General features: G+C 40.4%; 56 protein-coding genes (1 of these 56 running past the window's edge). 16 read left to right on the top strand and 40 right to left on the bottom strand.

Annotation, left to right across the window (positions count from 1 at the left end):
* The 7 genes from VK159_RS14310 to VK159_RS14280 form a co-directional block, all read right to left on the bottom strand.
* Window positions 1-74: the 5' end (the start) of a monovalent cation:proton antiporter-2 (CPA2) family protein gene (locus tag VK159_RS14310; RefSeq protein WP_324230835.1), read on the bottom strand. It extends 1,828 nt beyond the left edge of the window; the window shows 74 of its 1,902 coding nt (coding positions 1-74); it begins with the start codon at window positions 72-74; its stop codon lies off the left edge, out of view.
* 3 nt (window positions 75-77) lie between these two features.
* On the bottom strand, window positions 78-686 hold the full coding sequence (locus VK159_RS14305; protein ID WP_324230834.1) for an NAD(P)H-dependent oxidoreductase: 609 nt from the start codon (window positions 684-686) through the stop codon (window positions 78-80).
* 30 nt (window positions 687-716) lie between these two features.
* Window positions 717-1,187 carry a hemerythrin domain-containing protein gene (locus VK159_RS14300; protein WP_324230833.1) on the bottom strand — a complete coding sequence of 157 codons (471 nt, stop codon included), beginning with the start codon at window positions 1,185-1,187 and terminating at the stop codon, window positions 717-719.
* A 7-nt stretch (window positions 1,188-1,194) separates the two neighbouring features.
* Window positions 1,195-1,959, bottom strand: coding sequence for a triose-phosphate isomerase (gene tpiA, locus VK159_RS14295; RefSeq protein WP_349254777.1), 765 nt, complete (start codon window positions 1,957-1,959; stop codon window positions 1,195-1,197).
* A 22-nt stretch (window positions 1,960-1,981) separates the two neighbouring features.
* The gene (locus VK159_RS14290; protein ID WP_324230831.1) at window positions 1,982-3,151 is read right to left on the bottom strand and encodes a putative sugar nucleotidyl transferase; all 1,170 of its coding nucleotides are present in this window, start codon (window positions 3,149-3,151) and stop codon (window positions 1,982-1,984) included.
* 115 nt (window positions 3,152-3,266) lie between these two features.
* Window positions 3,267-4,424, bottom strand: coding sequence for a fasciclin domain-containing protein (locus VK159_RS14285; RefSeq protein WP_324230830.1), 1,158 nt, complete (start codon window positions 4,422-4,424; stop codon window positions 3,267-3,269).
* Window positions 4,425-4,471: 47 nt separating this feature from the next.
* A complete protein-coding gene (locus tag VK159_RS14280) occupies window positions 4,472-7,201 on the bottom strand; it encodes a TonB-dependent receptor (RefSeq protein WP_324230829.1) in 2,730 nt (909 codons plus the stop codon).
* 145 nt (window positions 7,202-7,346) lie between these two features.
* Between VK159_RS14280 and VK159_RS14275 the strand changes: the two genes are divergently transcribed.
* The 6 genes from VK159_RS14275 to VK159_RS14250 all read left to right on the top strand — a co-directional run bounded on the left by VK159_RS14275 (window position 7,347) and on the right by VK159_RS14250 (window position 12,091).
* Entirely contained in the window at window positions 7,347-8,273 is a 927-nt protein-coding gene (locus VK159_RS14275; protein ID WP_324230828.1) for a phosphoribosylaminoimidazolesuccinocarboxamide synthase, read from the top strand.
* Between the two features lie 105 nt (window positions 8,274-8,378).
* Entirely contained in the window at window positions 8,379-8,816 is a 438-nt protein-coding gene (locus VK159_RS14270; protein ID WP_324230827.1) for an ABA4-like family protein, read from the top strand.
* A 4-nt stretch (window positions 8,817-8,820) separates the two neighbouring features.
* On the top strand, window positions 8,821-9,594 hold the full coding sequence (locus VK159_RS14265) for a hypothetical protein (RefSeq protein WP_324230826.1): 774 nt from the start codon (window positions 8,821-8,823) through the stop codon (window positions 9,592-9,594).
* A gap of 48 nt (window positions 9,595-9,642) precedes the next feature.
* Window positions 9,643-10,749, top strand: coding sequence for a lactonase family protein (locus VK159_RS14260; protein ID WP_324230825.1), 1,107 nt, complete (start codon window positions 9,643-9,645; stop codon window positions 10,747-10,749).
* A gap of 8 nt (window positions 10,750-10,757) precedes the next feature.
* Window positions 10,758-11,135 (top strand): RidA family protein, encoded by a 378-nt coding sequence (locus VK159_RS14255; protein WP_324230824.1) that lies wholly within the window; start codon window positions 10,758-10,760, stop codon window positions 11,133-11,135.
* A 5-nt stretch (window positions 11,136-11,140) separates the two neighbouring features.
* Window positions 11,141-12,091 (top strand): pyridoxal-phosphate dependent enzyme, encoded by a 951-nt coding sequence (locus VK159_RS14250; RefSeq protein WP_324230823.1) that lies wholly within the window; start codon window positions 11,141-11,143, stop codon window positions 12,089-12,091.
* A gap of 28 nt (window positions 12,092-12,119) precedes the next feature.
* On the opposite strand, the gene VK159_RS14245 is transcribed toward VK159_RS14250, so the two are convergent.
* The 3 genes from VK159_RS14245 to VK159_RS14235 all read right to left on the bottom strand — a co-directional run bounded on the left by VK159_RS14245 (window position 12,120) and on the right by VK159_RS14235 (window position 13,604).
* A complete protein-coding gene (locus VK159_RS14245; RefSeq protein WP_324230822.1) occupies window positions 12,120-12,518 on the bottom strand; it encodes a hypothetical protein in 399 nt (132 codons plus the stop codon).
* 79 nt (window positions 12,519-12,597) lie between these two features.
* A complete protein-coding gene (locus VK159_RS14240) occupies window positions 12,598-13,068 on the bottom strand; it encodes an SRPBCC domain-containing protein (RefSeq protein WP_324230821.1) in 471 nt (156 codons plus the stop codon).
* Between the two features lie 44 nt (window positions 13,069-13,112).
* Window positions 13,113-13,604 (bottom strand): SRPBCC domain-containing protein, encoded by a 492-nt coding sequence (locus VK159_RS14235; RefSeq protein ID WP_324230820.1) that lies wholly within the window; start codon window positions 13,602-13,604, stop codon window positions 13,113-13,115.
* A 227-nt stretch (window positions 13,605-13,831) separates the two neighbouring features.
* Here VK159_RS14235 and VK159_RS14230 point away from each other — a divergent pair, with 227 nt between their 5' ends.
* The gene (locus tag VK159_RS14230) at window positions 13,832-14,839 is read left to right on the top strand and encodes a GlxA family transcriptional regulator (protein WP_324230819.1); all 1,008 of its coding nucleotides are present in this window, start codon (window positions 13,832-13,834) and stop codon (window positions 14,837-14,839) included.
* A gap of 17 nt (window positions 14,840-14,856) precedes the next feature.
* On the opposite strand, the gene VK159_RS14225 is transcribed toward VK159_RS14230, so the two are convergent.
* The 9 genes from VK159_RS14225 to VK159_RS14185 form a co-directional block, all read right to left on the bottom strand.
* Complete coding sequence (locus tag VK159_RS14225; RefSeq protein WP_324230818.1) at window positions 14,857-15,369, bottom strand: RDD family protein; 513 nt, start codon at window positions 15,367-15,369, stop codon at window positions 14,857-14,859.
* A 61-nt stretch (window positions 15,370-15,430) separates the two neighbouring features.
* Window positions 15,431-15,838, bottom strand: coding sequence for a VOC family protein (locus VK159_RS14220; RefSeq protein ID WP_324230817.1), 408 nt, complete (start codon window positions 15,836-15,838; stop codon window positions 15,431-15,433).
* 107 nt (window positions 15,839-15,945) lie between these two features.
* Window positions 15,946-16,344, bottom strand: a complete 399-nt coding sequence (locus VK159_RS14215) for a hypothetical protein (protein ID WP_324230816.1) — start codon at window positions 16,342-16,344, stop codon at window positions 15,946-15,948.
* 11 nt (window positions 16,345-16,355) lie between these two features.
* The gene (locus VK159_RS14210) at window positions 16,356-16,940 is read right to left on the bottom strand and encodes a hypothetical protein (protein WP_324230815.1); all 585 of its coding nucleotides are present in this window, start codon (window positions 16,938-16,940) and stop codon (window positions 16,356-16,358) included.
* Window positions 16,941-17,202: 262 nt separating this feature from the next.
* Window positions 17,203-17,439 (bottom strand): hypothetical protein, encoded by a 237-nt coding sequence (locus VK159_RS14205; protein ID WP_324230814.1) that lies wholly within the window; start codon window positions 17,437-17,439, stop codon window positions 17,203-17,205.
* Window positions 17,440-17,461: 22 nt separating this feature from the next.
* Entirely contained in the window at window positions 17,462-18,430 is a 969-nt protein-coding gene (locus VK159_RS14200; protein ID WP_324230813.1) for an MBL fold metallo-hydrolase, read from the bottom strand.
* A gap of 110 nt (window positions 18,431-18,540) precedes the next feature.
* Complete coding sequence (gene arr / locus VK159_RS14195) at window positions 18,541-18,981, bottom strand: NAD(+)--rifampin ADP-ribosyltransferase (RefSeq protein WP_324230812.1); 441 nt, start codon at window positions 18,979-18,981, stop codon at window positions 18,541-18,543.
* 251 nt (window positions 18,982-19,232) lie between these two features.
* Complete coding sequence (locus tag VK159_RS14190; RefSeq protein ID WP_324230811.1) at window positions 19,233-20,660, bottom strand: family 43 glycosylhydrolase; 1,428 nt, start codon at window positions 20,658-20,660, stop codon at window positions 19,233-19,235.
* Window positions 20,661-20,714: 54 nt separating this feature from the next.
* A complete protein-coding gene (locus tag VK159_RS14185) occupies window positions 20,715-21,473 on the bottom strand; it encodes a hypothetical protein (protein WP_324230810.1) in 759 nt (252 codons plus the stop codon).
* 430 nt (window positions 21,474-21,903) lie between these two features.
* Between VK159_RS14185 and VK159_RS14180 the strand changes: the two genes are divergently transcribed.
* From VK159_RS14180 to VK159_RS14170, 3 genes are all read left to right on the top strand, one after another.
* Complete coding sequence (locus tag VK159_RS14180) at window positions 21,904-22,152, top strand: hypothetical protein (protein WP_324230809.1); 249 nt, start codon at window positions 21,904-21,906, stop codon at window positions 22,150-22,152.
* Window positions 22,153-22,424: 272 nt separating this feature from the next.
* Window positions 22,425-22,733: an RNA recognition motif domain-containing protein gene (locus VK159_RS14175; protein WP_182806505.1), complete on the top strand. Its 309-nt coding sequence runs from the start codon at window positions 22,425-22,427 to the stop codon at window positions 22,731-22,733.
* A gap of 147 nt (window positions 22,734-22,880) precedes the next feature.
* Window positions 22,881-24,536, top strand: coding sequence for a serine hydrolase (locus VK159_RS14170; protein WP_324230808.1), 1,656 nt, complete (start codon window positions 22,881-22,883; stop codon window positions 24,534-24,536).
* A 182-nt stretch (window positions 24,537-24,718) separates the two neighbouring features.
* On the opposite strand, the gene VK159_RS14165 is transcribed toward VK159_RS14170, so the two are convergent.
* The 8 genes from VK159_RS14165 to VK159_RS14130 all read right to left on the bottom strand — a co-directional run bounded on the left by VK159_RS14165 (window position 24,719) and on the right by VK159_RS14130 (window position 36,277).
* Complete coding sequence (locus VK159_RS14165) at window positions 24,719-25,903, bottom strand: cytochrome-c peroxidase (RefSeq protein WP_324230807.1); 1,185 nt, start codon at window positions 25,901-25,903, stop codon at window positions 24,719-24,721.
* 189 nt (window positions 25,904-26,092) lie between these two features.
* Window positions 26,093-27,274 carry a threonine aldolase family protein gene (locus tag VK159_RS14160; protein WP_324230806.1) on the bottom strand — a complete coding sequence of 394 codons (1,182 nt, stop codon included), beginning with the start codon at window positions 27,272-27,274 and terminating at the stop codon, window positions 26,093-26,095.
* Window positions 27,275-27,297: 23 nt separating this feature from the next.
* Window positions 27,298-28,407, bottom strand: a complete 1,110-nt coding sequence (locus tag VK159_RS14155) for a serine hydrolase domain-containing protein (protein ID WP_324230805.1) — start codon at window positions 28,405-28,407, stop codon at window positions 27,298-27,300.
* Between the two features lie 261 nt (window positions 28,408-28,668).
* A complete protein-coding gene (locus VK159_RS14150) occupies window positions 28,669-29,448 on the bottom strand; it encodes a M90 family metallopeptidase (protein WP_324230804.1) in 780 nt (259 codons plus the stop codon).
* A 51-nt stretch (window positions 29,449-29,499) separates the two neighbouring features.
* Window positions 29,500-30,534, bottom strand: coding sequence for a rhodanese-related sulfurtransferase (locus VK159_RS14145; RefSeq protein ID WP_324230803.1), 1,035 nt, complete (start codon window positions 30,532-30,534; stop codon window positions 29,500-29,502).
* Between the two features lie 273 nt (window positions 30,535-30,807).
* Complete coding sequence (locus VK159_RS14140; protein WP_324230802.1) at window positions 30,808-33,273, bottom strand: DUF5686 and carboxypeptidase regulatory-like domain-containing protein; 2,466 nt, start codon at window positions 33,271-33,273, stop codon at window positions 30,808-30,810.
* A gap of 145 nt (window positions 33,274-33,418) precedes the next feature.
* Entirely contained in the window at window positions 33,419-33,778 is a 360-nt protein-coding gene (locus tag VK159_RS14135; protein WP_324230801.1) for a hypothetical protein, read from the bottom strand.
* A gap of 54 nt (window positions 33,779-33,832) precedes the next feature.
* Window positions 33,833-36,277: a penicillin acylase family protein gene (locus VK159_RS14130; protein WP_324230800.1), complete on the bottom strand. Its 2,445-nt coding sequence runs from the start codon at window positions 36,275-36,277 to the stop codon at window positions 33,833-33,835.
* Between the two features lie 375 nt (window positions 36,278-36,652).
* Between VK159_RS14130 and VK159_RS14125 the strand changes: the two genes are divergently transcribed.
* Window positions 36,653-37,264 (top strand): tRNA-(ms[2]io[6]A)-hydroxylase, encoded by a 612-nt coding sequence (locus tag VK159_RS14125; RefSeq protein ID WP_324230799.1) that lies wholly within the window; start codon window positions 36,653-36,655, stop codon window positions 37,262-37,264.
* A 142-nt stretch (window positions 37,265-37,406) separates the two neighbouring features.
* Here VK159_RS14125 and VK159_RS14120 read toward each other — a convergent pair whose 3' ends face one another.
* The gene (locus VK159_RS14120) at window positions 37,407-37,799 is read right to left on the bottom strand and encodes a hypothetical protein (RefSeq protein WP_324230798.1); all 393 of its coding nucleotides are present in this window, start codon (window positions 37,797-37,799) and stop codon (window positions 37,407-37,409) included.
* A 133-nt stretch (window positions 37,800-37,932) separates the two neighbouring features.
* Between VK159_RS14120 and VK159_RS14115 the strand changes: the two genes are divergently transcribed.
* The 3 genes from VK159_RS14115 to VK159_RS14105 all read left to right on the top strand — a co-directional run bounded on the left by VK159_RS14115 (window position 37,933) and on the right by VK159_RS14105 (window position 40,428).
* Entirely contained in the window at window positions 37,933-38,967 is a 1,035-nt protein-coding gene (locus VK159_RS14115) for a N(4)-(beta-N-acetylglucosaminyl)-L-asparaginase (RefSeq protein ID WP_324230797.1), read from the top strand.
* Window positions 38,968-39,081: 114 nt separating this feature from the next.
* Window positions 39,082-39,816 carry a copper homeostasis protein CutC gene (locus VK159_RS14110; RefSeq protein ID WP_324230796.1) on the top strand — a complete coding sequence of 245 codons (735 nt, stop codon included), beginning with the start codon at window positions 39,082-39,084 and terminating at the stop codon, window positions 39,814-39,816.
* Between the two features lie 72 nt (window positions 39,817-39,888).
* Window positions 39,889-40,428 carry a hypothetical protein gene (locus tag VK159_RS14105; RefSeq protein WP_324230795.1) on the top strand — a complete coding sequence of 180 codons (540 nt, stop codon included), beginning with the start codon at window positions 39,889-39,891 and terminating at the stop codon, window positions 40,426-40,428.
* Between the two features lie 23 nt (window positions 40,429-40,451).
* On the opposite strand, the gene VK159_RS14100 is transcribed toward VK159_RS14105, so the two are convergent.
* The 5 genes from VK159_RS14100 to VK159_RS14080 all read right to left on the bottom strand — a co-directional run bounded on the left by VK159_RS14100 (window position 40,452) and on the right by VK159_RS14080 (window position 45,138).
* On the bottom strand, window positions 40,452-41,429 hold the full coding sequence (locus tag VK159_RS14100) for a DUF6624 domain-containing protein (protein WP_324230794.1): 978 nt from the start codon (window positions 41,427-41,429) through the stop codon (window positions 40,452-40,454).
* Between the two features lie 154 nt (window positions 41,430-41,583).
* A complete protein-coding gene (locus tag VK159_RS14095) occupies window positions 41,584-42,465 on the bottom strand; it encodes a PhzF family phenazine biosynthesis protein (RefSeq protein WP_324230793.1) in 882 nt (293 codons plus the stop codon).
* A gap of 72 nt (window positions 42,466-42,537) precedes the next feature.
* Window positions 42,538-43,071, bottom strand: coding sequence for a sigma-70 family RNA polymerase sigma factor (locus VK159_RS14090; protein WP_324230792.1), 534 nt, complete (start codon window positions 43,069-43,071; stop codon window positions 42,538-42,540).
* A 299-nt stretch (window positions 43,072-43,370) separates the two neighbouring features.
* Window positions 43,371-43,904, bottom strand: a complete 534-nt coding sequence (locus VK159_RS14085; RefSeq protein ID WP_324230791.1) for a hypothetical protein — start codon at window positions 43,902-43,904, stop codon at window positions 43,371-43,373.
* Between the two features lie 277 nt (window positions 43,905-44,181).
* A complete protein-coding gene (locus tag VK159_RS14080) occupies window positions 44,182-45,138 on the bottom strand; it encodes an alpha/beta hydrolase family protein (protein WP_324230790.1) in 957 nt (318 codons plus the stop codon).
* A 322-nt stretch (window positions 45,139-45,460) separates the two neighbouring features.
* On the opposite strand from VK159_RS14080, the gene VK159_RS14075 reads away from it, so the two are divergent.
* Entirely contained in the window at window positions 45,461-48,901 is a 3,441-nt protein-coding gene (locus tag VK159_RS14075; protein ID WP_324230789.1) for a PAS domain S-box protein, read from the top strand.
* Window positions 48,902-49,032: 131 nt separating this feature from the next.
* Here VK159_RS14075 and VK159_RS14070 read toward each other — a convergent pair whose 3' ends face one another.
* Both VK159_RS14070 and VK159_RS14065 read right to left on the bottom strand, forming a co-directional pair.
* On the bottom strand, window positions 49,033-49,911 hold the full coding sequence (locus VK159_RS14070; protein WP_324230788.1) for a ChaN family lipoprotein: 879 nt from the start codon (window positions 49,909-49,911) through the stop codon (window positions 49,033-49,035).
* A gap of 204 nt (window positions 49,912-50,115) precedes the next feature.
* Window positions 50,116-50,586: a nuclear transport factor 2 family protein gene (locus tag VK159_RS14065; protein WP_324230787.1), complete on the bottom strand. Its 471-nt coding sequence runs from the start codon at window positions 50,584-50,586 to the stop codon at window positions 50,116-50,118.
* Between the two features lie 207 nt (window positions 50,587-50,793).
* Between VK159_RS14065 and VK159_RS14060 the strand changes: the two genes are divergently transcribed.
* Window positions 50,794-51,498 (top strand): hypothetical protein, encoded by a 705-nt coding sequence (locus tag VK159_RS14060; protein ID WP_324230786.1) that lies wholly within the window; start codon window positions 50,794-50,796, stop codon window positions 51,496-51,498.
* Window positions 51,499-51,638: 140 nt separating this feature from the next.
* Here VK159_RS14060 and VK159_RS14055 read toward each other — a convergent pair whose 3' ends face one another.
* The 5 genes from VK159_RS14055 to VK159_RS14035 all read right to left on the bottom strand — a co-directional run bounded on the left by VK159_RS14055 (window position 51,639) and on the right by VK159_RS14035 (window position 56,937).
* Window positions 51,639-53,009 carry a hypothetical protein gene (locus VK159_RS14055; protein ID WP_324230785.1) on the bottom strand — a complete coding sequence of 457 codons (1,371 nt, stop codon included), beginning with the start codon at window positions 53,007-53,009 and terminating at the stop codon, window positions 51,639-51,641.
* A gap of 102 nt (window positions 53,010-53,111) precedes the next feature.
* Window positions 53,112-53,597, bottom strand: coding sequence for a hypothetical protein (locus VK159_RS14050; RefSeq protein ID WP_324230784.1), 486 nt, complete (start codon window positions 53,595-53,597; stop codon window positions 53,112-53,114).
* A gap of 270 nt (window positions 53,598-53,867) precedes the next feature.
* On the bottom strand, window positions 53,868-55,523 hold the full coding sequence (locus tag VK159_RS14045) for a hypothetical protein (RefSeq protein WP_324230783.1): 1,656 nt from the start codon (window positions 55,521-55,523) through the stop codon (window positions 53,868-53,870).
* 214 nt (window positions 55,524-55,737) lie between these two features.
* A complete protein-coding gene (locus VK159_RS14040) occupies window positions 55,738-56,274 on the bottom strand; it encodes a DUF6512 family protein (RefSeq protein WP_324230782.1) in 537 nt (178 codons plus the stop codon).
* 225 nt (window positions 56,275-56,499) lie between these two features.
* A complete protein-coding gene (locus VK159_RS14035) occupies window positions 56,500-56,937 on the bottom strand; it encodes a hypothetical protein (RefSeq protein ID WP_324230781.1) in 438 nt (145 codons plus the stop codon).
* Between the last annotated feature and the right edge of the window lie 734 nt (window positions 56,938-57,671).

The following is a 57,671-nucleotide window of genomic DNA, read 5'->3' as shown; positions in this document are numbered from 1 at the left end:
TTGGCAAGCGGCACCATTACCACAGCAGCAGCCAAATACACCATCGCCTGGAAAAGAATTGAATTATTGTCCATCGGTTATGATTGTATTGCGTTAGGAATAGGAACAAGATCGTTCATGTAAATACAACTCTCTATCTCCGGTTTACTGATGCGATCCTGCACAAGTGCCAGTAACATCTGTTCATACTGCAAGGCGTGAAGATCCATATCGGTCTCGGGTAAACGATGTGTACCATGTATCACAAACGGTGGCAGGTATTCAACATCACACAAATAAGCTGTTTGTTGAAAAGGCAGCATGTAATCTGCCAATGAATATTTATTTCTTCCTTCTTCAGTATAAGAATTTTTAGAACCGCCGGTTGATATAGCATGCATGAACTTTTTGCCGGCAAGTGCACGACCTCCTGTACCATATGCCCAGCCATGTTCCAACACAAGATCCTGCCATTGTTTGATAATAGCGGGAGAACTATACCAATAAAATGGGTGTTGAAAGATCACCACATCATGCTGCAGCAGCAAGCGTTGCTCATAAGGCACATCAATATCAAAATCGGGATAGCGTTCATACAGATCATGAAAACGTATATCAGCCGATCTTGGAATGTGCTCAACAAGTCGTTTATGCACTCTTGACTTTTCCATTGCAGGATGTGCAAAGAGGATGAGAACTTTTGCCATAAGCAACGGTGTTTTATAATGATCAATCCATTACTCCCAGAATTTTACAGGATAATCAGAACAGGCTTTACTTTCAAGTGGCTGCAAATTCCTGCCCAATTCATCTAACTGCTCAGGTTGTATCTGTTCTTCAATAAACGGAAACAGATCACGCTCTTCAAAACGGATATGTTTTTCAAGTAGGGTATAAAAATCGGTGATGAGCGTTACGCTTGAGTCGCCATTTCTTATCGCATCAACTACACGGCGTATCTGGTGATGCTCTGTTTTCATCTGCTCATATTTTTCCATGAGCGAGGGAATCTGCAACACATGCGGATGCAGATATACTTCCTCTTTAATGAAATGATTTCGCAATTCCCCATTCCATACGGATATAATAAAATCATCCATCACAGTTGGATCAGCCTGCTTCCCCACCCCCTTTTTCAAGAGCAATGCAGCCATTAATCCATTATGATGTTGATGCGAAAGCGGCTGCAGCTGTTCTTCACGCTTCATGCCTCATTTATTTTAGTGATTGAATGATCTGTACAAATTCATCTGCTTTTAATGATGCACCACCTACAAGTCCGCCATCTACATCGGGCTGTCCAAAAATTTCTTTTGCGTTAGAGCCTTTCACACTACCACCATATAAAATCGAAATTTCGTTTGCAACATCTGTACCGTACTGAGCAGCTAATACACTACGCAAATGCGCATGCATTTCCTGGGCTTGTTCGGCCGTTGCTGTTTTGCCTGTGCCAATTGCCCAAATGGGTTCATATGCGATGATGACCTTTTTCAGTTCATCGGCACTTAAATGAAATAAACTTTCTTTTAATTGATTACCTACATATTCATTTTGTGTACCTGCTTCACGAATATCCAAAGCTTCACCACAACAGAAGATTGGCGTAATACCTGCGGCTAAAGCAGTATTTACTTTTTCTGCAAGCATTTCATTGCTTTCATTAAAGTATTCACGACGTTCGCTATGACCTAATACCACATAACCAACATTGATCGACTTCAACATTTCAACTGAAGTTTCACCTGTATATGCACCTGAAGTTTTTGTGTAAGCGTTCTGAGCTGCCACGCCTGTGTTGATCTTTCCTTTCAATTTATCTACCACCATTGTCAGATATGGAAACGGAACAGCAAAGACTGCACGTTGATCTTTTCCTAATGTAAATGGAGTGTGAATGATGCCATTAATTAATTCCTCAGCCTGTTGATACGTTAAATTCATTTTCCAGTTTGCTGCGGCTACTTGCTGTCTCATAATCTTGTTGTTTTTTATTCGTAGTTTATGTTTGTCGGGTGTAAATATATTCCAGTATCTGCTTATCGTTGTTAGTTAATGATTGTTGTTTCATCTGCATCCAGTTTTCAATATCATGCAGTGCTTTTTCTAAGATGTATTTTTCACCTGTATGAATATTCCAGGTAAAGTCGGCAATAAATTTAGGCGATAATCCTGCAGTAAGAATATTACTGCAAATGCCACTCACCATTCCAGTGGTGAGCGATGCGTTGATAGATACTTTTGAATAATCGCCCAACATCACGCCGCATTTTGTTCCTGCACTGATCCATTGATGTAATAACGGATTCCAGAATTTCACTTCGCCAGCTGTGTTTTTTACATTTGAACAGGAAGCACCGGCGCCAATATTACACCATGAACCAATCACAGCATCACCTATATAACCATCATGCGCTTTATTTGAATAATCGAAGAAGATCGAATTTTTAATTTCACCTCCAACAGTACATTTTTTCCCAACTGTTGTGGCTCCATAAATTTTACTGCCCATTTTCACAACAGCATTCTCCAGCGCAACAAAAGGGCCTCGGATCATACTACCTTCCATCAGCAAAGCATTTTTACCAATGTAGATCGGCCCTGTCGATGCATTGAGCGTGCAATATTCAACCTCAGCTCCTTCTTCAATGAAAATCTGTTCAGGATTGATCAATTGATTGGTGGATGAGATTGGCGCAGAAAGTTTTTTTGAACGGACCAATTCACTATCTGTGCGTATCAGTTGATCGTTTGAAGTAACGAGGTCATACGGATAATGAAAGAAGCGAACAGCAACACTCAGCTCCACTTCTTTGCAATGCTTTATTTGTTCTGTTGTTACCGGGAAGGCCAACCTGCTTCTTGTACGAATTGCTATTTGGTTATTATTCCTCAGTAAAACACTTTCGGCTGCTAATGCCTTTATTTCATGCAAAAGTTCAGTTGAAAAAACAACTGATGCATTGATGTATAGAAAATCGTCGCCCTCAATTGGAGAAAATGGGTAGGCATCTGTTAGATAATCTTCTGTAAGTGTAAATACGTCCTGCTGTAATACAAATGCCCAACGTTCTTTTGCTGTGAAGATGCCACAACGAAATGCAGACAAAGGCCTTGTAACCGAAAAAGGATAAAAAGTAGCTCTGGCTGTATCAAACAAAATGATCTGCATCTGCTGGTTTTAATTGGCCCGTTGTAAAAATACAGGAATCATTTTAATGATGGTTCTAAACGAAAACTGCCCCTTTGAAGGGGCAGTTGAAGACAATATTTATCAGTAGTAATTATTATTGTGGCAGCAGTACCTGGTTTATTTTAAAGAAGTTACCATTAACTGCAGGGCGATCAATACCTGCAGCAGTTGGAATAGCAGCCGCTGCACTGGGGTTACCAACGCCTTTAACACTTAATGCCGACCCAAAACCACTTGTAATGGTAGATGAAATTGCAATACCAGGATGAGCTGCTATTGACCCATTAACAAAAGTTTGATAATTAGTTGCTGTACTTGAGAAATTAACTGAAAAGGCTCGCTGTGCCATTATATGATATGCCACCACACCCCTAATTAATGCGGTAGTCACATTATTTGTTGACAAAAATGCCGGCCCTGCAGCTACGGCTCCATTGGCTTGCGCATCAGCAGTAGCAGCACTCCCTGTTAATGCAAATACCTGTTGATAAACGAGGAAGTAAATCAGCGCTTGAAATGCCGCATTATTAGGTGCAAAAACAGTAAAGTTTGCGCCAGGTGCAATTGTTGGATTACCTAAGTAATATTGAAAACTTGGAGCAGCTGTTGTGGCCAATCCTGAATCGGCTCTAACAAGTGCTGCTTCAAAATAATCAAGATCGGGATCGTTCTTAATTGTATCAAGTAACAATTTAGAAGGAGGTGCAATAATAGCTGCTACCTGATGAATAACTCCGTTTGCAACAGGAATATCGGCAGCTGTTACCGGAATATTATTTGCCCACGCAGCAGACCCTCTACGGGATGGGAAAATACTGAAACGAGCTAAAGGACTCGTATTTGGTGGAGGGAAAATTAAGCCGGTAGGCATTTGTACATTAGGAAACGTTGTAGGAATAGCTGCTGAAGTAATTTTCTGCCCCGGAATAAGATGATAATTTAAAATAGCTGTAAGCTGTGCCACCGGTATTTGATCTATTGCAGCAGTTGTGCCAAAACCTGAAAGAGCAAAGGCGGCATCGTTTGGAGCAAAAACAGTAAAAACAGAATTCTTATTTGTTAAGGCAGTTAATAAACCAGCTTTGTTCAGCGAATATTTCAACAACGAAAAACTGGCATTAGTATTTACGATCTCTCCAATGCTTTGTCCCGTTGGTGTTGGGAATGTATTTGGTACTGGTGCTGAAATATCTTTGTTACACGAAGACAGTAACAGCAAGGCAACCAGTGAGTAGCTTACAATCTTTTTCATATGTGAAGTCAGTTTCATGAATAATTAAATAATGTTCGATAAGTGAATTAGAATATGTTGTAAGAATAACTCACATAGTATAATCCACCTATTGAAGGGTTACCCGGTGCGTGATAGTAATATTGATTCAACAGGTTATTTGCGCCTAACTTAAATAGTGATTTTGTCTTTGGTATCTTATAACTAACCTGTGCATCCAATGTCTGAATAGCAGGTACTTCACCTGTTGCAAAATCACCTTCAAAGAAATAAGCATCCTGCCAGCGGTAAGCAATATTAAAACCAATATTCTTGCGCTTTCCTAACATGCTGTTTCCTAAGATCACATTTGCACGGTATTTAGGTGAGTTAAAAAAGGCAACATAACCTGCAGGAACATCCTGTAACACATCGGATGAACCGTTTACTGTGATCACAAAATTACCCGGAAGCTTATACTCGAGCCCTAAACCATAACCGTAAGTTTTTACGATTGCTTCTGTATTAACAGGTACAGAATACACCTGTCTTGTTGAAGCGGAGGCCAAACCTCCAATGTTCCCGGTTTTTGATTGCACAACTAAAGCACGTGCAAGAAAATTTTCATATTGTCCATAATAACCATAAACATCAATCAGCAGTTTATTATCTGCAACTACGCCTTTATAACCAAGTTCATAAGAGGTAACATTTTCCGGCTTCAAATCCTTGTAATCATACACCTTTGGAGCGTTGGCCTGTACACTTTCTAAAGTGTAAATAGGATTGGAGTTAAACTTGTAATAATCTCTTAACTCTTGTACACCGCCAATCAAAAGCACATCTCCACCTACCCTCAGGTTGATCCATTGCTGTTGTGTACTGGGAAAACGATACGCTGTTTGATAAGACAAGCGGATGCTGTTGTTTTTATTTAATTTAAGAAGTGCCGTTGCTCTTGGAGTAAATCGTCCGTCAAAATTTTCGTTTTTGTCGTAACGGCCGGATACTGTCAGGTTCAAACGATCATCAAACAACTTTTTACTGGCCTGCACATAACCGCCAAACTGGTTAATCGGTATCGGAGCTGCAGAATCGGCAAACAAAGTGCCTTCTGAATCTAAAACAAATCTGCGGAAATCTCCTCCAACCAGGATATCAACAACACCACCTGTTAAATGCGAGAAATTATATTGCCCTTCTGCAACATACAGATCTGATTTTTCAATGAACAAACCACCTCCCTTAGAGATAGGAACGGAACGCACCTGGTCGAAGATCTGTTTAAATTGTGTACTTCCTGGTTTTGGTGCGCCTGCATCAGCAAATGCACGGGCATTGTTGTGGGCATCAATATCAGTGAGCCCGCTTAACTTACCGGCAAGATATGTCTGACCATATTCACCATACCATTGTGTAGATGGTTTAATACGCTCATTAGCTAAACGGGTTGTAACCGTTGCATTGTATGATTCACCGGCATCTTCCTGAGTAGCCCATCCACGAACAAACCAATTCTTTGCGTTTAATTCTAATTTATACTGCTTTATGATAAAGTTTTTAAATGAGTAGCGGTCGCTTCCGGTATAAACCGAGTTCCCTGACCCGATATATCCCATTGCTATCGCTTCAATATCGTCGGTTATTTTATAATGAAACGCCCCGCCTAATTTAAAATTCACTGTATTCGGGTCAACCAGATCCCGTTCAGCATAGCCTGTGCGGGAAACATTTATAGGACTGCCGGAAAGAGAATTCATATAAGGTACCAGGAATGGAGCCTGCGCTCCAATAGCTGTAAATACTTGACGCAGGTCTATCGTTGTTTCATCGCCATACATATTTATGCCGTCATAATTCGGGTCGGTGCTGCGTGTGCCCGGAACAATTTTCCCGGTTGTGCCTAAACGTTGATAGTTGCGTTGATCAGCAGCCAGCCAGTCTTTTGCCTGCACAAATTCAGAAGTAATTTTAAAAGCTGCCCGTTCGCCAATTTTTTCAGCCCATCTGATATTCCAGTTAAAATAAGGGGAAATTTCCTGACGGTATTTCCGGTCGGCATGCATAATGCCTTGTTTAACCTGGAAAGAAAAACCCTGGTATTTAAAGGGACTTTTACTGTTTATAAGTAAAGTTCCGTTCATACCACCCGGACCATATAATGCCGATGAAGCTCCCGGGAGTAATTCCATATTATCCACGTCAAGTTCTGAGAGTCCAATGATACTTCCAACAGAAAAGTTAAGACCAGGAGCCTGATTATCCATGCCATCAGTAATCTGATTGAAACGTGTGTTTCCACTTCCGTTAAAACCTCTTGTTGTAGGAGTTTTAAAAGTAAGTGATGATGTAAGCATATCCACCCCTTTCAGATTTTGAACCACTTCATAGTATGTTGAAGCTGGTGAGTTACGGATATTAGCCGCACTTACTTGCTCAATTGTTACCGGTGATTCAATTTTACGGATTGCTACCCTCGTTGCTGAAACAACAATTTCCTCACCCAACGAAGAAGCAGTGGCAAGTGTAACATTAACAGCCTGAGAAGCAGAACTGACTGTTACTTCCTTGCTTTCGAAACCAATCGAAGAAATAATAAGTGTTACAGGTAGCGAAGGAACTGTGATGCTGAATTCCCCTTTATCATTTGTATAAACGCCGGCGGATGATCCTTTCACTGTTACTGAAACAGCTGGCAAAGATTCTCCGTTGCTGGTGCCTTTCACACTTCCTTTTATGGTTACAGATTGAGCAAAAGAAGAAATGGAAATAAGGCAGGACGTTAACAGCAGTAATAAAACTGGCAGTTTTTTTCGCATGGTCAAGTCGTTTTTGGTTAAGTAATTAGCAAAATACTGATTGTTAGTATTATTCAGAAATTTACTTTTTAACCCTTTTGGGAACGTTTATTTTGAATTTTAGTTTAAAACTTGGCAAACATGTTTGCCCGTTTTACTTTAGCGCATGAATTCATTTCAATTTCCCAATCAAACAAACTATTACAAAGGCAAGGTCAGAGATGTGTACAGTATTGGCAGCAACTGGCTGGTAATGATTGCCAGTAATCGGATTTCAGCTTTCGATGTGATCCTTCCCCGTCCTATTCCATATAAAGGACAGGTATTAAACCAGATTGCTGCTTATATGCTCAATGCTACAAAAGATATTTGTCCCAACTGGCTGGTAAATGTGCCGGCGCCCAATGTAAGCGTTGGTAAGCGTTGTGCTCCGTTTAAGATTGAAATGGTTGTAAGAGGCAACCTTGTTGGTCATGCATGGCGAACCTATGCATCGGGCAAAAGAGAACTTTGTGGCGCGGCTATGCCCGATGGATTGAAAGAAAATGATTTCTTCCCCACCCCCATTATTACTCCTTCCACCAAAGCAGATGCAGGGCATGATGAGGATATTTCGCCTGCAGAAATTATTGCGCAGGGCATTTGTTCAGAAGCTGAATGGAATCAATTAAGCAGTTATGCATTGCAGTTATTTGCACGTGGAAAAGAGATTGCGGCAAAGCAAGGATTGATACTGGTTGACACCAAATACGAATTTGGAAAAATAGGTGAAACAATTTACCTGATGGATGAAATACATACACCTGATTCATCCCGTTATTTTTATGCCGATGGTTTTGAAGAACGTCAGCAAAACGGCGAACGTCAGAAACAATTAAGCAAAGAGTTTGTGCGAGAATGGCTCATTGAAAATAATTTCATGGGCAAAGAAGGACAAACTGTTCCGGAAATGAGTGATGAATGGATCAACACCATCAGCAAACGTTACATTGAACTTTACGAAAAAGTGATTGGACAAGCTTTTGTGCCGGAAGAATTGAGCGATGAGGAAACGCAATCACGTATTGTAAATGCTCTCAGGGAGCTTGCATAAAATAATTGTTGTTGTCTGAAAAGTTGCAGTAGATTTTTATCAAAATAGAATCGGGATGATAAAGAGCCTCTTGGAAATTCTTTATCTTTCATAAAACTTTTCTGCATGAGTCCTGATTCTATTTTCCAACTATGTAGCACCATGGCATTAGTTGCCTGGTTAATTCTGCTGATCGCAAGCCCCTTCTGGCCTTCAGTTGATAAACTATTGATCGGTGTGGTCATCACATTGTTTGCCATTGTATATGCATGGCTCATCGCCCTAAGTTTCAATCCCGGTGATGTAGAAAAATTCAACACGCTTGATGGTGTCATGCAATTGTTTACCGATAAAACTGCTGTTACTGCCGGATGGGTCCACTATCTTGCTTTTGATCTGATGACGGGTATCTGGATCAAGAAGAATGCGCAGAAACACGGCATTAATCATTGGATACTCATCCCCTGCCTGTTCTTTACATTTATGTTGGGTCCGGTTGGCTTATTACTGTATCTCATCATTCGTCTGGCTTATACCAAACAATACTTCGCTGATAACTATTGATCATATGAATTACTTCATCACTGAATTAAAAAGAAGAAATCAAACTTTGTATTTCTTTAGTTTGATTTGTTTGCTTGGTGCTCTTGTATGTATTGCAATGGTTTTTCTAAATGATACTGTTGTGCTTGGCATTAATGCATGGTACAAACCCATGAAGTTTTTTCTTTCAACTGTTTTCTTCAGTTGCACTATGGGATGGTTCATGTATTATCTCAACAGGCCATTGCATACCATGCTCTATAGCTGGACACTGATTAGCACACTTACATTTGAATTGCTGTATATCACGCTACGTGCATCACAAGGACAATTATCACACTTTAATATTTCTTCAGCCTTCAACGGGCTTATGTTTAGTTTAATGGGCATCGCAATCACTATCATCACTTTGTGGACTGCTTATGTTGCCTTTCTTTTTTGGAAAAGATCTTTCCCGGAATTACCAACAGCATATTTATGGGGCATCCGCTTCGGGCTTCTGCTCTTTGTTATTTTTGCATTTTCAGGCGGTATGATGGCTGCACGACTCAGCCATACCGTTGGCAGCGCAATGGAAACAACGCAAGGTTTACCGGTATTGAACTGGAGTCGTGAATCTGGCGATCTTCGTATTGCACACTTCTTTGGAATGCATGCGCTGCAACTATTACCTTTACTTGGCTTTTACGTAACACGCACAAAACAACAGATCATTGGTTTAAGTTTGATTTACGCCGCTGCGGTAACAGCTCTTTTGTTCCAGGCATTGAATGCCTTACCTTTAGTGCCAATGAAATAATGAAAATTGAGCATTCTCAAAGCTGTTACTTATTCTAAAATTATGATCATGTACAAACTGTTGCTGCTACTTTGTTTATTATTCACAGTACCTGTTTCTGCTCAACAATATCATTTGCTCGTTGGCACTTACACCGATGCGGGCAGCGATGGACTTTATACCTATAAGTTTAATGCACAAACAGGTGATGCAATCGCCCAGAGTTCGGTGAAAACTTCAAACCCATCTTATCTCGCCGTTTCACCCGATAACAAATTTGTATACGCTGTGAATTCAGATAATGAAGGCATGGTGAGTGCATTTCAATTCAATAAACAGGATGGTTCATTGAAATTTCTAAACAAGGTTACGAGTGCCGGAGCCGGCCCATGCTATGTGAGCATCAACAGAAAAGGAAATATCGTTGTTGCAGGAAATTACAGCGGTGGAAATTTAGCTGTAATGGAAGTAAGACAAGATGGGCAACTAAATCAACCCAAACAAATCATTCAGTTAAAGGGCAGCGGCGTTAACCGAAGCAGACAAGAGAAAGCACATGTACATGCAACAGTTTTTTCTCCCGACTATCGGTTTCTATTTGTGCCCGATCTTGGAACAGATAAAGTGATGATCTATAAAGTAGCTGCTGGTAGCGGTGCATTGCAACCGGCCGAACAACCTTTTGCTGAAGTAAATGCAGGTGCTGGCCCCCGTCATATCGAATTTCATCCAAAACTCGGCTTTGCTTATCTGATTGAAGAACTTACAGGCACCATCACAGTGTTCAAATACAATGAAGGAAAGTTAACACTGGTTCAAAATACATCGTCGCACCCCATCAGCTACCAGGGTGCTTATGGTTCAGCTGATATTCATGTATCGCCTGATGGAAATTTTCTTTATGCCAGTAACCGTGGCGATGCAAACTCCATTGCCATTTTCAGGATCGATCAGGATAATGGCATGATACAGCCGGTAGGTTTTCAACCATCGCTTGGTATTCATCCACGCAACTTTAATTTCGACCCGACAGGAAATTTTTTATTAGTGGCCAACCGTGATACAGATGAGATCGTGATCTTTAAGATCGATAAGCAAACAGGTTTACTCGAAGATACCAAGAAGCGTATCAAAGTATCGAAACCCGTTTGTATTAAATGGATCGTTACTAAATAGCATATACAATGAAAAAGATTTATCCCGAATCAATGCCTACGCCAAAGGGCTACTACTCTCCTGCTATTGTGCACAATGGCACTGTGTATGTAAGTGGACAATTAGCCATCAATGAAAAAGGTGAACCGCAAATTGGAAGCATTGAAGATGAAGTGCGACAGTGCATGAAGAATATTGAAATCATTTTGAAAGCAAGCGGCAGCAGTTTACACCATATCCTGAAGGTAAATGTGTTTATTGCCGATATCAGCAACTGGCCAAAATTCAACCAGGTGTTTGCTGAAATCATGGGCGATCATAAACCTGCACGTATTGTTGTGCCCTGCAACCAACTCAACTATGGTTGCTGCATTGAAATAGATTGTATTGCCGCTACAGCAGATTAATTAACATGAGTATTACCAAAGAACAAATTGAACAGGCACTCGAACGTATTAAACCGTTCATTCATAAAACGCCTGTACTTACCTGCAACACGATCAATGAACTTGCCGGTGCTGAAGTATTTTTCAAGTGTGAGAATTTTCAAAAGATCGGTGCTTTTAAAATCCGTGGAGGGATGAACGCTGTGCTTACGTTGCCAAAAGAAAAAGCTGCGAACGGTATTGCCACACACTCATCGGGCAATCATGCACAGGCCATTGCTTATGCTGCCAGACAAGTGGGCACAAAGGCATACATCGTAATGCCCAACAATTCTCCCGGCGTAAAAGTAAATGCAGTGAAAGGATATGGTGCTGAAGTTACTTTTTGCGAACCCAATCAACAGGCACGTGAAGAAACACTGCAAGCCATTGTTGACAGAACTGGTGCAGAGTTCATCCATCCGTACAATGATGAACGTGTTATTACAGGACAGGCAACTTGTGCCAAAGAATTACTGGAAGAAATCACTTCGCTTGATTTTTTGTTGGCACCTGTCGGTGGCGGTGGTTTATTAAGCGGCACATTATTAAGCGCTCATTATTTTTCACCAACAACAAAAGTTTATGCAGGTGAACCGGAAGGTGCTGCCGATGCAGTGTTATCGTTAAAAAGCGGAAAGATTGAAGCAGCTCCTTACATCAATACTATTGCTGATGGTTTATTAACCAAACTCGGTGATAAAACATTTCCCATTATTCAACAATTTGTTACGGATATACTCACCGTAACTGATGAAGAAATCATTTCAACACTTCGCTTAGTGTACGAACGCATGAAGATCATTGTTGAACCAAGCTGCGTGGTACCATTAGCAGCTTTACTAAAGAATAAAGAATTGTTTGCCGGCAAACGTGCAGGCATTATTCTCTCAGGAGGAAATGTTGATCTGAAAAAGTTTTGTGAGTGGTTTAGTTGATCATAACTCTTACATTAAATCATGATTTTTACTTCGGTAGTGGTGCACCAACTGCAATATCGCAACGATGGCCGGGTTGACCATGCGGCGGATTTTTTCCGGCAGCTGTTGTAGTAACCGGTGTTGTTGGCGGCGGCATCACAACTGTTTGTTGCTGCGGTGGCGTTGCAGTTGTTGGCGCAGGTGCACTGTTTAGTGGTGCTCCTACCTGTATATCGCAACGATGACCCGGTTGGCCATGTGCAGGATTTAATCCGGCAGTGCTCGTTGCAGCAGGCGATGTTTGTTGTGGTTTTGCAGGTTGTATGGTTACAGGTGGCGGGGTTGTTGTTGCAGGTGCTGTTGTACTTCCTTCTTCAAGCCCATTACCACAGGCAGTCAACAAAGAAAGAAGGATCAAAGCTGGCAAACATTTATACAGATTCATACAATGATTATTTCGATACAAGGTATGAAAAACTACCGTCAGTTCCTATTCGTACTTTAGACTGACGGTAACCCCTTCATCAGCTTTGCGCAGCACTTGTTTGATTTCCTGCAGTTGTGGGTTGTCCTTTGCCTGTTTCTATAAGGTTGCGCAAGCTGCCAGTGATGTAACCACTCCAAGCATCTGAACAAACGTCGAAACAATCCAGCGACGGCATCAAACCAACATGGGTAAAGTGCAGCTTCGTTTTATCATTCTGGTCCGCAATTTCAAACATGATTGTTGTACCGATCCATTCTGTGTTATTGCTTTTCATCCAATGCTTCCATGAATCAATTACCCGCCAAACAATCTTGCGGTAAGGAATCAATTCCATAATCCGCATGCTGATGAATGTCTCACCAAATCGAACGGTGAACACATCATCTTTTTTATTTGCCCTTCCCTCAAAATCGGTTGACCACCAACCGCAAATATCAGTCACCGCAATGAATGTTTCTTCTGATGTTTTACCTACTGTTATACTGGTACTGTAATCCTGTGAGTTCATGTTGTTAATATTTTAAATGATGAAAGATTTATTTGGTTTTTTTTCTACCCTTTTGCTGCACTGAGTTTCTTTTCATTTTCAGTTTGTGGTTTATCTTTTCCGTTTGGTTGTCCTTTACCTGTTGTAATGAGGTTGTGCAAACTTTTGGTTACATAAGTGGTCCACGCATCACGGCATACTTCAAAACATTCATACTCCGGAACCAAACCAAGATGAGTAAAACGTAATTCCGTTTTGCCATCCATCTCATTTATATCGAAGATGATTTTTGTACCCGTCCATTCGCTTTTATCTTTTGTGAACTTGAAATAATTTTCCTGTACCAACCAAACTACTTTCTTGTTTGGAACAAGCTCTATGATCTGCATTTTGCAGCGGTGTACTTCTTCGTAATGATAATCAAACACAGCATTCAGTTTGTCTGTGCTGCCTTCAATTTCTTCTGACCACCAGCCACGAACATTGTTAACTGCATTAAATACCTGTTCAGGCGTTTGATCAACCACGATGGTTGTTGTGAAATCTGTTGTTGTCATTGTTGTATTTTTTTGATGAATAAGATGTTTTTGCTGACGATCATTTTTGCATGCACCAAATATGATCAAGAGAAGAAGAAGTACCGTTGTTTTTCGCATTGTTGGTTTGGCTTTGATCGTTCATTACAAAGGTATTATCACAGGTTAAGTTGGCCGGGGTGGCAAATGGACTTTTTAGCGGGTTGATTTGGACAGGCTATCTTTCTATCTTTGATAAAAGTATTTCCATGAAACATATCACCATACTTGTTCCCGATGGACAAACCAATTTAAGCAGTGTTGCCTGCATTGTTGGTTCATATGAAATGTTTACCAGGGCCAACGGCTATTGGTCGCAAACTGCAGCAGGAAAGAAAAACGGAACAAAAGAATTATACAAAATAGAATTAGCAGGTGTTTCAAAGAAAGCAGAATTTGATAATGGATTACTTACAGTGTCAACTCATGTAAATATTTCTGCCATCAGCAAAACCAACCTTATCATTATTCCGTCCTTGGTTCGTGAGTATGAAACTGCCATTAAAGGAAACAAACTGTTGATCGAATGGATCGAACAACAATACAACGCAGGCGCTGAAATTGCAAGTATGTGCACAGGTACATTTATGCTTGCTTCAGCAGGTTTACTCGATGGGAAAAACTGCTCCACACATTGGTCGGCTGCAGATACATTCAGAACATTGTTCCCCAATGTAAATCTTCAACCCGATCAACTGATTACCGATGAATATGGCATTTATACCAATGGCGGTGCTTATTCATTCCTCAACCTGTTGCTTTACCTCGTAGAAAAATATTACGACAGGCAAACGGCCATTTTCTGTTCTAAAATATTTCAAATTGAAATGGACAGGCAAAGCCAATCGGCATTTACCATTTTTACCGGACAGAAATCGCATGGCGATGAAATGGTGAAAGAAGCACAGGCTTATATTGAAAACAACCTGCACGAGAAAATATCGGTTGAACAGTTATCATCTATCTTTTCTGTTGGCCGCAGAAACTTCGACAGAAGATTTATTAAAGCAACCGGCAACACACCTGTTGAATATTCGCAACGGGTAAAAATTGAATCGGCAAAGAAAGCATTTGAAACAAGCCGCAAAACAATTAATGAAGTAATGTATGAAGTTGGTTATAACGATGTAAAAGCATTTCGTGAAGTGTTTCGAAAGATCACAGGCATTTCGCCATTGGAATACAGGAACAGGTATAACAAAGAAGCAATGGTTTAATGGAAACCATGTTTCAATTATGAACTTTTTGCAACAATCACCACCGATCCCGCCAGCCAATCGTGAATGGCTCTTCTTTTTTCGTTGGTTAACATGGTGAGCAACTCCAATGCCATCCAGCAAAGAAAACTGTAGTCGATAAAATTGCGGTAATCCATAATGATGATGTCAAGATCACCTGTCTTTGCAACCAAGATGAGGAAATACAGCAAGCCAATGAGCTGAATAACCAAATACAACGAATCCCGCAGGAAGGATTGTTTGAGTGTAAGCAATTTTGCTTCACTCACGTCGAGCACCTTTATACGCAATACCCATTTACCAATTGTTCTTCCGAATTTATAATGAAAGTAAATGCTGTACATGTAATACAGAGACGCATTAAAGGCCGTCCATGCAAAAATGATCCACACATTATCTGTTTGGTTCAATATCCAGAGATCCAGCATCAGCAGTGGCGTAAAAATAATGCCATCAATAATTGATGCTCCCAAACGCCTGAAACCGGTATGATACTTTACATCGCTCATACCCGAAAGTAAGAAAAGCTAACTGATAAACTTAGCTCGATCATTGCACGTAACATTTCGTTCACGAACTTTCCTGTGGCCGTCCAAAATATAACAAATATCCATCCGCATCTTTTACTTCAAATCCACGTAAACCATCATCGTTATTGCTTAGTGGTTGAAAGAACTCAACATTGCGTAACAAAAATTCGGCCGCAAGCGCATCCGGATCGGGCACATGCAGGTAAGCATCCCAGCGGGCAATTCCTTGTTTGATATCTCTTGTGTAGTTAGGAACAGGATCAACGCCCACATCCTTCATCATGATCATTGCACCTCCCCGCTGCACAATACCAAAGAAAATATCATCATCACCCGGGCCTTGAAAAGTAATGTCGAAACCAAGAATGTCCCGGTAAAATTTCAGTGCAGCAGGAACATTCCTTACAATAAAGAACGGAGCAATACCGGCAATTTCTGTTTTGTTCATGTAAGTTCTTTTGAATGGTTACATTAAAGACTGTTACCAAATTCCTTCAGAAACTTTGTTGAAATTATTAAATAAAGCTGACAGGAAAAATGACGATGGCATTAAAGTCAGTTCCTGCTTCGTACCACTTTCAGTTCAATGGAAACAAGCACACACACAACAATGATCTCCACTAAAAAGTATGTGATACCCAACATTGTAACACTTGAATAATTATAAACTACCAGACCGAGCGTTACACAACAATAAAGCAGGTTAGCAATAATAATTGCTTTTAGAAACTGTTGCCAGTTTGCTTTTACAAGGAAAAAGCAACCGAGTGAATAAACGCAGAAGCATGCTGCAATACCAGAAAGCAATGTCAGGACTCCTTCAGGTAATCCAACGTATTCATTGAATGTTCGCAAAATTGCAAACAAAAGAAATGCTGTAATAAAAGCTCCTATTCCATCTACAAGAAAAAGAGTCTTTGGATTTTTCGTTAATTGCCTGATGACTTTAATCATTTAAGAGTATACTAAGGCATTTTAGAATATTCCGCAGTAAGGTCTATTTGTTTCCAGCTATGGTCAAAAAAATCAAAAATTTGTTTCTTTAATTGTACCACCAAAACGCCATTTGCCTTTACAATGAGACTATTAATTACGCCAAGTTGGTTGGTATAATCCGGATTCGAACTTGCAATCTCTACGGTCCTATCGTTGTTAAATTTATAAGTGTAAATAAGAAACTCATTGTTGTACTCAACTAAATATGGAGTGTTATTGCTAAAATAATCGATAATCTGGTGAGGGAAATTAAAGGAAATCAGCTTGCTGGCATTTAACTGATCAGGAAGGGGGCGCACTTCCAGGTAATTGTTTTGTTGTTGGAAATCATGAAATGAAACCAGCTCACCATTATGTGTTTTATGCGGATCAGATATTTCGGCGTATATATTTGCCGTTTTAATTCGATCGTTATTTAAGTCAACAGGAACAGAGGATGTGATCTTTGTTACTTTATAAAAGCCCGGAAAGGATTTTTCGAACGAAGAAGTATATGTTTTTCTGCATGCAAGCAAAAGAAAAACAAATGAGACAAAAGTTAAGAGCTTAGGCATATTGTTAAAGGTTATACCCACAAATGTAGGGAAAGGTTTATTATCTCATTAGACTAGTACAGGCAATTCAGTCTATCTTCATTTGGTGAGATTCAATTCAATAAACACAGTCCTCACATTCTCATCGGTTTACACATACCACTTGAGAGCTAATGCCGAATTATCGTTATTGATTACAGCTTCAAATTTCAATTTATCCGCCTCTATTTATAAATCGCTATTGATCAATGAACCATTCACGATGCCGCTATAGTCTTTTGATTTATAGTACTACATTTTTCTGTTCAGCTGAATTATCCAAGGATATTATTTTAATGGTTTCACTTTTGTCATTTCCCATTATTACGTCAACCTTATGCAACATGCAGGTTACATCAAGAATAAATTCATAACTGGCGGTACCGATCAATGCAGATCTATTCTTCTTTGTAAGAATCATTCCTTCGGTTTTCCTAATTCCGATAAGGCGTTTGAAATGACTGGTTTCGATTTTCATCATCTCTATCGTTTTCTAATAAATTTTACTTCGTTAATGCTCCTGCAATAAAACCTTTGTCAAGCTCAAATACAGCACCAACAGAGCCAACAATACATTCGCCACGTTTCAGATTATTCCATTCACGTATTTGATATACCGGCTCAATACCTGTGCAATGTGCACCCATAAAATAACGCATGCAGGTTTTCTTCAATTCATTTGCTGTCCATTTTATTTGCTCATCATTGTTTTCCAGCAAATGAAAGCCACCTATTGCAGCCAGTAATGGTTGCTGCAAATAATCTTGAATATGTGTTATTGTATTGATCATACCTGAATGTCCGCACCCTGAAATTAATACCAGGCCTTTTTCTGTGCGTATTACCAGCGACATGTCTTCCGGAACAATATCTTCAACAATATTACCCAACTCATCTTTCTTTCGTATTACGTTTCCGCCCAAACCATAATTTTTTTCGGGGTATTTCCGTGGCACCTGCCCGGTAAGAAAAATACCGGGATGGATTTCTGTAAAACGTTCATACATCTGTACAACACCTCCGGTCTGTATGTACTGCAGCGAGTCAGTTTTACGACTGCTGAACTCCTGTCCACTTGACGAAATGCGTGTATCAAACAATCCTTTGCAGGCATGCGTAACTGACAATGCCTTTGGATTACTTGCTTTCATAGCCGTGCGCAAAGGAATCCAACCGGCAGTATGATCGCCATGGCCATGACTCAAGATAAGTTCAGGAACATCAGAGAGATCAATTTTCAGATCTTTACTGTTCTCAAGCACAGTTTTTTCTCTGCCACCTGCATCAAACAAAATTTTTACAGAGTCTGCTTCTATTAATGCGGCAAACCCCCACTCGCCTACACCCTTCTGCGCAAGCATGGTACTGAGTATGGTGATCTTTAATTTTTTGACAGTTGTTGTTCCGGGTTTAACCTGTGCTATTAATTGACATGTGCAAACAACAAAAGGAATCAGCAGTAATTTTTTCATGATGACTTTTTTTTCGAAAAGGAATATAGTCTGAATTGTTCCATTTTTAAAATAAGCCTGGATGGTTGTCGTTCTTCAACAGGATTATTTTTCATCCATTGCAATTTCGGTTAATCCTCTATTGCTTCAATACCTTGTTGTTTCAATTTTTCCAAATGATCTTTCATTGCTTTTACCTGCTCAGGCGCATGCCCTTGCCAACGAATAACTTCACCAACAACCTTAAACGGATGTTTCGAGCGGTAAGACATCGTTGGGTTACCGGGAAATTTCTTATCCGTTAAATTAGGATCATCTTCTATTGAGCCTGTTGGTTCTACCAGATAGATCCGTTCAGGTGCATCACCTTCTGCAAGCTCTGCACCCCACACTGCTGCATCAAGTGTAGCTGTGCAGTAAATATATTTTGCTTCTTTCTTTTGCCCGTAGTTGGAATTGACACCGGTTTCAATAAAGTCGCCGGCATGGAGATCAGCTTTTGTTCCGTGAAAAAAGGTTTGTGCAAAAGCGTTTGCAGCCACTTTTTGGTTATTGGTATTGTTGTTTTCCAAGATGATTGTTTTTATTGAACAATTGGCTTGTTGGCATGGTTTAATTCTTGCTTTTTAGCAAGGTAGCCAAATAAGGTAAAATTCGCTATTGTTGATGTTGTAAAACTTCCGCTCTATGTAGCGTTGCTTCGAAAAGAATTCTAAGTTATGATCTTTTGAAATTTGTATTTTCTTTCTACCCGGATATTGGCATTTCTTCTTTCTAGAACCTTGTTATTTGGATTTTGGGTTTTGGTTTCTGAACGTTGTTTTTAGTGAACCTTAAAGTTCCATTTAGAATTATCACTGGTAAAATCAAATTCTGCAAGTGTTGGTGTACTGTCTCCCGAAGATACCAGCGCTAACTTCTTTCCTGAATTAGGAACGATCTTAGGCATTATTCTGTAACTGCCATCAGTCAACTGATCGATACGCCATAACTGTTCCGGGGCGCCGGTAAATGCAGGCACTGTTATTACTTCTGCATCAGTAGTTGCTGCTAATGTTCGGTCAGTCCCTGCCAATACAATTTTATAATAAGGTCCGCCTAAATACCCTGTTGTATCAGGAGCATCTGTAATGGTCCATTTCTGATGAGGACGGGACATATAATCACCTATTCGCAGATTAATATTTCCTGTGGGCCAGTTCTTCATTACATCGGCCAGTACTTGTGGCGCAACGGGTTTTATTGGTTCGTTGTTGGGCTGGCCAAATCCCCGAGGTCCACCCGGCATTCTTGTAAAATCAACTGCCAGCTCTAACGCATATCCTCTCCTTACTGATTCAATTTCATAAGTACCTTCTTTAAACTTCTCACCTGCAACAGGCCATCCGTCTTTCCAAATCACCGGAAGTATTCCTAACACACTCCGGCCGCCCTGCTCCAGATCAGCTTCATAATGCAATGACATTTTTTCAACTCCTTTTTCAAGAATCATGTGACCGAAATGACCCGGGCCTATTAATCCTCCACGGGTAGCAACAACCATTTTGCCACCACCTTCCAGCATACTTCTTCCCACGTTATCGAGGTAAGGACCTGTTATTTGTTTTGATCGGCCTACCACTACATTATAGGTTGAGTTGGCACCATCGCAACAACTGCCATGCGTGGCAAGCAGGTAATACCAACCGTCACGATATACTAAAGTGGAAGCTTCACATACAATGGCTACATCCACAGGTTTATTTCCTTCTTTGAGTTTGCCGGTTTTAGGATCCAATTCAATAAGACGGGTGTACCCAAAATAAGTACCGTATGTCAACCAAAGTCGTCCGGTGGTAGGGTCTAACATAACCCCCGGATCGATGGCATCATTTTCTTCATAACCATCGGAAGTAGCAACCACAATGGGTTCTGAATATTTAAAGTCGGGTGATGTTGGGTCCAGTGTTTTATTCCACATGGTAAGAATGGCGCCTTTATGATTGCTAGAGCCACCTGTTGCTCCATATATTACAAGATAACGGTCTCCAATTTTTATAGCATCGGGAGCTGCGCCACCTCCTGGACGTACAGCACCGCCATACCATGTCCAGCCGTCTGTTGATATTAATCCGCCACCGCCGGTGCCAAATGTGTAATACTTTCCTTCGCATTCAACAATGGTTGATGGATCATGGATAAATGGTTTTCCTACCTGTGCAGATGCTGTTTGTGTGAATACTGCTAATAATGCAGTTATAATTATTTTCATTCGTTTCATGATAATGATTTCAGAATAATTGATAGCTTGAACTGACTTCAAATATTATTGGTAACTGATTGCGAAGTTTTTTATCGGCGCTCCTTTTTCATCCAAAAAGCGAACACAAAAGTTAGCCATACCCGGGCCGTTTATCACTGCACCACGTATAATGTTCTTTCCTTTTTTAAGTGTTAAACGGGAAGAAGTAACATTATCAACAATCATATCCCTGTCGCCGGAAAGCATAAGCGCTTCCTGGCCATTCAACCACCACATGCTTCCGGAATTACATCCTGCTGTCATCCTTACATTTTTCATTTCTTCCGGGCTATCGATAACGGTAACAAGCCATACAAGTATGCCGTATGTGGGCTTGTTTAGGGCATAAGTAAAATGATATAAATTAAAGTTGAAGGCTTTGCTTTCCAACGCATGCCATTTCAGTTCCTGGCTTCCAACTTTTACCATTTCGCCATTTTTAGGAACTGCATTGTAGTCGTTGGAAAAATTATCAGTTGAAAAAGTTGTTCTGAGATAATTGTCGGTGAATATATTATTCCGGACAATGTCTTTCTTCACAGGTTCAAGCACCCACCAACGTTGAATGAATCCTTTGGCATTGGGTGCTTTTTTGGCGGCCGAGGCGACGACAAAATGCTTGGTAAGAGTGTGAGTAGTATCGCCTTTTATGGGTATGGGAGGTAATGATGGTCTTGGTGGCTGACCCGGAGCCTGAGCAAAAACGTTTATGGGAGCCAGCTGTAATACTGTTAAAACGACAAAAGCAATAGCCGCCAATGAGGATTTGTGTTTTTTGTTCATAGCAGATTTCTTATGAATTGATTGTTGTTTCTGAATTTGAGGATATCAAACAAACCTACAAAACGACCGCTAACTTTATGTACAACAACGACCGCCGAATTATAATATACAATCTTGTTTTGGGATTTTGTTTATTGGGTTTTGTTCTTAGCCCTTGTGCCTTGTTCCTTGGGTTTTTGGATTTTCCTTCTTGTTCCTTGTCCCTTGTGCTTTGTACCTTGTTTTTTACATTTTGTTTTTCAAAAAACTGTATCTTCACCAAGTCTCTAAATATACCGGCAAGCAACTGCCTCACAGATTTTGTTCCAATGTTGCCGGTGAGTGCTCAGTTTCAGCATCAGTATTACATGTTAGTTTAGTCAGGTTATCAGTTTAGCATCGTTAGCGTCAGTATTGTATTTATCAGTTCACACTTTTAAACAATTGTACGATGAAGCTTTCTGAATTTATCTTGTTAGGCGAAGTGGAAAAGCAGCACACGGTTTTGCACCGGGGCGTTCTTGTTGCAAAACGTACAGAGGAAACCAGCCTCGTATTTCTATTTCATCTCGGTGGTTATTATGTAGAAACATGGTGCAGTCTTGCAAACAGGTCGGTTACCGAATACCGTGTGTTTGATGGCACTGCCCCGCTGGAACCTTATTTAAAAGAAATTTCACTCCAGCATTTATTAAATTAACAAATGCTGCAGGTTAGGTTGTAAAACGCTTAGCCTGCGGCAGTTAGTTTTTTATTGAAGCATGTTTTTGATGCAGTTGTGTTACTGCATGCAGTCCAAAATATGCATGCTGTTGAAAGATTTACTGGTTGCTATGAAAAGAACCCCTATATTTGCATCGTTAATTTGAGTCTCGCATCAGTATAGTTAATTAGTCTGCTTAGTAATCTGCATCTTAGTTAGTTTTTTACTTCTTGTGCCTCAAGCATTTTCAATTTTAATTTTTCAAGAACATGAACATTTATGTTTCAAACTTGAGCTTCAACGTACAAGATGAAGACTTAAGAGAATTTTTCACTCCTTACGGAGAAGTAACTTCAGCAAAAATCATTAACGACAGAGAAAGCGGCCGCTCACGTGGTTTCGGTTTCGTTGAAATGAGTGATGATGCTGCTTCTAAGAAAGCAATCGCTGAACTCGATGGCGCAACTGTTGAAGGTCGTGCTATTAAAGTAGTGGAAGCTAAGCCTAAAGAAGATCGTCCTGCTCGCAGCGGTGGTGGTTACAACAATGGCAACAGCTACAATAAGAACAGATATTAATTTTAATATATTGCCTTATTAAACAAAGCCTCACAATTGTGAGGCTTTGTTGTTTTTGGTATGTTTCTGAATAATTCGTTGGGAGGGTGTAGCAAAAAACGAAAACATGTTTTACCTTTTAATATCAGTTTATTAAAACCAAAACATATGCGCCAGTTTCTCATCTTCAGTTTACTGCTTTTTACAGCGGGCATTTCAGCCACTGCACAAACATCTGCCAAAACAGATCAGTTTCTTGCTTCTTCGTTCGACAGTATTCTCAACAAAGAATTTAAAGCCGGTGAACCGGGTGCCACAGCCATTGTGGTGCGCAAAGGCCAGGTGATCTACAAAAAAGCCATTGGTATGGCCGACGTGGAATTGAATGTGCCTTTGCAAACAGATATGATCTTCCGCATTGGTTCAATTACCAAACAGTTTACTGCAGTTGCCATTCTGCAACTTGCTGAGCAGGGAAAACTTTCGTTACAGGATGATATAAAAAAATACATTCCTGAATTACCGTTTAAAGAAACCATTACGGTTGAACAATTACTGAATCACACAAGTGGCATTGTCAGCTACACGAATAAATCTGATTTCCCTGCAAAGATGCGCACGGATATGAAGCCGATGGAGATCATACATCTTACATCAAAAGATACACTTGAGTTTAAACCGGGTACAAAATGGAATTACAATAACACCGGTTATATTATACTGGGTTATATTATTGAAAAGCTGAGCGGCAAAACCTATGAAGAGTATGTGCAGCAAAATTTATTTGCACCTGCAGGTATGAGTAATTCATATTACGGCAGCGAATCGAAGATCATTAAAAACAGATCCAAAGGTTATGAAAAGGAAAAAGATGCTTTTCAAAATTCTGACTACATCAGTATGACGCTGCCGTATGCAGCCGGCTCACTCCTATCAACAGTTGAAGATCTCTGGAAATGGAACAAAGCATTGCACAGCTATAAACTCATCAAGAAAGAATGGCTCGATAAAGCCACCACTCCATACATTTTGCCTAACGGGAAATCAACAAGATATGGTTATGGCTTATCCATAAACCTTGTGCAGGGCAGCAAAGCCATTGAACATGGTGGTGGTATTCCCGGTTTTTTAACTGATGCTATTTACCTACCTGCTGAAGATGTGTTTGTGGCCGTTTTTAGTAATTGCGATTGTAAGTCGCCGGATAATATTACTTATAAAATGGCTGCACTTGCAATTGGTAAGCCGCTCAATTTTAATGCGATCCCCGTTTCAGAAACAGATGCAAAAGCATACGAAGCTGTTTATGTAAATGAAGAAGGTGAAGAACGTGTTATCCGTTATGCAAACGGGAAGCTCAGTTCGAAACGTGGCGGTGGCACACAGTTCGTGATCGAGAAATTTGCGAAGGATAAATTCTTTTTCGAGAATTCTGTTTCAATCATTGAATTTACACGTGACAAAAGCGGCGCAGTAGAATCATTGATCTTTAAAAGTAACACCGAAGAAAGTACCTGGAAGAAAAGCAGCAAGCCCTTACCTTCAGCTGTTACGTTCATAACAGTTGATGCATCAGTGCTGGCAGGTTATGTGGGCAATTATACATTGGCACCTGGTTTTATACTCACGGTTACGCATGAAGGCAGCCAGTTGTTTGCACAGGCAACAGGACAGCAGAGATTTGAACTGCAAGCCATCAGCAAAACAATGTTCCAGACAAAGGGTGTTGATGCTAAGATCGAGTTCAAGCAAAATGCGGAAGGAAAAACTGAATCGTTGGTATTATACCAGGGAGGAAGAGAGATGCCGGCGAAGAAAGAATAAACAGCAGATCTATACAAATGAGACGGGCAAAAGAAAATCTTTTGCCCGTTTTTTTATGCTTATAGCTGCTTCAAACATTCGAGTAACAACAAATTGTTTGTGTCTTAATCAACAGAGTTTAGAAACCGGGCTGCAGCGACGCAGAGCCGGAATTGTAGCCATGCGGGAAAAGTAAACACTGATTAGAACGGGTTGCTCCATTTGGCATCTGTATATACATTTGTTCCGGTGAGTGTTCGCAAGAACGCCATCGTTGCATTTACTTCCGCTGCGGTAAGATGCAGTTGCTGTCCGAATCCATTGGGGCGTAATTTCGGATCGAGACGATTATTACCCGGCGCCAGATTAATTGTTCCGTAATGACCAATCACAGCCTGCAATGTGGTAATTCCGCCGGTATGCATCATTGGGCCGTTGGGCTCACCATTTCTGTTTACCAGATCACGTAAAGATGGAGCACGTGTATTGTTGATATCGATCCCGTTGCCATTCAACACACCAATTATTCCATTGTTACCACTGTTGGGTGCAATATCAAATTCCGGTGCTGCATGGCAGCCCTGGCAACCTAATCCACCGGTAATGCGGTTACCTGTTGCATCAAACACAGGCGGAGTAAGAAACAATGCTTTCCCGTCATTTTCCTGGGCAGTAAAATTGGGAAACGGTTGATTGTCGTTATTCACCAATGCACGGCCTGCATCATATTTACTGTCGAACGACTGAATACTGCGAATAAATTGTGACAGGCATTCCTGTATCCTCGCTTCGGTGATTGTTTCGGTTCCGTAGGCAATTGTAAAGAGTTCTTTGTAATAACCGATAGCCTGCAGCTTACTGAGGAGATTACTGAAAGCTGGTCTTCCGTTTTGCCCGCTGAAACCCATTTCTGCATGATCCTTTATTGGCTGTGTAGTTTGTGCCTCCAGTGTAAGCGCACGCTCATCCCAAAAGAATTTTGTTTCCACCGCAAATCTTGAATTGATCAAACGCATGGAATGCCGGCCGGTTAAACCACCTGCAACTCCCCTGCTTGCAAGTGCTGTATCGCTGAACGCAAAACTCTGTTTATGGCAACTGCCGCAATTGATAGAATTATCGATGCTGAGATTATTATCGTAAAACAATACCCGACCAACTGTAGCCTTGCTGTTGCTGATGGCATTAGCGCCTGCATTATCTTTTGTAATATAGGCAGGCTTGGTTTGATTTGCATAATTGGCAAGATTAGAAGGATCGATCCTGTTACCAAATGCGGCTTTAATTGCTTCGTAAGTAACAGCGGCAATCGTTTCTTTTTTTGAACATTCTGTAAAAATGAAAATAGAAACAACAAGCAGGGAAATTACTTTTGCTTTCAGATACATGGTTTGGTTTTTGGGTTGGGGGTGAGACAGGCTTTTGCCTGATTCGTTTAATGAAGATCGAATATTTTTTGATGCAGAGCGATTGTGTGCAGCGATTGAGCGGTAGTATTTAACAGGATGTTTTCATAAAAAGGGAAGGAAACGGCAATACCCCAAAAGCACATAGCAGCTGCCAACATCATCAAACCCTCAACGTTTTGCTGCTGCTATTGCCTCTTTAAAAGCATCCGTTATAGAAGCAGCATCACGGTAAAGAATTGTTTCGTTAACGGTAAACTGTGTTTGATTCTTTTCGTTGGGAGGCGCAATCCGGATCTTGTATTGTTTATCCAGCAACTCCTGTACTTTTTTGCCATCTACTTCTTTACTGAATTCAACCGGGTAAATATTGGTACCTCCATCGAGAGTAGATATGTTGATGAGTTTTGTTTTATTCAAATCAGTAAAGAGCGTGGTTGCCTGTTTAATTGATTCCTGTAAACGTGTTTCAATTCCTTCTAACCTGTGTAACGCCATTGCAGCGCTTGTCCAGTTGCCAAACATATTACCGCCATGTATCTTCATGAGATGCGGCATTTGATCGATCACTGTTTTCTCGCCGCAGAGAATTGCACCACCGGCAGCGCCAAGATATTTGTAGAGTGAAATATAAACCGTATCAAAATATGAAGCGTACTTTTTAATTGAAACACCCGACCATGCCGATGCCATAAAAATTCTGGCACCATCCAGATGTAATTTTATTTGTTTACTTCTGCAATACGCACTGATCTTTTTAATTTCTTCCAGCGGCACCATACAACCGTTCATCCTACGCACAGGATTTTCAATCGATACAGCACCAATACCACTGGAGAATACCTCCTCTCCTTTTAATCCGTCTACTGCCTTTTCCAGATCAGCTGCTGTAAAATATGTTTTGCCTTTTGCCAATGGCATCAATCTTTTTTGAAATACAGATTGTGCCGCATCTGCTTCATCTCTGTACACATGACTTTCATCCTGCACAAACACCTTGGTATTATTTCCACTTAACACTGCAATGGCAAATTGATTTGCCATTGTACCCGTTGGCATGTAAATCGCTTTTTCTTTACCGGTAATTTCTGTAAACTTTTTCTCCAGTGCTGTTACAGCACCGCCCTGTCCATAAAAATCACGTTTGATCGTTTCTCCACTATTGATCTTTTGTAATTCATTAATATACATGGAAGGAGTAAAATCTTCTCCGTCGTAAAAAAATTTGATGATGGGCTCATCTGCCGGCGATTCAGTTTTGTTAGTTGAGGCTGTTGCAATTGCGGGTACAAAAGCAGGAAGTATTGCAACACCGGATGCTTTCAGAAAATTTCTTCTGTTAACAGATGACATAGAAAATGATTTGGTAGTACAAATTACAACGAATAAATTAAGTTGTCTGCTCTTGTGTTCAATTCGCTTTCAACAAAATGCAAAGCGTCCACTTTATCTAAAAAACGCTCGTCTTTCATTCCTGTGCGATTAAAGAAAACCACGCTGCCAATATTATGTTCAGGATACATCCTGATCTCACAATAGTAACCACCACCACCGCCTGCATGTGCAAAATATGTTCGTCCGTTGAGTTCACCTTTGAACCATGAAATACACATCCCGGTTTTATGTCCGTTGTTCAACTTGTATTCCTGGAATAACAATTTATTGTATGGGCTTGATATAAGTTGACAATCACATTTCAATAATGCCTGAACATATTTTACAAAAGCTGAAGGCTTTCCAATTAAACCTCCATAGGCCGCACCATTTACATAAAAAGGTTTAAAGGGTTTCCAATTACCAACAGCTTTTCCCATGTATTTGCGCTTATTTAAAAACAAACCAAGTATAAGGTTTGTAAAACTAAACCGCTTATGATAGCCTTTGGCCGGCTTACTGAGAACAGTTGTTTCAAACCCTAACTCGCTGCTGTCTATTGGTAATTTGTCAATTATAAATTCATTGACGTAATCTTCATAACTTTTACCAGTAACCTTTTCAATGATTTGTCCGAGAAAAATATATCCAAGATTTGAATAGGCAAACCGCTCTCCCGGCTTTGATTTTGGTTTTTTGTTTTTCCCAGTAATGCTTTTGAAAAAAGCAGCGGCATTAAAGGAACGGTGTTCATTAGCAAGATGTATCCAGCTTAATGGAATTGGATTTGGAATACCTGCTGTGTGGTTCAGCAAATGCCTGATTGTAACAGCATGACCGTATGGAAAATCGGGCAGATAATCAACAACACAATCGCACAGGTCTAATATTTTTCTTTCAGCCAATTGCAGTATGGCTAAAGCTGTAAAAGTTTTTGTAACAGAGTATGCGTTATATGAGTGGTCAGCAGTTATCGGAATTTTCTTCTCAACATCTGCTGATCCATAACGAAACTCCTCCAGTATATCATCTTTTGTAAAAAGATAGTACTGAACAGATGGAGTTTTACCAGCAATTACCTCACGCTCTAATAGCTGTTGTATTTCCGGCATAACAATCATTAAAATTTCAATGGATGAAACGCATGTCTCTAATCTCAGAAACCAGGATGCAATTATTCAATAGCAAAGAAAACAAACTGAAGCAACCATTTCAATCACATAAAAATGTGAAAATATTGACTTGTCACTTATGTGAAAGCCAAATTGAGTTGGCTTTTCTGGGCATATATGTATTCTGCCGTTCCTGCTCAGTTAACCAAAAGTGAAGTATTGCCAAAATGCAAATAATTTATTTGTAGTTGAACCGTATCGTCAGCCACTTATTTCAGTTCTGTAAATCCGTTTAAGCATGTAAAACAATTCCGGATGATTGGCTTGCAATAATTCCGGCTGTTCAAAAAAGTATTCAGAGATCACTGCAAAAAACTCAGCAGTGTTGGTAGACCCATACAAATCAATATCTGATCCGTATGTTTTCATTTGCTGAATGGTTGATTCCATCAGGTTCTTCCATTGACCGGTGTACTTGCGTTCTAAAATAATTTCTGGTACGCCATCCACAGTTCCATCCATTTTATCAACCAGGTGCACAAATTCATGGATGGCGGTGTTGCGTGCATCGTTGTTGTTGATGAAGCCTTGTCGTAGTTGCCATTTGGTGATTACCATAACATTCTGCAAAGCACCCGTGCCCACCATGCCGGCAATATTCCTGTCGTCGCCATGTTGATCGAAATCGTTATTAAATGCACCGGGATATAACAACACTTCATGCAGGTTAATGTACTGCCAATCTTGAATTGCATAAACAGGAATAATGGCACCGGCAGCAATTAATATCTTATCAAGATCTTCTACCTCTGCATTTACGCCGGTAATTTTTACTGCCGCTATGAATTGTTCAATTCGCTTTTCAAATGCCACTTTTCCCTCGTCATCAAGTTGACGGTAAAACTTTACATAATCATTCAACAGTTCTTTGTAATTATCCGGCAATTTGCTGTGCAGCTTTGCTCGCCTCATGCGAAATGCAATGAGAATGATGAGCACGATCAGCAACAGAACAGTTATGATCTGGAATACGAGTACCATGTAATGAAGATAAAACTTATTCTCTGCAGATGTTAATTGAAAAGGCAACTCCTACTCCACCTTCAAATCCTTCAGCCTTGATTTTGCTTTGTTGAACACATTGCGGCCTTTGTCAATACCACTGCGCAAACGCTTTTGTTCTTCTTCAGGAAGGTGAATAAAATCATGACATTCTTTGCTGCAGGTGCCTTCCATTTTTTGGTTGCATTCATCGCATTGAATGAATAAAAGATGACAGGCATCGTTCACACAATTCACATGTGTATCGGCTGGTTTACCGCATTGATGACAGCAGGAAATAATTTCTTCTGTTACACGTTCACCTAAACGTTGATCGAATACAAAATTCTTTCCGTGGAATTTATTATCAAGCCCCTTTTCTTTTACCTGGTTCACATAATTGATAATACCCCCTTCAAGATGAAACACATTCTTAAAGCCTTTGTGCAGCATATAAGCACTTGCTTTTTCGCAACGGATACCACCGGTGCAATACATGATGATGTTCTTGTCTTTATCCGCATTCATCATATCTGCAGCCATGGGTAATTGTTCACGAAAGGTATCGCTTGGTATTTCAATGGCTTTTTCAAAATGCCCCACTTCAAATTCATAATGATTACGCATATCGATCACTACCGTATTGGGATCGCTGGTGAGTTGGTTGAACTGTTCCGCATTTACATACTTGCCTTTGTTGGCCATATCAAACGCAGGATCATCAATACCATCAGCCACAATTTTGTTACGCACTTTAATATCAAGTACATAAAAACTTTTACCATCATCGTCCACGGCTACATTCAAACGTAATCCATTGAGTGGTTCAATAGCGTAGAGGTAAGTACGGAATTCATCCATATTTCCGGTTGGCAAACTGATCTGTGCGTTAATGCCTTCGTGAGCTAAATAGATTCGACCCAAAACGCCAAGAGCAGTAAAATCTTTGTACAACTGGTCACGAAAAGCTTTTGGCTCTTCAATTTTAAAATAACAATAAAAAGAAATAGTGGTGCGTGGTGTAGGATCGTTAATGATACGCTCCTTAAGCTCCTTGCGGGAGATACGGTTGTGTAGAACGGCCATTGTGTTTTGAATTTGAACCAGGATGACATTGATGTAATGACACTCCTGATAATTAATAATCAATTGGACAGTTGCAGGCTGAACCAAATTCTGGCGCAAAGATAATCGGACAAAGGACAAGAACCAAAACCAAGAAGGAAAAAGGCACAAGGGAAAGGAACAAGAACCCAATATCCAAAGTCCAAGGAAAAGGCTGAGGAACTTTTCCAACTTAGAACGCAGAACGAAAGAACTTTGAATTAAACTATTGATTTTCTGAACCGGTATTCAAACTTAATCATTCCCTCCACCACCTAAAATATTGAACGTAGTTCCAAAACGTATTTCGGTGCGTGGCCTGAGTCCCTGTGTGTAACCGGTTATAACATCCACACTAAAGAATCGGAAGATGTTTTCAAAACCAACATGCCATTCTGCATAGGTTTGAAGAGGCAACCAAACAACTGATGCACCGGTTACCAAGTGCCAGTTGAGTTTCTTGATACCGGGAATTTTGTTGGTGATAAATCCATTGAAATGATGCTCTGTAAAAACTGCCGTGTAAAACTTATCGGCATTGCTGAATTGATAATATTGCGGCAGTTGAAACGTAGTTAAAAAATCTGTTGACAGTAACAAACGGTTTCCCGGAAAATGTTTCATATCCTGGATATACAATTTGTTGCTGTTTGTAAACCCGCCTGTTTGCACACGATAATTAAAACGGCCTGCCAATTTCAAATTCAGATTATCACGCATAGCAACCTGCCATTTATCATAGTCAACATCACTGCCCAGGAAATCAGCAATTCCTTTTGTGTACTGCACACTGAACGTTGGCCACTTGCTGCCAATATTTATCGTTCGATCGGGAAACTCAATATACTTTGCACCCGGCTGGAAGTTAACACCAAGCGTGAGTATAGTTGCCTGGTGTGCTGTAAAACTTTGCGTTTGTAATTCAATGGGGTAATTAGGACGGTATGGACGGGTGCTTCTTGGCTTCCATGAATAATCGGTTGTATTTTCAAGCGGATGCCGGTCCTGGTATTGCAGGTTGGCCGTTACCGTTAGTCCATTCCCAATACCTTTGGAGAAATTGATGCGGCCATAATTCGCCAGGTACAACTTCATGAAATTATTCTTGTACAACAATGTTGAGAATGTATTTGATAAGGGAAGGATCGGCTCATCATTATTCAACTGAAATGCACGTTTACCCCCACTGATGCTTACGGAAGAAAAGAAACGTGAGCCGAAGTTATAGCGTACAGTTCCCCATGCATAAAATTGCTTTGTGTTAAAACCGTAACGCACATTGGGTGTGATGTTGAGGTTACGCCGATCAGTATACTCTTTGCGGATAGTAACAGGCACATCTAACACAAATCCTTCGACCGTATTAAAACTCGATGCCTGTAACAAGGAAGGAAAATTGTAACTGAGTTGTTTACTTTGTCTGTTGATGGTTTTGCCGGTGATTAAAATATTGCTCACCTTAATTTTATTACTGACCTTGTTCAACGAATCGAGATAAGCAGGGTTTTCACGCAATTGCTCAAGACTGTCTTTCTTTACATAATCAACTTGTTCTTCTTTTGTCAACGCAAGCGGACGTATGCTGTCCCAATACTCGATCGGTTTTTTATTACTCCCCTTTTCGTATTTAAGAATGGTGTTATCAAAATAGTTTTTGCTGAACACAGGTTCTGTATTAAAGTTGCGATAAACATTGGCAAAACTCCCATATGCATCAAAGCCAAAAAACTTTACAGCAGGATATAATATCTGGCTTTGCACTACCCAATGTTGCACAGCAATTTTTTGATAGAGTTGTTCAATACGTAATGTATCAGCAAAATTCATCTGGCTTTGTTTGGTGAGCATCAGCTCTAGGCTGTGTATGCGCCATTCATCTTCCACAATATTGATGTAACCGGTAAAGCATGGCTCGTATCCACGTTTAGCAATAACTTTTATCTTGTTGATAAGTTGCCCATCTTCACTGAATGCTCCTTCATATTTGTACTTATAGAAATACAACGCATTCTCTGCAATCGGTGAAATAAATCCTCTTGGGTTGAGCGAATTGCTGATCTGTACATTGTTATCATAAAACGAAAAGAAACGTGCTCCTGCAAAACCAAAACCATCACGCTGGCCGCTCACTCTTGTGCTAAGTACGTCCACCTTAACTTTATCTGGTTCATCTACCGAAAGTTTCGAAACCGTTTCTGAGAGATAAAGCATTTTGCGTTTGCTGGTATCACCATCTTCAAAATCTACTTTCTGCCCCATAAAGGTTTTAGGAAAATCACGCAAACTCATGGTGCCTTTGCTGTACACTTCACACTCGTAACTTTTAATTTCAGTGAGATGCTCCTTTCGCTTTTGAATTGCTTTACGGATGATGGCATAGGCCGGATCTTCTGCACCTGCTTTTACTACCACTTCGCTAAGGCTTACAGATTGTTCTTTCAAAACAAAATCCAATTGCACTTCATCTTCTTTGATGCTGATTGTTTTTTCCTGCCGCTCAAACCCGACATGCCGGCAAATGATGGTGTAAGTACCTGCAGGCAATTGCAAAAAATAAACACCTTCACTGTTTGCAGAAGCTGCATCTTTTGATCCTTTCACTGTAATGGATGAATAAGGAAGCGGTTCGCCGTTTTGATTGGTAACAGTTCCGGTAACCTTTGCCGCCCATAATGAAACGGAACTGCAAACACTAAAAAGAAAGAGAAATAAGGAGCGCATGTTGCACGAAAATACTTCTGCTGCTGTTAGCAAAAAACTAATTCTTGTAGCGGTGTGAATTATGTAAAAAAGTAATGATAATGTGTAACGGTCAGCAGGTTTATTTTCCTATTGACTTTATCAATTCAATGCCTGTCAGCACTACTTATTGAACGGTACCTGGTTTACTTTGCCGAAGGTAAGAGCCGCTCAATGCTGCAAAGCCCCCAACCAATCCTGCCACCAAACCTGTAACGCTCATTATGAGCGCATGCGAATGTGATTTGAACAACAGTTCAGCGATCTTCATTGAGAGAATATGCTGGTTGCCCATATCGATGTACAAGGCAAGAATGATCCACATAAAAAACAACGAAAGAAAGCCAGCCAGAAATGCTTTAAACGGTTTCTGCGGAATTACAACAGCAACAACAAATGAAGCAATAGCAATACTCCACCAGGGTAAATAAAATCCGGCAGCGTAACTTAATAAAGCTGTAAGTATAAAGGCAACTAAAAGTTTCATGTTCGATATTATTTCTAGCCGTCAGACGATGGCGCCAGACGGCTGTGTTACGAATTATGCTTTTTTAAACGTCATTGTCCATTTCACTTTTTCATCCTTCTCCTCTCCTTTCTTCATCACCCAAGCTTTGTAATACTGACCGGCAGCCCATTTATCAATAAACTGATCGTAATACTTACTGCCAGGGTTTCCACTTTGACCGCCGGGATAAACAACATATGCTTCCGTTTCATTGGTGAGATGTACAACCATGCGCCAGCTGGGGCCATGACTGTGTTGCGTTGCATTGATGATGTGTTTACCACCACCTGTCTGCAAACCCTTTCTTGCAAAAGGCATTACTGCATCTTTTAGAATATGATAAACCGTTGTGTTTTTATGCACCGCCCAATCCAGTTTGTTTTCTTTTTCCATTTGCAACAATTCAGCAGTTGCCTTTTTTAAGGATGATGCAAACACCTGGAATATTGTTTCAGTTCCCGGAGTAGTGATGTCATCAATGAATGAAAACAAGGAATCTCTTGTTAATGCATCAGCTAAAGTGTTTTCAAAAGGCCATACACTTATAACCGAATCCTGCTGTGTTAATTCATCATACCACACACTCCGCTCAAGACTATCGTACCAAACCTGGAAAACAGTGGCAGCTTTTGAATTGGCATTGTTCTGCAGATCCCATGTTTTGATCATAGTGAAAAAACGTTTTTCATCTGCACCAAGATCAGCTTCGTTAGTATATTTCATCATCAGCTTTGTTACCACTTCGGCCAATGGATTATAATTTACATTTTGTAAACGTTGCATATCCTGCGGCGTAATATTGCTCATGCTGGTTAAACGACGGTTGATCTCCACACCACGATATACATCATAACCACCCGGAATAAAATAAGGATAAGTTCCATCAACCGGCCGCTGATTGGCACTGCTTACAAAACCACGCTCCGGATTTACCTGGTGCGGATTTTCAGCAATAGGTATAATTCCCTGCCACATATAACTGCTGTCTTCACCCGGCATTACATACAAGCCTTGCCTGTTCCAACGCAACGGGAAATGTCCCTGCTGCCAAATAGCAATATCTCCACGCTTGCTGGCGAAGATCATGTTCTGAGCGGGCACGGTAAAGTACTTAATGGCATTGTAATAATCTTCGTAATTCTTTGCACGGTCGAGGTAATGCCACATCAACAATTCGTTACTTGGATCGTGAGCAATCCAACGTGTAGCAATTGCTTTCTTATTTGTGAGAGGGGTTGAAAAATTTTCATCATAAGTAACGGGGCCAAACACTGTATAGGCAACCGTATCAAATACTGAAGGCTTTCCTTTTATTTTTATTTCTTCCACACGTTGCGGTGCGGTTTGCCATTCGTTATTGAACCAATATTGTTTCTTGGTTTCATCTTTAAATTTGATCTCGTAAAAATCACGCACATCTCTTCCGGCATTGGTAAAACCGAAAGCAATGCTGTCGTTAAAACCAATCACCACACCCGGAATACCGGGGAACGATACACCGTAAGCATTCATATTTTTTGTGGTGATCTGCATCTCATACCAGATAGCAGGCAAGCTTAATTCAAGATGTGGATCGTTACAAAGAATAGGTGCGCCACTTTTTGTTTTTGTTCCACTCACCGCCCAGTTGTTGCTGCCATTATCTTTTGATGGCTGATCAACCATTGCCACTTTCAATGCTGAATCTTTTTTCAGCAAGTATAACGAATCAACACTTGCAGGAGCTACAGCAGTTGCGGCAGGCGGATCAAACACTGTTCCTTTTGGAACAATCGGATCTAATGAATCCTGTAATTGCGGAAAAAGAATTTCGATCTGATCGTCACTGAATACTTTTCGCAAAGCTGTTAATGGAAGATCATCAACCGAGAAAGCAAGCGTCTTGGTCATTTGTTTGATGAAGAGTGCTGTCTTGAGATTATTCCATTTCTCAGGTTGATAGCCAAGTATTTTATATTCGATCGGCATGGCGCTTTCAGAGAGCGATTCAATGTAAGCATTCACACCTTTTGTATAATTGTCAACTGAGAGTTTGGTGAATTCGTTTGCCTCCATCTCCTTCAACATATTTTCCGCTGCAAATACCATCCCGATGCGGCGTTGCTCTTTATCAAAATTCACAGCACGCTCACCAATCACTTCACTGATACGTCCTGCGGCGGCATGTGTTGAAAATTCCATTTGCCACAAACGGAATTTCGCATGCAGATAGCCCTGTATAAAATAAGCATCGGCATCGTTCTCTGCCACCACATGCGGCACCAACCGTTCATCGAAATAAACATTTGCAGTGCCAATGAGTTGCGGAAAGCTGAGTTCTTCTGTAAAACTTTGTGTTGCATTTTCAGCATTCTGCCAAAAACCGTGTTGCGGACTTAAAAATTTTCCGAGTGCCGGTGCAGGGCCTATTCTTGTGTTAAGCACAATCACCAGACTAACGGTTACGGCTGTGGCAAGCAGGAATGGAATTAATCGCATAGTCAGTGGGGGTATAAAAACGAAAATTAGCTAAAAAAAGCATGTACACAACAGCTAGTTGATAACAATAAGGATTAATTGTTAATTATAAAACCAACATCAGGAGAATTCATGATAAAATAATAATCGACCGTTTCGTAGAATCATCTCAGCCGGCAGTTGCATGATTGCTTAACAAAAAGATGTTGGATATACCCGCTTTGGGGTATTGTTCATATTAAAAATAATCGCTCACTTTGATGCAGCAATCAGCTAACCAATACACCTTTCATTTTTAATCGTGGTCTGTTGCAGACCTATGATAAACATCTCTTCATTCGCAGGTTTTTTAAAGTAAGTAAGCTCTCTTCCTGAAGAGAGCTTTATTTTTACATTATGGAGAAAGAAACAATTGATGTAAAAAATATACTTGGCCTGCAATTACCCAGCGATCCACGATGGGTTGATCTTACAGCCATTTCATTGGAAGATATTTTAACCGACCATGCTTATTGCGAACAAAAAGCTGCCACCACCTGCATCACACTTATTCAACGTTACAGCCAATATGAATTACTCATAACCGAGCTGGCTCCTATTGTAACCGAAGAATGGGGACATTTCCGTGCCGTACTTGCGGAGCTGCATAAACGTGGATTAAAACTCGGCCGTCAACGAAAAGATATTTATGTAAATGAGTTGTTGACCTTTCAGAAAAAAGGCGGACATGTGGATGATCGTTTCCTTGATGAATTATTAACGATGGCGTTGATTGAAGCCCGCAGCTGCGAACGCTTTAAACGCCTGAGCGAAGGATTGAACGATGCTTATCTCCGCAAATTCTACCGCAAATTCATGGAAAGCGAAGCGGGGCATTATACCTTGTTTATTACTATGGCCGAACATTATCTTCCTAAAAAGAAAGTGCGTGACCGCTGGAAAGAATGGCTGGCGTTTGAGAAAGAGTTAATGCAACGAATGGAGATACGGGGCGACAGGATTCATTGATCCGTCTGACGCCCTCGTCTGACGGATTAGCAATGATTTTTTTATTCCGTCTGACCTTCGGTACCGACGAAATAAAAAAAGGGTAACATGTTCATGTTACCCCGGGTATGGGAAGAGTTCACTAGCATAGGGTTTTATATGATTAGAAACGGCCACGCTTACGGTCTCTGCGATCTTCCTTACGGTCACGTACGTCTTCTTTGCGATCTTTTACATCTTCACGACGATCACGTACATCCTCTTTACGGTCTCTTACATCTTCACGACGGTCACGAACATCTTCTATAAGATCTCTGCGGCCACCGTTATGTTTCGCATCCCGTACATCTTCTCTGCGATCACGAATGTCTTCTCTGCGGTCTTTTACATCTTCACGTCGGTCACGCACATCTTCCTTGCGGTCACGAACGTCTTCACGACGGTCAACACGGTTTTCTTTTCGGTCAAGCTTGCGCCTGGTTTGTGCAGCTGATTCATTAATTGAAAGAATAAAGGCTGCCATTGCAACTACGGATAAAATGATAAGCTTCTTCATGTGGTGATTTTTAAGTTTTTTATTTTGTTTTCAGATACGTATTTACAGACCGCAGACCGTAAAGAAGGTTTAATTGAACGCTTGGAAAATTTTAAAATCATCATACATTCACCGCTCATTAACATATCATCCAATGCTCGACAGAAGAAAATTTATACAGTTGACCGGACTCTCAACTGCCTTATTATCAAGCCAAAGCTGTTTGGGTGCCGATTCGCAGTTCGAAGGGCCTGTGGTGCTTAGTACATGGTCTCCAAATATGAAAGCCAATAAAGCAGCATGGGAAGTATTAAGTAAAGGCGGGCGTGCCCTCGATGCGGTAGAAGCCGGCGTTATGATCCCTGAAGCCGACCCAACTGATACAAGTGTGGGTTATGGCGGACTGCCCGATCGTGATGGCCGAGTAACGGTTGATGCCTGCGTAATGGACGAAAAAGGACAATGCGGCTCTGTAATGGGGCTCGAAGATATTTTGCACCCGGTTAAAGTGGCAAGGCTGGTAATGGAACAAACACCTCATGTGCAATTTGTAGGTGAAGGTGCTTTGCAATTTGCCTTAAGTAAAGGTTTTGAACGAATGAACCTGCTTACACCGGAAGCAGAAAAAGCATGGAAAGAGTGGTTGAAAACTTCCAAGTATGATCCCATGCGTACCATGAAAGATCTTGAAGAAAAAATTGAACGGGAGAAAAACAATGACGAAGCCATGTTATACAACTGGCCTTCGGAAGTATTGAACCACGATACCATTGGTATGATTGCCATTGATGCAAAAGGAAACCTGAGCGGTGCCTGCAGCACAAGCGGCATGGCGTTTAAAATGCGAGGCCGTGTGGGTGATTCCCCCATTATTGGTGCAGGTCTGTTTGTTGATAACGAAGTAGGCGCCGCCACCTGCACAGGTATTGGTGAGGAAATTGTAAAAGTATGTGGCGCACATACTATTGTTGAAATGATGCGGCACGGTGCAAGTCCTGAAGAAGCCTGCAAAGAAGCAGTGCGACGTATTGTAAAAAACAATGGCGACAAAGCAAAAAATGTGCAGGGTGGATTTATTGCCATTAATAAGAAAGGTGAGTTTGGAGGTTTTTCGGTGATGAAAAAATTCTCTATGGCTGTTCGTAATAACAAAATGGAACAAGCACTTGATGTAAAAAGTTGGTTTTAATAAAAGTTTAAAGTTTTACGTTCAAGGTTTAGTGTTCATTAAATTTTGAGCTTAGTACCAATCCTCAACTTGTCAGCATGGCAACGTAAAACATGAAACATTCAACATTAAACGATGTATAAACTCGAAGTAATTGCCTTCAGCATTGAATCATGTTCACTTATTCAACAGGCAGGTGCACATCGTATTGAATTATGCGATAACCCCGGCGAAGGCGGCACTACACCCTCCTATGGATTTATTAAGAAAGCAAGAGAACTTGCATCAATTGAATTATATACGATGATCCGTCCACGTGGTGGAGATTTTCTTTATTCTGCTGACGAATTTGATGCAATGAAAGAAGATATTAAATATTGTAAACAGCTCGGATGCGATGGCGTAGTGTTTGGTTTATTAAATGCAGATGGAACTGTTGACAAAGCCCGTACTTCCGCATTAGTTGATCTTGCCTACCCTATGGGTGTAACCTTTCACCGTGCATTTGATCGTGTGCGTGATGCATTGGAAGCATTGGATACCTTAATCGATATTGGTTGCGAACGTGTGCTCACATCGGGTTTAATGCCAAACGTTACGGGAGGTAAACATTTACTGAAACAATTGGTTGCAGCAGCCGATGAACGCATCATTATTATGCCCGGCAGTGGTGTGCGTCATAACAATCTAGCAGAGCTTGCACAGTTTACGGGTGCAGTAGAGTTTCATACATCAGCACGTACAAACGTTGCCACAGGCATGCAATACATCAATGAACAAATGAATGAAGCATTAACTTCGGTTACTGTTGACAGTAATGAAGTAATCGCCTGCTTAGCCGAACTACACAAACTGAAAGAAACCTCTTAACTCTTTGCTCTTAACCCTTTTAACTTTTCTACTTTTTTACTTTTCCCCCTCTTTAATCTCTTAGCTCAGCACTTGAATCTCCGTGAAGAAATACTGGCCAAACATTCCAAAGAACAAACCAACAAGATCATTGATTGGATCGGCAGTTCACAAAAACGATTTGATGAACTGGTGAAATTATTTCTTACCGATGAATATCGTGTGGTGCAACGGGCAGCATGGCCCATTGGATCTATTGCCGAAACACAACCACAGTTGCTGAAGAAACATTTACCGGTGTTTGTTTCACTGTTACGAAAGCCCGGTTTGCATAATGCAGTGCGTAGAAATATTACAAGACTGCTCCAATACATTACCATACCTGAAGCATTGAAAGGCGATGTAATGGATGCTTGTTTTTCGTTCATCTGCGATGTACAAGAGAAAGCAGCGGTAAAAGCATTCTCCTTAACCATACTTGAACAGCTGGCAAAAGAATACCCGGAGATATTACCCGAGATCATAACTGTTATTGAAGAACGATGGGATTTTGAAACAGCAGCGTTTCATGCAAGGGCGAGAAAAATTATAGCTACAAGTTTAAAAAAGAAAACGCCGGGTCGGTTACAGTAAGCTCGAAAATTGCAAGCTACATCTTAACCTTTTTGTTTCGCAATGTACTCCGGTAGTTTCTTCTTATAGTTTTCTACATTCCAGGTAAGTCCCCAGTTCGAAAGATAGCTTTGAAGTGGTTCAAGCCCAACTTCTGCCCTCCGCTTATCAACATTGTCTGGATCCGCTAATGGTAAGACATAATATTCACCCGTTTCCTGATCACGACCTACCTGACTGCCATAAATCTGCATGTTACCTTTGCGTAAGGCAACCCTGTCTTCCAGCAATGCTAAACTGGCCGCTTTTGCGTTTCCTTTTTTTACAGCAACCCGCATCATTGGTAAATATTTTTCCTGGGTCTCAATTTCTGCGTGCTGAATGACAAGAAACAGCGTTTGGTTTCCCTGATGACCGATCACATCTGGTCCAAGCCAGCCCCGCTCATCAAGAATCTTTTTTACATTTTGCTGATTGAGCGAATCTTTTTCGTGAATGATTTTCCAAAGCGATTTCATTTCTTCCGATTCCCAACCATATTTTTCTTCAATCGCTGCTAATTGTTGACGATATTTTTGATCTTCCTCATATATCGAGTCAAGAAGTGCAACAAGTGGTTTATCGAGATGGGCTTCGGCCTTTTCTTTATTCGCTTTCACAAGTTCAATTAACTTATTCCATCGTTCGTCTGTGTGCAACACCGAAAGATCATTGTCGGTTTTAAGGTGGGACAGGTTGCTGTATTGACCGTTTTGTGCTATTTGAAATAACTGAGCAAAAGCAGAGTCAGGCAGATTAGCTAAAGCCCAGGAACACGCAGCGTTGTAACGATCGCTTACACTTTCAATACCTCCCTCCACAGTAAACGCCTCTGAATACATCTGGGCCGATTTCAGATATTGCTTTGACGTATAAAGACTCCAGGCTTCTTTTACCAATTGAACATATTTTTCAGAAACCTGTGCTTTTGATTGTGTGTATAAAAACACGAGCATAAATAATACAAATAGTACATTTTTCATCTGTAATATTTTTTTGATAGCATGAAAACGCAAACAGTTAGTTTGATCATTAGCAAAACAAACTGCTGCTTTACTTCAAAAATAAAACAATTAGAAACAGGCTTCAATACACACCTGACACCACCTGTCCTTACCGGGTATTCTAAAATAGTTTTCAGATTTCAACAGTGATTTTTTTCAACAACAATCCTTTTCCTCCAGCCATTACTTTTACAATTACCCCATTGTTCACTAACAGCTCTGCAATAATTAAACTAGGAGAAGCCGGATGCATAAACAATCCCTGTTCAATCATGAATCGTTCTTTTTTTATACCAAGTACATCATGCAAATAGCAGGCAAGAGGTCCCGCTGCCATTCCTGTTCCAGACTCTTCCATTATTCCATAACGTGGAGCAAACATTCTCGTGGTTGCGTCTCTGGCAGGTTCGTTTGTTTCGGTAGAAAAAACATAGTAACCAATTAAATCGAACTCCTCGCTTAGTTGATGAATAAGATCAAAGTCAGGGGTAATCTTTTCCAAAACACTTTGGTCTGCAACCGGAATAAGTGCAAAAGAATTACCTGTATTTACAATAGTTAAAGCTGCATTACCGGGTATATCTTTTGCAGCTAATCCCAATGACTGCACCAGTTGCTGCTTCCGGTCGTCGATTGAAATATAGGTAGGTGCTTTCTGCTCCATATAAGCAAGATCACCCTGTATAAGAATATCTCTTATTCCATCTATGGTTTCCTTCGATGAAAAATTACGTTTAATAAAACCGGATTGAGACAGATAGGAAAACGTTGCAATGGTAGCATGACCGCAATGTGCAATTTGCCTGGTTGGTGTAAAAAAATCAAGTTTAAAATCTGCTGTTCTTGATGCCGATACAAAAGCTGTTTCGGACAAACCAACTTTTGATGCAATTGCTGATTTTTGTTCATTAGAAAGATCATCTGCATTGAGCACCACCCCAGCCGGGTTGCCTCCTTCTCCGTTGTGTACAAAAGCACTTAGAATGTGGACGTCTATTTTTCGAACTTGTTCCATTTGAAAATGTAATTCAGGTTGTTAATAAGATTGACAACCCATAGACGCAGCACCCGGAAAAAAGACGCAGGTTTACAGCAGGCCGCTTGTATACCCTGCTAATTCACCTTTTCCGTTCATTTGTACATTTTTGCAGCCCCGGATCAGGTTTTTTAGTTTTTCTCTGCCCCGCTGCACCCTGGTTTTTGCACCCGAATACGACAGGTTAAGTTTTTCTGCCAATCCTATTTGCGAATAGTCTTGATGATAAGCAAGCAGCAATACCTGCTTATATTTTTTGGGGAGTTTCTGTATCTTTTGATTGACACAATTACTCAGTCGTTGATAAAGCGGCTCTTCCGTTTCTTCTTCAGCTAATTCGCAATAAGACATGCCTGGCAATGCTTTATGCCGCCGGTAATAATCAGCTACGGTGTTGCGTGTTATTTGATATACCCAGGATGTAAGTTTTGAATGATTGGAAAGTGTATGGATATTCAACTGAATTTTCACAAATACGTCTTGCAGAATATCTTCGCTGGTACTCATATCTTTCACCTTACTGAAAATAAATTTTCGCAGTTCTTCGTGTAAGTCAACCCAAACTTGTTCAATCAGCTTGCTCATAAAAAATTAAATCAGCATCATGTAAATTAATTATTACAACGATCATGTTGATGGTTGTACAAAAATAATAAAATGATGACAGGTCCTTCTTTCGCAGATTGCCGGAGAGTGCAGCGCCTGAATTCCTGCTAACCTGTATGCTCCCTGAAAAGGATATTGAGTTGAGATGATGTTGATTTGCCAGGTTATAAAATTTATGCGACAGTATTCATGTTCGGAAACAATATATTAGTATTTGCATTTTTACACAACCGGGAATCAACACAAAAACTGTTAGTAAAACGCTGTGCAGATAATAATCACCAACTGGTTTTTTTGAAATAGATTTTTGGATTATCCGGCAAATCATAACGAATGCCCAGGAGTGTTTCACTGCCAATTGTTTCAACCGACCAGTAACAGGTGAGTGCACCGTTAAAATCAATTGCAGTAAGTGTACGCTCTGTATTGATTTTACCCGGGCATTGCTGGTAAAACTTACGTTCGCTGCCACCTGTAAATTGCATCAATAGTTTGCCGGCAACAGGATAATTAGCACTGCCTTTGTAAAGTGACAGTACCTGTGGATTACAACCACTTTGAGCATTGGTTGGAAACGAAACGCTGTAAGCGTTTACTTTTCCGTTTGCAAAAAACTCGAGTGCACCGGTAGTAAGTGATGCATCAACAATTGTTGTACCCTCGTAACTCGCAAAGTTGGCCATTGCAAACTCACCTCTTACCCATTGACCAACAAGTTCAGGCGGGCAACTGTTTTTATCATTTCCTCTATCTTGTTTTTTACAGCCTGCAAGCAACAATAAGAATACAGAAAACAAAAGAATATTTTTCATACGATTTACGTTTGCAAGGTTGACTTACGTTAAATCAGAATCGTTGCACCACACATACAAACGGTGAAATTCAATGGATCAATGGCGAGCTGATATAAAAACACGATTAATCAGCAAACTTTTTTTGCCGTAACGGTGTTTTCTGTCCGCCCGGAGGTTTACGCAGCGAATATCAGGACTTATAAATTTTTACTTTAGAAGTTCTCTATATCTGCGTTTTGCCACTATTTGTTTTAAAACAATTTGCTGCATTGAAATTAGCGACAGATGTTAACAGCTAAAGAACTCCAACTGTCACCACCCAATCGTAGATCTTTTTCCTGGTGTTTTCCGAATAGAATCTTGTCACCCGCTCGCCTTTATAACACTTGGGTGCAAGTTTAAAGGAGTGTGTTTCGCCTGCTGCTTTATACGTTTCTATAACAGGGGGCCTGCCGTCCGGAAAGATCTGTTGAAGTTCCTGCATACACCAATCAATATTTACCAGCTCGTCGTTTTCAGCAAATAACAACAGTAACGGTTTACGGATTGTCAGCAAATACGGCTGTGGTTCAAATCGTTTGATAAGTTTCAGTTGTTTGAGGTTGCCTCTATTTCCAAATACTGAACTGAAAAAAAGAATACGTTTGGTTTTGGTTACAGCCTTTTGGTAAGCTTTACTCTCGCCGAAACCTTTGTTACAGATATATTTACTTTGATAGTCGTTTACAAGTTGCTTCTTTACACTAAATACAGGACCAGCCATACTGATACCTCCTGCAAACACATCAGGATAATTTGCCAATGCCAGCTGCACTATCCAACCACCCTGGCTATGCCCTACCACAAACAACTTCTCTTTATTTGTAAACTTTAATTCTTTCACTGCCAGTGCAACATTTTTTGCATCCAATGCCCGTTGCTCAAATGTAGTTTCATACCACTTGCCTTCTGATGCGCCAACACCACGCTTATCAAAATAAACAACGGCAAAACCGTTCTGCAAAAACGATTGTTCAAAAAAGAATGCTGCAAAGTCCTTATAGTTTGTTTTGTGCGATGAATTTCCGGCTGAACCCACCAGGAAAATAATGACGGGAACTTCTTTTACTGCAGTTGCTTTTTTCAGCAACACTACATCAAGTTTATACCCCTCACTTACCACATCAAGCTTCAGTGTATCTGTTTCAGCTGCAAACGCTTTAACGATCGTAACCTGTAAAACCACCAGCAGAAAGAATGTTGCACGAAGCATATGAATTGTTTTTTTGCGGATCGAAGATGATGAAAATATTTTACCTGAAAGATTCTATGCCTTGGTTAGTTTACTCACAAAAACTTATTTCAAACTTGTTTCTCATCGTGAAAAAAAATGAAGACGAAGATTGAACAAATGACATTTATATATCTTAGCTTCCGGGGGGGCGGTTGCACCAGGCCCCTAACGACGACGGAAAAACCGACATTATACTACAACCTCCCAAAATAATATTTTACAAATTGCTGTTTTATTGCCGTAACTTTTAATGTGCTATGAAAACATCTGGCCGGCTTGAATACAAAACCAAATCCACAAAATGGAACCCGAACAGATACATAGTGCCGATCGTGTACCCGAAGCTACAATCCAAGACTGCAGCCCGCAGCAAGCTCATAATCCGTTCACTGAATCTTTGCAACATGAACCGGCACTGAAAAAAGCTACGATGGCTGGCAATACAACTGATGCGGGTTTTATTCAGTCGCTCATTCCCGATCTTATTCAACAGGCAATTATTGTCACCGATCTTGAAGGCATCATCATTTACTGGAACAGTTATGCAGCTGCATTATACGGCTGGAGCCGTGATGAAGTGATGGGTAAAAATGTAATGATGCTCATCCCCACCGATCTGTCCTTTACTGAAGGCATGACGATTATGGAACAGTTAAAACGTGGGCAATCGTGGGCCGGGCAATACAGTGTAAAACATAAAAACGGGCAACAGTTTCTTGCACAGGTACACGACTCCCCTTTTTACGACAGGCAGGGACAAATAGCCGGCATCATTGGTGTAAGCAGAGATATTACTGAAGAACTGAAAACAAAAGAATTCATCCGCCTGCAAACAAATCTGCTCGACAATGTTGAGCAGGCTGTACTGGCGGCAGACCTGGAAGGCAATATTTTCTACAGCAACCGTTTTGCAGAAAACCTATATGGATGGAGTAAAGCCGACCTGAAGCAAAAATCCATTACGCAATTGCTGTCTGATGGAGAAAGCAAGCGATCCATCAATGAGCTGGCTGCCTTGTTGCAACAAAAACAGGGTTTTGCAGAAGAGCTGAAAATAAAAACGCAGCAAGGCCTTTTGTATGATATATACAATGTGTATTCATCAATAAAAGACGATGAAGGTAATCCTTCAGGTATTATTACCGTATCGATTGATATTACCCGTGAAATGAATGTACGTCGTGAAAAAGAATTTGAGCACTATAATCAGCAGGCACTCATCAATGCCACCAACGATCTTATCTGGAGTGTAGATACCAACTATTCATTGGTAACCGCTAATCAATCGTTTATTGAACGGATGCGTGAGTACACCAACGTGAAAGTAAAAACAGGCGAATACTTATTGAAAGAAACGGTTTTCCCGCCCGATCATCTTGCCTTCTGGAAAAAAATGTACGATCGTGGTCTTAGCGGTGAGCGCTTTAGTTTTGAATTGCATGTACCTGCCATGATGGGAGTAGCCGATCGTTGGTCGGAAACCACCATCAATCCTATTTTAAATACAGCAAAACAGGTAATTGGTATTGCGTGTTATGGCAGAGATATTACTTATGCCAAACGGGCTCAGAAAGCAATTGACGAAAGCCAGGAACGGTTTCGTATTATGTTTGAACAGGCACCGCTTGGTATTGCATTGATCGATTCGTACAACGGTAATATTTTAAATGTAAACGAAAAGTTTGCATCCATTGCCGGCAGAACAACTGATGAACTGAAAACGATCGACTGGATGTCGATTACACACCCCGATGATGTGGAGGCCGATCTGGAAAATATGCGCCTGTTGAACAGGAAAGAAATTCCGGGCTTTACCATGCAGAAGCGGTATATAAAACCCGATGGTTCCTTTGTATGGATTCAAATGTCGATTGTACCTATTGAACATAAGGAACAGGAGAACCCAAGGCATTTGTGTATGATCGAAGACATTACACAAATGAAAGAGAACCTGCAGAAAGTAGAGTTGAGCAATGAGCGTTTTAACCTGGTAGCAAAAGCTACTAACGATATGGTGTGGGATTGGGATATTGTAAACAACACGGTTTACCGTAACGAAGAGCAGTTTTGCCGTATGTTGAAATTTCCGGCATACTTGAAAGATGGTACAGGCGATTTCTGGTTCAGCCGTATTCATCCCGAAGATTTACCACGCTTACAAAGCTTACTGGAAAAAGTACAGGCAGATACAACACAACATGTTTTTGAAATTGAATTCCGTTTTTTAAATGGCGAAGACAGGTACATTCATTTGTCTGACAGAGGTTATATTCTGCGTAACAAAGAAGGCATTCCCATTCGTATCATAGGATCTACACAGGATATTACACGGCAAAAAGAGATTAACAGCGAGCTTGAAAAATTATCAAGGATTGCACGTGAAACTCAAAACGGTGTTGTTATTACCGATAAAAACCAACGTATAGAATGGGTAAACGAAGCGTTTGAACGCATCAGCGGTTATACATTAGAAGAAGTAAAAGGCAGAAAACCCGGTGATTTTTTGCAGGGAAAAGATACCGATACTGCACAGCTGGCCTATATGCGTTCGCAATTACGCAAGCGTATAAATTTTGAAACGGATCTGATCAATTATAACAAAAGCGGTGAAGCTTACTGGACACATTTGCAGGTACAGCCCATCTTTGATGAACAGGGAAATCTGCAGCAATACTTTTCAATTCAAACCGACATTACCACACAGAAAAAAGCCGACGAAGCTTTAATACGTTCAGAAGAACAGTATCGGTATCTGTTTGATAACAACCCCGCCCCTATTTTTATCTGGAATGTGGATGATTTCAGTTTTGCAGAAGTAAATGAAACATTTCTGGATGTATATGGCTATTCACGTTCGGAACTGGAGGTAATCACCATTAAAGATATCCGCCCGAAGGAAGAAGTACCAACCATTATTGCATTTGCAAAAAAAGTGCGGGAAACAGAACAACTGCATGTAATCCGTTTATGGAAACATAAAACAAAAGATGGCAGGCTTATTTACATGCAGGTCTCATCGCAAAAAATAATCTACAAAAACCGTATTGCCATACTTGCCATTGCCATTGATGTTACGGAGAAAAAAATGCTGGAACTGAAACTGGAAGAAGAACGCAGGCAAAAAGAAAAAGAAATTACCAACGCTGTTATTACTGCACAGGAAAACGAAAAAGAATACATTGGTCGTGAACTGCACGATAATGTAAACCAGATACTGGCTTCAGCAAGATTATATTTTGGCGTTTCGAAAAGAACAATGTCGCCGGAAACAATACAGCAAGCCGATGAGTTAATAGGCAAAGCCATTCAGGAAATACGTTTACTCTGTCATTCATTAATACCGCCGAGCTTCGATATAACCAATTTAAGTGACAGTATTGAACAGGTGGTATCACACATCGAAAACGAAACCGGTATCCGTTTTATTAAACAATATCACAGCACCGATTATACCAACCTGCCACAGGTAGTTCAGCTAACCATTTACCGCACGGTACAGGAGCAACTGAATAATATTTTAAAATATGCCAAAGCAAAAAATGTAATGATACAAACCACAAGGCAGGGCAATGAATTAACCTTGTTAATAGAAGACGATGGCATTGGGTTTGATACTACACTTAAAAAAAGAGGTGTTGGTTTTCTCAATATTCAAACAAGGGCCGCCATTTGTAACGGAACAATGCAGGTAACAAGTACGCCGGGCAACGGATGCTCACTGAAGTTGCAGTTTGTTTTATAATACCGCTGCCCTGATTCCTGTTCTCACGAACCTTTTTTTAAACTTTTTCTTTTACTTCTCAGCCATATCTCCTGAAAGGGAGATTGCGTTTAAATGATTTTTACGTTGTGCCCCCGGGGTCGTCATAACCCTCAATACGTCGTAGTCATATCTTCATCAACACAAATAATATAATCAGCTTTGTACCGGTGTTCGGCCAATAGTTTGGTAATGTTTTTCTGCGATACCGTTGTTACGGTTGCAATTTTCAGATCGGCACGTGACTGTTTCAGATACCAAACTATTCCGTCGTAATTGGAAGAGGCTTTGCCATCATGTTTATCGGAATGATAACTTCCGTTATAATGGATAAACAGTTTGCCGGGAACAAAATAACTGAGAATAAAGTAAGCCATGGTTGCATCTTTCGATGCCTGCGCCCGTACCATGTTCATTGAACCATGACCCGCCATCATCCTCATCATGTTTTCATAACCTGCCAGTGTAGAATCAAAAGCAATGGGCAAAGGAGCCATCCATTTTTTGGCGGCATCAGGCAATGTATCCAATGTTGCAAACCCGCCTTTTGAAATCATAGATGCATACCGGCGTGGAATATTGGTAGCGACAAATGCCAGACTATTTGCTTTTGCAAAATTAACAAGCGGTGCATAATCGGTTTTATAATTGGGCCAGAGCCGGGCCGATGAATCGAGCCCTTTGGCTGTTATTTTTCCCTGCAGGTATTGATCGAGTGCTGCCTGGTTATCCTGTTCAAACATTTCGGCACCCAGTACAAGGTTGCGTTTTTGTTTTGCATCGGTTGTAATTTCCAGTTGCAACCAATGACTGATGGGATTATTATGATACTCGCCGATCAATACAATATCCTGCCTGGTCAACTGTTTCAACATGGCAGCATAACTTACTTTCTTTCCTTTTGCATTGTACAACACATAAGCGGGCTTTTGCTGTGCATACAACACTGAACTGATCACAAGCATAAAAGCTGTAAAAAATAGTTTTTGCATACAGCAATTTATAGAATTAAAACATCACCGGCTTTACCGTTTTCAACAATGCTCATCTTTTCGGCTGCTGATTCCCCGATACATTCGTGGCCGTATCAATCTGCATCAAGTGATCCGATGAGGCGGAGCACTTGCGCCGGAGGGGTGTGAATTTACTTCCAATAACAGTTTATTAGTTCTTATTTGTGATTTGAGCAGCCTTGTTTACTTTCTCAATAATGCATCACAACCATTAGGCTCAATTGTAAATGAACAACTGCTGATCTTCCAGCCAAGGTCTGTTTTAATAAAGGTAAAAAGATCAACACCGCAATGAGAAAATTTCCCACTTACACTGAGTGTATATGGCACCCATGCCATAGCAATTTGCTGATGAACTTTTATTTCATAACTCAGCTTTCTTTCCTTTACAATTGCAGAAGGGTTTATTAAATTTTTTACTCTATCAGCATTAAACCAGTTTCTGTAAATTATTGAATCATTTCTTACCCGTACTGACCAGCCTTGTGCTTCCGGCATAAAAAGATTTCTGTATAATGCCGTATCCTGTTTTTCAAGTGACTGAAAAAACAACTCTACTTTTTTGAGTATAGCCTTCTCTTCCTGCTCAAGAGTTGATTGTGCTTTTCCGCATAGACTGATAGCGACAAAAAACAATAAGAATATTTTTTTCATTTGTGTTTATTCTTGAAATTAATAATCATTTTGATAGTAGTAATCATTTCACCAGGCCTTGGTTCGTGTCTTCACGAACCACTAAACAACTTTATTCCTGTTCGTGAAGATACAAACCCGGGCAGTGGCTCAAAATAAAATACCTGCAGATGTTGCAGGAAATAAGTAGATTCAACCTACCCATTCTCCACGCCAAAACAACCAGCCATGCTCAACGTGTATCGCAACACAGCCATTTTTATTTTCCTTATTTTAATCGGCATTCAGTGGGGATTTTATCAATCCTACACCAGCCAGTTTCCAACGTTTAAAAATGCAACTCCACTCATACATATTCACGGGGCGTTGCTCATGACATGGATGCTGTTGCTCATTGCACAGCCTTTACTCATCCAATCGGGCCGGGCAACCCTGCACCGTACTATCGGAAAACTATCCTGGGTGTTGGGGCCGCTCATTATCATTTCGCTCTTCCTCATTGGCCGTGGAGGTTATACAAGAGGGCTTGAAGTAAACGAGCCCGTTGAGAACATGCGAAGTTTTATCGTGCTCGATATGCGGGGCTTTTTATCCTTTGCCATTTTCTGGGCACTGGCCATGATTACCCGCAAAACACCCGACTCCCATATGCGGTATATGATTGCCACCGGCATTCTGGCCATCGGGCCAGGCGTAGGACGTGGACTGAGTGCTAGTTTTGGACTATCCGTTTGGGATGCGTTAGCCATTACAGATTTGCTCGACCTGTTAATCGTGGGCATTCTTTTGGGTGTTGATGTGTATAGAAAGAACAACTACAAACCATTCCTCACAGTTTTCATTGTATTACTGGTTGGCTCAGTGCTCTGGCAATTAAGGGAAACTGCATTCTGGCAAACCTTTGCTACTTATTATGCAAAACTGTTTTATTAATAACACTGCCTGATTGACAACAATGGCTTTTGAAAGAGCCATTGCATTTTGAAGAACTCGTGGTTACAGTACTCAGCAACCTTCCCTGTGGAAAACCTTGCTGAGAAAAAATGGCGTGGATACCTGGAAGATACAATTAGCTATTCCGTTATCCAATGAAAACCGTTTTTTATCAATCTGAAGTCTTTTAGTTCAACCGATCGTCTTTTTGCAGTAATGAAAACGGAATCGTTTTTAATTTTCCCTCTCAGCAATAGCGTTGTTGAATCAATCAACTGAAACTGAAACCGGCTTTTTATTTCTCTTGCTGCCAAAATTGAATCCAGCTTTATGTATGTACTTTCCTGTAAACCCAGCTCATTGTAAATTTCCTGCTCTTTTAACGTTAAGTTGGTTCTGTCTCTGTACACTAACATTTCTTTTTCAGCAACTGATAAATCCATGTACGCTACGCTGTCGCCTTTCAGGCGAATCCTCTCCCGTGCACCTCCCATTACAATCTGGTTCCAGCGTAATGGGTTTTCAGTTGATAAGGTATCCTTATTCATAACAAATGTGTCAACATCATAAATTCCGGAAAGTCCGGATTTGATTTTGCTTATTTCTCTGCTGTCCATTCGATGCTTATATCCAATATAGTCCTTCACCGAAAAAATGATAAAGTATCCTATCAATAAAAGTTTTAATACCGATTTTGAAATATTCATCCACCGCCTTTTAAACACCGGAGCTTGTATCACCGGAAGTGAAGTTGTTTGATTGGTAAAGAAAAATTTAAACAACCTGTTTAAATGCGGAATCAGCAGCGAAAAAGTCATTACAAATAAAGCTGTGGGGTACATTTTGGCATGAACATCATAACTGAAATTTACCGCCATCACATTGGCAAGAGCAACCAACGTAAGGATTGCTCCAAAAGTCATTGTTCTGCGGAACAGCAGGAGTAATGCAGCACTTTCAGCAATGCCCATAAAAATATTGTAGCCATAAGAATACCCGAAAAAAGCCCAGGCTAAACTCATGGGCGACAAATTCCCAACAGGCTCTGACAATGTATAAAAACCAAGGTCAGGAAATTGCATTTTAAAAAATTTCTCGAGTGCAAAAATGAATAATGTAAATGCGAGGTAATAACGGATAATGGCAGTGAGCCAATAATAAAGCGTTGTATAGTTTGTACGTTTTCTGTCTAATACACTCCAGATAATTGTTCCCGACAGTGCAACCATTGCCATTATGAAATAAAGCAAATAGATGTATGTCCGGTCGTTATGCTGTCCGTCATAAGGAGATAAGATCGTACTCTTAACATGGAAGATGTGTGTTCCTGTCCATGTAACGATTGCATCTAAAAATACAGCGAGTCCTTTCTCGTAGTAGAAATAAGACAACACAGGATTAACAGACCAATCGAGTAAAATAATAAACAGAATGAAAAAAATAAAGGCGAAACGAAATGCAATCTTTTTATAACTATTCCAGTGTAAAGTTTCAGTAGATAAATTTTGCATATCAAATGACTTTGGTTTTTGGTATCACCTGTTATTGCGTACGTCACTTTCCTCCCGGGGTCTTACGCAGAGCTCACCTACCCGACAGAAAAAAAGGCTGTTCTATTGAATACGCTTATACATAAAGTCGGCTTTTTTCTCCCAGGCAACATTATCTACAGATGCTTCTTCAACAAAATGAAGATCTTTTTCAACAGGCTTAATGGTAACCCGCCATTTTGTGGTTTTCTCCGGTAGTATTCGTTGCCCCTCAAAAATAAAACGGTCTGTTACCCATTTGCCCCGAAGCGTTCGGGAGTTTCCCGAAGGATACAAACCATAATAAACATAGGTTTTCTCCAGTGGTGAAAAAGATAAATAACTAACTGAACTGTCGATCCCGTTTTTTTCTTTTGAAGCGGAGACACATTGAATATGGTTTCCTTGTATTCTGTTACAAACTTCCAGGTAAGTAGCCTCGCTGCCTTCAACCGTCCAGCGACCAATAAAAACAGCAAGTCTTTCCTGTTCGGGAAGCAATGGCTTCTCCTGGGAATACGCATTTACAAAAACAAAAAAATTAAACAGGAATATGCACAAAAATTTCATACGTTTTTATTTGAAAGATCAGTAGAAGGAAATATAGAAGCCAACACTTCTTTTATTGCTTCTCAGCAATGAGTTCTTTAAGGACATTGCGTTCAGATGTTTTTCTCATTGCCTGTATTCCGCAACGTCTCCGGCGGGAAGCGATGCTGAGAAAAAGGTTTAATGTACGCACAAAAACTACCTTGAGCTAAAATATGAAAAGGAATGAAAAAAGTAGTAGCGAATTTTCGCTATTGATTTCTTGCCGCTATTGGTATGCTAAGGAAAAACTCAATTAGTCATTTTCGTGTACACGTTAACAGTAACCGCCCTACCCTCAGGAAAAAAATGAATCGGAATCTCGGAAGTATCTTGTTTTATGATAACAGTATAAGGTTTGTCTTTAGACCAGCTATTGCTCCACCTGTTTGAGTTTTGCCTGGATACATATTGCATTCCATCTCTTAACCCTGCACGGTAGGCAGGCCCGTTTATATCAACGCCTTGAATTATTTTTTCCTTAGCTGATCTTTGCTCATCAAAACCGGAATAAAATAAATTGATTTCCCGGTTAACTAAAGTATAACCTGGAAACGCAGTTTCATACAGTGGTATGGCATTCCCATTAATGATATAATCCTGGATATCTTTTTCAAAATCCAAGGCGTATTGCCGGCCATATTGAAACAGATCAGAATCGTTCAACATATGTTGGGCTGATTTCGCTTTCTCAAAAAGAAACAACATCATTTCCTTCAAATCAGAACCCTTGCGCTTAAGTTCATAATCCCATTTCAGAGCAATCAGTGCTCCCCGATAATAACTTAGTTTCTTTTGAGCAGCCCCGTATTGATTTTTAACTGCTAATTCAACAATATCAGCATATGAATGAACCGCACTTGGATTATTCTTTATACTCACGATGTCGGCATTAAACGTTTCAACAAATTCATCAGGAGTTAATAAATCCATTTCATATAAAAATACCCTGGAGAAATATTCTGTAAATCCTTCCGAAAACCACTCCCGCTGAAATTCATATTGACCTTTTGCTGTTTTCAGATTCATCTTGTTGGGTAGCCAATTGTGAAAATATTCGTGAGAAACCAGTTGATTTAAATCCCGGTGGCGGGTGTTACTGTCAATAAAACAATAAAACATGTGTGGTATTGAAGCTCCTGCAAGTAAGCCCGACCTAGGAAGAATAGTGATATGATAAAAAGATGAATCCTCATCAGTTAAAAAACTATTCTGCTTGGTAATAATCGATTTGAAGGACTGTAACACCTGGCTTTTATCAAACTTATAATCACCTTGTATAAAGAGGGAGAACTTCTTTCCGTTCAACTGAAAATAATGTTTATCCTGCGTTGCATCACTGCCTCCAAAACCAGCGGAGATTATTTCTTCAAAGCTGCATGTGAGCAGGATGTCGTTTGTGTTTTCTGCCAATGATGAGTAAAACACCCAGTCAGATTTGTCAGATTTCAGTTGAATATGATAGGTATTTTTTTGCTCAATTAGATTTGTGGGCAGTATCCATTGGCAACCCGCCAGGTAAAAGTAGTGAGGAGAAACATTCGGGGCGTAAGCATATTTATCGAGTTCTTTAGCGTCATACTTAATGGTATATTCAATATGAACTTCATGGCGCTTGTCAGGAATAATTTCACGGCTGGCAGCTTCCTTTTTTAATACCTGTGTTCCATTTACTCCCTTAAAATTAATCACCCATTGATGAAGATCAGGGGTTCCATAATAATCAGATGGCAGATGCAGGATATGTGTAGAGTCAGCTGTATAGTTTAAAGATACATCTAAGTACAAGCCTTCCGCTGATGGCCTTGCCTTTAACACATAATGATAAGTATTGTTTTGCGCATGCAGCTGATTTACTGTTATCAATTGACTGAACGACAGCAAGGCGATGATGAGATAAATATTCATGATAGTTTATATCCCGCCAAAACTAGTTTTCATTCACCTGCGGCAAAGCAACAGCATGTATAAAATGGCATTAATCATGTACGAAATGGGGTAAATAAGTGATGAGGGATAAGTACCGTTAACCATCGCTGGAGCTGGTGATCTATATTGTCCACCCGGTCTGTCACGTAGCATAGATCAGGTGTATTTTTCACAATCCATGTTCTGTGCATGTTTATTTTTCTTTGGCAATTCCGTAAGTTCCGGTATGAGGGTCTTTGAATAATGCTAAATGGGGTGGATAATAAGTGAGTACTCCTAATAATACTCCTATTGAAATAAATGCAGCAACGCTTATTCTGTTAACCAGTATGGAAAATGGATGCAACCTGAAAATTGTATAAGCAACATACTGGCATAAAATAACAGCAAGGATATAAGAAAAAATATCTATCAGGAAAATATCTTTGTGTGCAATAAAAGTATATCCATAGAATTGCAGGATAATTGTCATTTCTAAAACAAGAACACCTATTGTTTTAGCAGGGTAGTAATTATTCACACGACGGCTTACAAAAAAATGCTCCACAATAGAAAAAAGCACAACCGACCAATATCCCAATTTTAAATGCTCCCAAACACTTTCATTAACCGGAACAAATAATCCAATTAGTTTTGATTCATTTGTCCAGGAAAATAAGTAGTGCAACACAAATCCCAAAACAGTTAGTGTAATAATACCAACTAATCTCCATCGTTTTAAACTGGGCATTGAGTATTGGCTTGGTTTAAAATTGCACATGATGTCCATGGCTTTGCGACGTGGCGATATTCAGTGTTACTCCAGCTCGGTTCTGTCGCTGATCAAAGTTATGAAGATGAAAATGTATTCGATAGCTGGGCGATATTCGACCGATTGATAGGTCGCTGAGCAGCGTTGTATCGATGAGGATATATTCGTATAGCCGCCATCACGCCAATCCCCATGTCAGGCGCATCAGTCGTGTCTACGCATTCGCCAACTACCTGAGCAAACTTCTTCCAGCGTCAGTTCTGAGGTATGGCCTACTTCCCTCACAATCTCCCATTTACCCAAGAAGTTATTCGTCTCTTTATCGAAGTGCCCTTCATATATAACCGAGTGCCCCGGTACGCCTTCTTCAATACTTGTATTTCCAAACTCGTCAATAATAAAACTCCTGGAATATTGTTTTGTAAAACTCATCAAGTCTCCATCGATGAATCCATGAACTTCGGAAACTTCTCCATCAACTCCGAGCCCCTCCCAATCAATTATTCGTCCGCTGAATTTTCCGTCGTTATAGTCTTCGATGAAAAGCCGAAATTCGGCTTCCTGACCTTCGATAATTGTTCCGTATTCAGGCCCGTATTGAAAAAAACCTTGCCATTGTCCGAGAGAAAGTAAATTGCTCATTCGAATATCTGTTGTTAAACCGTATGTCGATTGGTGATTCAAAATCGTAACGTTCGAATTTCAGTTCTGGCCCTAAAATTTCTAGGTAACATTGCGACTAACGGGCAGGGCTTTATGCAGGTTGGGAATTAGTATTCCGTCTGCCGATGACCGCTGCTGATTGAAAATATATTGTTGAATTTAAGAACTAAAGTTGAAAGTATTTTGTCCCGCCCGAACCACAGCCTGGATTTGCAATTGGTTGAAGTTTGCTAGTCATGTCCAACTTGCATAAAACGCAATGTTGCCTGTAGTATTTCTACTTCCGTTCAATTTTTACCAAGCCTTGTCTTGTGGCTAAATATAAAACTCCATTATTATCAAAAGCCATTGTAGAAATATATGAGGTTGGGATTTCCGAATTGTCAGAGTGATAATTTTCCCAACTATTCTTCAAGTCGTATCTAACAAGTCCGGCTCTGTCTGTGGAAATCCACAATACTTTTTCTTTTTTGTCGTAAAGCACGCAGTTCGTATGATTAAAAGGCATACCTGAATTTGAGGTAGTAAATTGTTTCCAAGTACCGTCTGAATATCTTATCGCAATACCTTCGTTGGAAAATCCACTCAAATTGACCCCCTGCTACCGGCTTAAACTGACCCCCACTGGCCATAGTAATGTGACCCCTTTCGGCCATTGCAAACTGACCCCCTGAAGTTAATAAAAAGATTAGTTGTTTTTGTAGCATAAAAAC

Origin of the sequence: Lacibacter sp. (assembly GCF_035299325.1) — a bacterium.
Taxonomy (GTDB): domain Bacteria; phylum Bacteroidota; class Bacteroidia; order Chitinophagales; family Chitinophagaceae; genus Lacibacter.
The sequence above is the reverse complement of the archived record's forward strand: the minus strand, read 5'-3'. Positions and strand labels throughout refer to the sequence as shown.

Excerpts from the sequence above, each read along its gene's own strand:
- VK159_RS14305 (WP_324230834.1), bottom strand. The coding sequence starts at position 686 with ATGGCAAAAGTTCTCATCCTCTTTGCACATCCTGCAATGGAAAAGTCA.
- VK159_RS14300 (WP_324230833.1), bottom strand. The coding sequence starts at position 1,187 with ATGAAGCGTGAAGAACAGCTGCAGCCGCTTTCGCATCAACATCATAAT.
- VK159_RS14290 (WP_324230831.1), bottom strand. The coding sequence starts at position 3,151 with ATGCAGATCATTTTGTTTGATACAGCCAGAGCTACTTTTTATCCTTTT.
- VK159_RS14285 (WP_324230830.1), bottom strand. The coding sequence starts at position 4,424 with ATGAAAAAGATTGTAAGCTACTCACTGGTTGCCTTGCTGTTACTGTCT.
- VK159_RS14280 (WP_324230829.1), bottom strand. The coding sequence starts at position 7,201 with ATGCGAAAAAAACTGCCAGTTTTATTACTGCTGTTAACGTCCTGCCTT.
- VK159_RS14275 (WP_324230828.1), top strand. The coding sequence starts at position 7,347 with ATGAATTCATTTCAATTTCCCAATCAAACAAACTATTACAAAGGCAAG.
- VK159_RS14270 (WP_324230827.1), top strand. The coding sequence starts at position 8,379 with ATGAGTCCTGATTCTATTTTCCAACTATGTAGCACCATGGCATTAGTT.
- VK159_RS14265 (WP_324230826.1), top strand. The coding sequence starts at position 8,821 with ATGAATTACTTCATCACTGAATTAAAAAGAAGAAATCAAACTTTGTAT.
- VK159_RS14260 (WP_324230825.1), top strand. The coding sequence starts at position 9,643 with ATGTACAAACTGTTGCTGCTACTTTGTTTATTATTCACAGTACCTGTT.
- VK159_RS14255 (WP_324230824.1), top strand. The coding sequence starts at position 10,758 with ATGAAAAAGATTTATCCCGAATCAATGCCTACGCCAAAGGGCTACTAC.
- VK159_RS14250 (WP_324230823.1), top strand. The coding sequence starts at position 11,141 with ATGAGTATTACCAAAGAACAAATTGAACAGGCACTCGAACGTATTAAA.
- VK159_RS14245 (WP_324230822.1), bottom strand. The coding sequence starts at position 12,518 with ATGAATCTGTATAAATGTTTGCCAGCTTTGATCCTTCTTTCTTTGTTG.
- VK159_RS14240 (WP_324230821.1), bottom strand. The coding sequence starts at position 13,068 with ATGAACTCACAGGATTACAGTACCAGTATAACAGTAGGTAAAACATCA.
- VK159_RS14235 (WP_324230820.1), bottom strand. The coding sequence starts at position 13,604 with ATGACAACAACAGATTTCACAACAACCATCGTGGTTGATCAAACGCCT.
- VK159_RS14230 (WP_324230819.1), top strand. The coding sequence starts at position 13,832 with ATGAAACATATCACCATACTTGTTCCCGATGGACAAACCAATTTAAGC.
- VK159_RS14225 (WP_324230818.1), bottom strand. The coding sequence starts at position 15,369 with ATGAGCGATGTAAAGTATCATACCGGTTTCAGGCGTTTGGGAGCATCA.
- VK159_RS14220 (WP_324230817.1), bottom strand. The coding sequence starts at position 15,838 with ATGAACAAAACAGAAATTGCCGGTATTGCTCCGTTCTTTATTGTAAGG.
- VK159_RS14215 (WP_324230816.1), bottom strand. The coding sequence starts at position 16,344 with ATGATTAAAGTCATCAGGCAATTAACGAAAAATCCAAAGACTCTTTTT.
- VK159_RS14210 (WP_324230815.1), bottom strand. The coding sequence starts at position 16,940 with ATGCCTAAGCTCTTAACTTTTGTCTCATTTGTTTTTCTTTTGCTTGCA.
- VK159_RS14205 (WP_324230814.1), bottom strand. The coding sequence starts at position 17,439 with ATGATGAAAATCGAAACCAGTCATTTCAAACGCCTTATCGGAATTAGG.
- VK159_RS14200 (WP_324230813.1), bottom strand. The coding sequence starts at position 18,430 with ATGAAAAAATTACTGCTGATTCCTTTTGTTGTTTGCACATGTCAATTA.
- VK159_RS14190 (WP_324230811.1), bottom strand. The coding sequence starts at position 20,660 with ATGAAAATAATTATAACTGCATTATTAGCAGTATTCACACAAACAGCA.
- VK159_RS14185 (WP_324230810.1), bottom strand. The coding sequence starts at position 21,473 with ATGAACAAAAAACACAAATCCTCATTGGCGGCTATTGCTTTTGTCGTT.
- VK159_RS14180 (WP_324230809.1), top strand. The coding sequence starts at position 21,904 with ATGAAGCTTTCTGAATTTATCTTGTTAGGCGAAGTGGAAAAGCAGCAC.
- VK159_RS14175 (WP_182806505.1), top strand. The coding sequence starts at position 22,425 with ATGAACATTTATGTTTCAAACTTGAGCTTCAACGTACAAGATGAAGAC.
- VK159_RS14170 (WP_324230808.1), top strand. The coding sequence starts at position 22,881 with ATGCGCCAGTTTCTCATCTTCAGTTTACTGCTTTTTACAGCGGGCATT.
- VK159_RS14165 (WP_324230807.1), bottom strand. The coding sequence starts at position 25,903 with ATGTATCTGAAAGCAAAAGTAATTTCCCTGCTTGTTGTTTCTATTTTC.
- VK159_RS14160 (WP_324230806.1), bottom strand. The coding sequence starts at position 27,274 with ATGTCATCTGTTAACAGAAGAAATTTTCTGAAAGCATCCGGTGTTGCA.
- VK159_RS14155 (WP_324230805.1), bottom strand. The coding sequence starts at position 28,407 with ATGCCGGAAATACAACAGCTATTAGAGCGTGAGGTAATTGCTGGTAAA.
- VK159_RS14150 (WP_324230804.1), bottom strand. The coding sequence starts at position 29,448 with ATGGTACTCGTATTCCAGATCATAACTGTTCTGTTGCTGATCGTGCTC.
- VK159_RS14145 (WP_324230803.1), bottom strand. The coding sequence starts at position 30,534 with ATGGCCGTTCTACACAACCGTATCTCCCGCAAGGAGCTTAAGGAGCGT.
- VK159_RS14140 (WP_324230802.1), bottom strand. The coding sequence starts at position 33,273 with ATGCGCTCCTTATTTCTCTTTCTTTTTAGTGTTTGCAGTTCCGTTTCA.
- VK159_RS14135 (WP_324230801.1), bottom strand. The coding sequence starts at position 33,778 with ATGAAACTTTTAGTTGCCTTTATACTTACAGCTTTATTAAGTTACGCT.
- VK159_RS14130 (WP_324230800.1), bottom strand. The coding sequence starts at position 36,277 with ATGCGATTAATTCCATTCCTGCTTGCCACAGCCGTAACCGTTAGTCTG.
- VK159_RS14125 (WP_324230799.1), top strand. The coding sequence starts at position 36,653 with ATGGAGAAAGAAACAATTGATGTAAAAAATATACTTGGCCTGCAATTA.
- VK159_RS14120 (WP_324230798.1), bottom strand. The coding sequence starts at position 37,799 with ATGAAGAAGCTTATCATTTTATCCGTAGTTGCAATGGCAGCCTTTATT.
- VK159_RS14115 (WP_324230797.1), top strand. The coding sequence starts at position 37,933 with ATGCTCGACAGAAGAAAATTTATACAGTTGACCGGACTCTCAACTGCC.
- VK159_RS14110 (WP_324230796.1), top strand. The coding sequence starts at position 39,082 with ATGTATAAACTCGAAGTAATTGCCTTCAGCATTGAATCATGTTCACTT.
- VK159_RS14100 (WP_324230794.1), bottom strand. The coding sequence starts at position 41,429 with ATGAAAAATGTACTATTTGTATTATTTATGCTCGTGTTTTTATACACA.
- VK159_RS14095 (WP_324230793.1), bottom strand. The coding sequence starts at position 42,465 with ATGGAACAAGTTCGAAAAATAGACGTCCACATTCTAAGTGCTTTTGTA.
- VK159_RS14090 (WP_324230792.1), bottom strand. The coding sequence starts at position 43,071 with ATGAGCAAGCTGATTGAACAAGTTTGGGTTGACTTACACGAAGAACTG.
- VK159_RS14085 (WP_324230791.1), bottom strand. The coding sequence starts at position 43,904 with ATGAAAAATATTCTTTTGTTTTCTGTATTCTTATTGTTGCTTGCAGGC.
- VK159_RS14080 (WP_324230790.1), bottom strand. The coding sequence starts at position 45,138 with ATGCTTCGTGCAACATTCTTTCTGCTGGTGGTTTTACAGGTTACGATC.
- VK159_RS14075 (WP_324230789.1), top strand. The coding sequence starts at position 45,461 with ATGGAACCCGAACAGATACATAGTGCCGATCGTGTACCCGAAGCTACA.
- VK159_RS14070 (WP_324230788.1), bottom strand. The coding sequence starts at position 49,911 with ATGCAAAAACTATTTTTTACAGCTTTTATGCTTGTGATCAGTTCAGTG.
- VK159_RS14065 (WP_324230787.1), bottom strand. The coding sequence starts at position 50,586 with ATGAAAAAAATATTCTTATTGTTTTTTGTCGCTATCAGTCTATGCGGA.
- VK159_RS14060 (WP_324230786.1), top strand. The coding sequence starts at position 50,794 with ATGCTCAACGTGTATCGCAACACAGCCATTTTTATTTTCCTTATTTTA.
- VK159_RS14055 (WP_324230785.1), bottom strand. The coding sequence starts at position 53,009 with ATGCAAAATTTATCTACTGAAACTTTACACTGGAATAGTTATAAAAAG.
- VK159_RS14050 (WP_324230784.1), bottom strand. The coding sequence starts at position 53,597 with ATGAAATTTTTGTGCATATTCCTGTTTAATTTTTTTGTTTTTGTAAAT.
- VK159_RS14045 (WP_324230783.1), bottom strand. The coding sequence starts at position 55,523 with ATGAATATTTATCTCATCATCGCCTTGCTGTCGTTCAGTCAATTGATA.
- VK159_RS14040 (WP_324230782.1), bottom strand. The coding sequence starts at position 56,274 with ATGCCCAGTTTAAAACGATGGAGATTAGTTGGTATTATTACACTAACT.
- VK159_RS14035 (WP_324230781.1), bottom strand. The coding sequence starts at position 56,937 with ATGAGCAATTTACTTTCTCTCGGACAATGGCAAGGTTTTTTTCAATAC.